General features: G+C 62.3%; 56 protein-coding genes (2 of these 56 cut by a window edge). 28 read left to right on the top strand and 28 right to left on the bottom strand.

Annotated features, from left to right (window positions below; genetic code table 11):
- Both JQS30_RS01910 and JQS30_RS01915 read right to left on the bottom strand, forming a co-directional pair.
- Positions 1-184: the 5' portion of a DUF397 domain-containing protein gene (locus JQS30_RS01910; protein ID WP_213171718.1), read on the bottom strand. 329 nt of this gene lie to the left of the window's left edge; only the first 184 of its 513 coding nucleotides appear in the window; it begins with the start codon at positions 182-184; its stop codon lies beyond the left edge, outside the window.
- Positions 184-1,017, bottom strand: coding sequence for a Scr1 family TA system antitoxin-like transcriptional regulator (locus JQS30_RS01915; RefSeq protein WP_213171719.1), 834 nt, complete (start codon positions 1,015-1,017; stop codon positions 184-186). Before JQS30_RS01915 ends, JQS30_RS01910 begins: the two co-directional genes overlap by 1 nt.
- A 389-nt stretch (positions 1,018-1,406) precedes the next feature.
- On the opposite strand from JQS30_RS01915, the gene JQS30_RS01920 reads away from it, so the two are divergent.
- From JQS30_RS01920 to JQS30_RS01935, 4 genes are all read left to right on the top strand, one after another.
- Positions 1,407-1,688 carry a hypothetical protein gene (locus tag JQS30_RS01920; RefSeq protein ID WP_213171720.1) on the top strand — a complete coding sequence of 94 codons (282 nt, stop codon included), beginning with the start codon at positions 1,407-1,409 and terminating at the stop codon, positions 1,686-1,688.
- Positions 1,685-2,035, top strand: coding sequence for a hypothetical protein (locus JQS30_RS01925; RefSeq protein WP_213171721.1), 351 nt, complete (start codon positions 1,685-1,687; stop codon positions 2,033-2,035). Before JQS30_RS01920 ends, JQS30_RS01925 begins: the two co-directional genes overlap by 4 nt.
- Positions 2,036-2,041: 6 nt before the next feature.
- Entirely contained in the window at positions 2,042-2,197 is a 156-nt protein-coding gene (locus tag JQS30_RS01930; RefSeq protein WP_213171722.1) for a hypothetical protein, read from the top strand.
- Between the two features lie 542 nt (positions 2,198-2,739).
- The gene (locus JQS30_RS01935) at positions 2,740-3,789 is read left to right on the top strand and encodes a hypothetical protein (RefSeq protein WP_213171723.1); all 1,050 of its coding nucleotides are present in this window, start codon (positions 2,740-2,742) and stop codon (positions 3,787-3,789) included.
- A 136-nt stretch (positions 3,790-3,925) separates the two neighbouring features.
- Here the strand turns inward: JQS30_RS01935 and acs are convergent, their stop codons facing one another.
- The gene (acs, locus tag JQS30_RS01940; RefSeq protein ID WP_213171724.1) at positions 3,926-5,884 is read right to left on the bottom strand and encodes an acetate--CoA ligase; all 1,959 of its coding nucleotides are present in this window, start codon (positions 5,882-5,884) and stop codon (positions 3,926-3,928) included.
- Positions 5,885-6,255: 371 nt separating this feature from the next.
- Between acs and JQS30_RS01945 the strand changes: the two genes are divergently transcribed.
- The 3 genes from JQS30_RS01945 to JQS30_RS01955 all read left to right on the top strand — a co-directional run bounded on the left by JQS30_RS01945 (position 6,256) and on the right by JQS30_RS01955 (position 8,092).
- Positions 6,256-7,005, top strand: coding sequence for a Fic family protein (locus JQS30_RS01945; RefSeq protein WP_213171725.1), 750 nt, complete (start codon positions 6,256-6,258; stop codon positions 7,003-7,005).
- Between the two features lie 168 nt (positions 7,006-7,173).
- Positions 7,174-7,680 carry a M35 family metalloendopeptidase gene (locus JQS30_RS01950; RefSeq protein ID WP_213171726.1) on the top strand — a complete coding sequence of 169 codons (507 nt, stop codon included), beginning with the start codon at positions 7,174-7,176 and terminating at the stop codon, positions 7,678-7,680.
- Positions 7,681-7,834: 154 nt separating this feature from the next.
- Positions 7,835-8,092, top strand: coding sequence for a hypothetical protein (locus tag JQS30_RS01955; protein WP_213171727.1), 258 nt, complete (start codon positions 7,835-7,837; stop codon positions 8,090-8,092).
- Between the two features lie 257 nt (positions 8,093-8,349).
- Here the strand turns inward: JQS30_RS01955 and JQS30_RS01960 are convergent, their stop codons facing one another.
- From JQS30_RS01960 to mqnE, 3 genes are read right to left on the bottom strand one after another with little or no spacing between them, the layout of a single operon-like run.
- Positions 8,350-8,589 (bottom strand): DUF4229 domain-containing protein, encoded by a 240-nt coding sequence (locus JQS30_RS01960; protein ID WP_213171728.1) that lies wholly within the window; start codon positions 8,587-8,589, stop codon positions 8,350-8,352.
- A complete protein-coding gene (locus tag JQS30_RS01965) occupies positions 8,586-9,041 on the bottom strand; it encodes a hypothetical protein (protein WP_213171729.1) in 456 nt (151 codons plus the stop codon). Before JQS30_RS01965 ends, JQS30_RS01960 begins: the two co-directional genes overlap by 4 nt.
- A gap of 60 nt (positions 9,042-9,101) precedes the next feature.
- A complete protein-coding gene (mqnE, locus tag JQS30_RS01970) occupies positions 9,102-10,277 on the bottom strand; it encodes an aminofutalosine synthase MqnE (protein WP_213171730.1) in 1,176 nt (391 codons plus the stop codon).
- Positions 10,278-10,521: 244 nt separating this feature from the next.
- On the opposite strand from mqnE, the gene JQS30_RS01975 reads away from it, so the two are divergent.
- The 7 genes from JQS30_RS01975 to mqnC all read left to right on the top strand — a co-directional run bounded on the left by JQS30_RS01975 (position 10,522) and on the right by mqnC (position 18,973).
- Complete coding sequence (locus tag JQS30_RS01975) at positions 10,522-11,943, top strand: C40 family peptidase (protein ID WP_213171731.1); 1,422 nt, start codon at positions 10,522-10,524, stop codon at positions 11,941-11,943.
- A 399-nt stretch (positions 11,944-12,342) separates the two neighbouring features.
- Positions 12,343-14,442, top strand: a complete 2,100-nt coding sequence (locus JQS30_RS01980; RefSeq protein WP_213171732.1) for a hypothetical protein — start codon at positions 12,343-12,345, stop codon at positions 14,440-14,442.
- 87 nt (positions 14,443-14,529) lie between these two features.
- A complete protein-coding gene (locus tag JQS30_RS01985) occupies positions 14,530-15,444 on the top strand; it encodes a cyclase family protein (protein ID WP_213171733.1) in 915 nt (304 codons plus the stop codon).
- 127 nt (positions 15,445-15,571) lie between these two features.
- Positions 15,572-15,859: an HPr family phosphocarrier protein gene (locus tag JQS30_RS01990; protein ID WP_213171734.1), complete on the top strand. Its 288-nt coding sequence runs from the start codon at positions 15,572-15,574 to the stop codon at positions 15,857-15,859.
- A 69-nt stretch (positions 15,860-15,928) separates the two neighbouring features.
- A complete protein-coding gene (locus JQS30_RS01995) occupies positions 15,929-16,831 on the top strand; it encodes a menaquinone biosynthetic enzyme MqnA/MqnD family protein (protein ID WP_246498007.1) in 903 nt (300 codons plus the stop codon).
- Between the two features lie 71 nt (positions 16,832-16,902).
- The gene (locus JQS30_RS02000) at positions 16,903-17,676 is read left to right on the top strand and encodes an FAD-binding oxidoreductase (protein WP_213171735.1); all 774 of its coding nucleotides are present in this window, start codon (positions 16,903-16,905) and stop codon (positions 17,674-17,676) included.
- Positions 17,677-17,791: 115 nt separating this feature from the next.
- A complete protein-coding gene (gene mqnC / locus JQS30_RS02005) occupies positions 17,792-18,973 on the top strand; it encodes a cyclic dehypoxanthinyl futalosine synthase (protein WP_425498845.1) in 1,182 nt (393 codons plus the stop codon).
- Positions 18,974-19,047: 74 nt separating this feature from the next.
- On the opposite strand, the gene JQS30_RS02010 is transcribed toward mqnC, so the two are convergent.
- The 7 genes from JQS30_RS02010 to JQS30_RS02040 form a co-directional block, all read right to left on the bottom strand.
- Positions 19,048-19,818: a hypothetical protein gene (locus JQS30_RS02010; protein WP_213171737.1), complete on the bottom strand. Its 771-nt coding sequence runs from the start codon at positions 19,816-19,818 to the stop codon at positions 19,048-19,050.
- Between the two features lie 161 nt (positions 19,819-19,979).
- Positions 19,980-21,011, bottom strand: a complete 1,032-nt coding sequence (locus JQS30_RS02015; protein ID WP_213171738.1) for a hypothetical protein — start codon at positions 21,009-21,011, stop codon at positions 19,980-19,982.
- Complete coding sequence (locus JQS30_RS02020; RefSeq protein ID WP_213171739.1) at positions 21,008-21,688, bottom strand: hypothetical protein; 681 nt, start codon at positions 21,686-21,688, stop codon at positions 21,008-21,010. Before JQS30_RS02020 ends, JQS30_RS02015 begins: the two co-directional genes overlap by 4 nt.
- 1,003 nt (positions 21,689-22,691) lie before the next feature.
- Positions 22,692-23,660, bottom strand: a complete 969-nt coding sequence (locus JQS30_RS02025) for a hypothetical protein (protein WP_213171740.1) — start codon at positions 23,658-23,660, stop codon at positions 22,692-22,694.
- An 835-nt stretch (positions 23,661-24,495) separates the two neighbouring features.
- Complete coding sequence (locus JQS30_RS02030; protein WP_213171741.1) at positions 24,496-25,932, bottom strand: FGGY-family carbohydrate kinase; 1,437 nt, start codon at positions 25,930-25,932, stop codon at positions 24,496-24,498.
- Between the two features lie 325 nt (positions 25,933-26,257).
- The gene (locus JQS30_RS02035; RefSeq protein ID WP_213171742.1) at positions 26,258-26,905 is read right to left on the bottom strand and encodes a response regulator transcription factor; all 648 of its coding nucleotides are present in this window, start codon (positions 26,903-26,905) and stop codon (positions 26,258-26,260) included.
- Positions 26,896-28,203 (bottom strand): sensor histidine kinase, encoded by a 1,308-nt coding sequence (locus JQS30_RS02040; protein WP_213171743.1) that lies wholly within the window; start codon positions 28,201-28,203, stop codon positions 26,896-26,898. The genes JQS30_RS02035 and JQS30_RS02040 overlap by 10 nt, the downstream gene beginning before the upstream one ends.
- A 108-nt stretch (positions 28,204-28,311) precedes the next feature.
- On the opposite strand from JQS30_RS02040, the gene JQS30_RS02045 reads away from it, so the two are divergent.
- Positions 28,312-28,527: a hypothetical protein gene (locus JQS30_RS02045; protein WP_213171744.1), complete on the top strand. Its 216-nt coding sequence runs from the start codon at positions 28,312-28,314 to the stop codon at positions 28,525-28,527.
- A complete protein-coding gene (locus tag JQS30_RS02050; protein ID WP_213171745.1) occupies positions 28,517-29,929 on the top strand; it encodes an FtsX-like permease family protein in 1,413 nt (470 codons plus the stop codon). Before JQS30_RS02045 ends, JQS30_RS02050 begins: the two co-directional genes overlap by 11 nt.
- A gap of 52 nt (positions 29,930-29,981) precedes the next feature.
- Here the strand turns inward: JQS30_RS02050 and JQS30_RS02055 are convergent, their stop codons facing one another.
- Both JQS30_RS02055 and JQS30_RS02060 read right to left on the bottom strand, forming a co-directional pair.
- The gene (locus JQS30_RS02055) at positions 29,982-31,292 is read right to left on the bottom strand and encodes an MHYT domain-containing protein (RefSeq protein ID WP_213171746.1); all 1,311 of its coding nucleotides are present in this window, start codon (positions 31,290-31,292) and stop codon (positions 29,982-29,984) included.
- 485 nt (positions 31,293-31,777) lie between these two features.
- A complete protein-coding gene (locus tag JQS30_RS02060; RefSeq protein WP_213171747.1) occupies positions 31,778-32,656 on the bottom strand; it encodes an MHYT domain-containing protein in 879 nt (292 codons plus the stop codon).
- Positions 32,657-34,864: 2,208 nt separating this feature from the next.
- On the opposite strand from JQS30_RS02060, the gene JQS30_RS02065 reads away from it, so the two are divergent.
- The 4 genes from JQS30_RS02065 to JQS30_RS02080 all read left to right on the top strand — a co-directional run bounded on the left by JQS30_RS02065 (position 34,865) and on the right by JQS30_RS02080 (position 39,810).
- Positions 34,865-38,032, top strand: coding sequence for a sensor histidine kinase (locus JQS30_RS02065; protein ID WP_213171748.1), 3,168 nt, complete (start codon positions 34,865-34,867; stop codon positions 38,030-38,032).
- A 63-nt stretch (positions 38,033-38,095) separates the two neighbouring features.
- On the top strand, positions 38,096-38,494 hold the full coding sequence (locus JQS30_RS02070; protein ID WP_213171749.1) for a roadblock/LC7 domain-containing protein: 399 nt from the start codon (positions 38,096-38,098) through the stop codon (positions 38,492-38,494).
- A gap of 344 nt (positions 38,495-38,838) precedes the next feature.
- Positions 38,839-39,222 (top strand): DUF742 domain-containing protein, encoded by a 384-nt coding sequence (locus tag JQS30_RS02075; protein ID WP_213171750.1) that lies wholly within the window; start codon positions 38,839-38,841, stop codon positions 39,220-39,222.
- A gap of 3 nt (positions 39,223-39,225) precedes the next feature.
- Positions 39,226-39,810: a GTP-binding protein gene (locus JQS30_RS02080; protein ID WP_213171751.1), complete on the top strand. Its 585-nt coding sequence runs from the start codon at positions 39,226-39,228 to the stop codon at positions 39,808-39,810.
- A gap of 183 nt (positions 39,811-39,993) precedes the next feature.
- Here the strand turns inward: JQS30_RS02080 and JQS30_RS02085 are convergent, their stop codons facing one another.
- From JQS30_RS02085 to deoC, 8 genes are all read right to left on the bottom strand, one after another.
- On the bottom strand, positions 39,994-40,425 hold the full coding sequence (locus JQS30_RS02085) for a roadblock/LC7 domain-containing protein (RefSeq protein WP_213171752.1): 432 nt from the start codon (positions 40,423-40,425) through the stop codon (positions 39,994-39,996).
- On the bottom strand, positions 40,422-42,164 hold the full coding sequence (locus JQS30_RS02090; RefSeq protein WP_213171753.1) for a hypothetical protein: 1,743 nt from the start codon (positions 42,162-42,164) through the stop codon (positions 40,422-40,424). The genes JQS30_RS02085 and JQS30_RS02090 overlap by 4 nt, the downstream gene beginning before the upstream one ends.
- Positions 42,165-42,327: 163 nt before the next feature.
- Positions 42,328-43,239 (bottom strand): hypothetical protein, encoded by a 912-nt coding sequence (locus JQS30_RS02095; protein ID WP_213171754.1) that lies wholly within the window; start codon positions 43,237-43,239, stop codon positions 42,328-42,330.
- Positions 43,240-43,527: 288 nt separating this feature from the next.
- Positions 43,528-44,739 carry a hypothetical protein gene (locus JQS30_RS02100; RefSeq protein ID WP_213171755.1) on the bottom strand — a complete coding sequence of 404 codons (1,212 nt, stop codon included), beginning with the start codon at positions 44,737-44,739 and terminating at the stop codon, positions 43,528-43,530.
- Between the two features lie 179 nt (positions 44,740-44,918).
- A complete protein-coding gene (locus JQS30_RS02105; RefSeq protein ID WP_213171756.1) occupies positions 44,919-46,130 on the bottom strand; it encodes a hypothetical protein in 1,212 nt (403 codons plus the stop codon).
- Between the two features lie 189 nt (positions 46,131-46,319).
- A complete protein-coding gene (locus JQS30_RS02110; protein WP_213171757.1) occupies positions 46,320-47,183 on the bottom strand; it encodes an aldehyde dehydrogenase family protein in 864 nt (287 codons plus the stop codon).
- A complete protein-coding gene (locus JQS30_RS02115) occupies positions 47,176-48,615 on the bottom strand; it encodes an aldehyde dehydrogenase family protein (protein ID WP_213171758.1) in 1,440 nt (479 codons plus the stop codon). The genes JQS30_RS02110 and JQS30_RS02115 overlap by 8 nt, the downstream gene beginning before the upstream one ends.
- The gene (gene deoC, locus JQS30_RS02120; protein ID WP_213171759.1) at positions 48,615-49,538 is read right to left on the bottom strand and encodes a deoxyribose-phosphate aldolase; all 924 of its coding nucleotides are present in this window, start codon (positions 49,536-49,538) and stop codon (positions 48,615-48,617) included. Before deoC ends, JQS30_RS02115 begins: the two co-directional genes overlap by 1 nt.
- Positions 49,539-49,832: 294 nt before the next feature.
- On the opposite strand from deoC, the gene upp reads away from it, so the two are divergent.
- Both upp and JQS30_RS02130 read left to right on the top strand, forming a co-directional pair.
- Positions 49,833-50,465: a uracil phosphoribosyltransferase gene (upp, locus tag JQS30_RS02125; RefSeq protein WP_213171760.1), complete on the top strand. Its 633-nt coding sequence runs from the start codon at positions 49,833-49,835 to the stop codon at positions 50,463-50,465.
- A 174-nt stretch (positions 50,466-50,639) separates the two neighbouring features.
- Positions 50,640-51,707 (top strand): hypothetical protein, encoded by a 1,068-nt coding sequence (locus JQS30_RS02130; RefSeq protein WP_213171761.1) that lies wholly within the window; start codon positions 50,640-50,642, stop codon positions 51,705-51,707.
- An 85-nt stretch (positions 51,708-51,792) separates the two neighbouring features.
- Here the strand turns inward: JQS30_RS02130 and JQS30_RS02135 are convergent, their stop codons facing one another.
- Both JQS30_RS02135 and JQS30_RS02140 read right to left on the bottom strand, forming a co-directional pair.
- On the bottom strand, positions 51,793-52,386 hold the full coding sequence (locus tag JQS30_RS02135) for a GNAT family N-acetyltransferase (protein ID WP_213171762.1): 594 nt from the start codon (positions 52,384-52,386) through the stop codon (positions 51,793-51,795).
- A gap of 97 nt (positions 52,387-52,483) precedes the next feature.
- Positions 52,484-52,666 (bottom strand): hypothetical protein, encoded by a 183-nt coding sequence (locus JQS30_RS02140; RefSeq protein ID WP_213171763.1) that lies wholly within the window; start codon positions 52,664-52,666, stop codon positions 52,484-52,486.
- 259 nt (positions 52,667-52,925) lie between these two features.
- On the opposite strand from JQS30_RS02140, the gene ykgO reads away from it, so the two are divergent.
- From ykgO to JQS30_RS02160, 5 genes are all read left to right on the top strand, one after another.
- The gene (ykgO, locus tag JQS30_RS02145; protein WP_213171764.1) at positions 52,926-53,048 is read left to right on the top strand and encodes a type B 50S ribosomal protein L36; all 123 of its coding nucleotides are present in this window, start codon (positions 52,926-52,928) and stop codon (positions 53,046-53,048) included.
- A gap of 440 nt (positions 53,049-53,488) precedes the next feature.
- On the top strand, positions 53,489-53,758 hold the full coding sequence (locus JQS30_RS02150) for a hypothetical protein (protein ID WP_213171765.1): 270 nt from the start codon (positions 53,489-53,491) through the stop codon (positions 53,756-53,758).
- A gap of 195 nt (positions 53,759-53,953) precedes the next feature.
- Complete coding sequence (locus tag JQS30_RS02155) at positions 53,954-54,184, top strand: hypothetical protein (RefSeq protein WP_213171766.1); 231 nt, start codon at positions 53,954-53,956, stop codon at positions 54,182-54,184.
- A gap of 27 nt (positions 54,185-54,211) precedes the next feature.
- On the top strand, positions 54,212-54,610 hold the full coding sequence (locus JQS30_RS17755; protein ID WP_425498846.1) for a DUF6883 domain-containing protein: 399 nt from the start codon (positions 54,212-54,214) through the stop codon (positions 54,608-54,610).
- Positions 54,607-54,804 carry a DUF4926 domain-containing protein gene (locus JQS30_RS02160; RefSeq protein WP_213171767.1) on the top strand — a complete coding sequence of 66 codons (198 nt, stop codon included), beginning with the start codon at positions 54,607-54,609 and terminating at the stop codon, positions 54,802-54,804. Before JQS30_RS17755 ends, JQS30_RS02160 begins: the two co-directional genes overlap by 4 nt.
- Before the next feature lie 407 nt (positions 54,805-55,211).
- Here JQS30_RS02160 and JQS30_RS02165 read toward each other — a convergent pair whose 3' ends face one another.
- The 3 genes from JQS30_RS02165 to JQS30_RS02175 are packed head-to-tail and all read right to left on the bottom strand — an operon-like array spanning position 55,212 to position 55,980.
- The gene (locus JQS30_RS02165) at positions 55,212-55,478 is read right to left on the bottom strand and encodes a hypothetical protein (RefSeq protein WP_213171768.1); all 267 of its coding nucleotides are present in this window, start codon (positions 55,476-55,478) and stop codon (positions 55,212-55,214) included.
- On the bottom strand, positions 55,475-55,759 hold the full coding sequence (locus JQS30_RS02170) for a hypothetical protein (RefSeq protein ID WP_213171769.1): 285 nt from the start codon (positions 55,757-55,759) through the stop codon (positions 55,475-55,477). Before JQS30_RS02170 ends, JQS30_RS02165 begins: the two co-directional genes overlap by 4 nt.
- Complete coding sequence (locus JQS30_RS02175) at positions 55,756-55,980, bottom strand: hypothetical protein (protein WP_213171770.1); 225 nt, start codon at positions 55,978-55,980, stop codon at positions 55,756-55,758. The genes JQS30_RS02170 and JQS30_RS02175 overlap by 4 nt, the downstream gene beginning before the upstream one ends.
- Positions 55,981-56,274: 294 nt before the next feature.
- Between JQS30_RS02175 and JQS30_RS02180 the strand changes: the two genes are divergently transcribed.
- On the top strand, positions 56,275-56,525 hold the beginning of the coding sequence (locus JQS30_RS02180; RefSeq protein ID WP_213171771.1) for a helix-turn-helix domain-containing protein. The gene runs 589 nt beyond the window's last position; the window shows 251 of its 840 coding nt (coding positions 1-251); its start codon is at positions 56,275-56,277; its stop codon lies off the right edge, out of view.

The following is a 56,525-nucleotide window of genomic DNA, read 5'->3' on the forward strand; positions in this document are numbered from 1 at the left end:
TGGGAACGTCGAAGACCGGCGAAGCGTCGCCCAACTTGGAATCCCGCACCTGGAACGCCCCAGCAGCCAAGCGCGACTCCACACAGTTCGAGTTTGTACCCCCGCTGCGGCTTGATTTGCGCCACCGCGTTTCCAAGCAGTTGCCTCCTCCGGTACTACGGCTGGATTTGCGCCACTGTGTCATCACGTCAGATACTCCTCTAGCGTCACTGCCTGGGCGAACGTTCTCTCGAAGATGTCCGCGTACCTTGAGACTACTCGCCGTTCCTCAATCATCCGCTCGCCTCCCACCTGCTCGGAGTGGAGGACGGTTCCGGTCTCATCACCCAGGAAATCCAGTGTCAAAAGGGTGAATGAAACATTTGCGCCGCTGAGTTGATCGAGCATACGTATGTCCACTTCTGGCAGGCTCGCACGCTCTTTGATGCGCTCCAACTGTGGTTCTCGGATCTGGCTAGGCAAATTGTTTAGGTAAACGAAAACGGCGGGGCCGAGCAAGTAACGAATTGAAGGTATGTCTTCTTGGTAGAAGATGTGTTTTTGTCGTTGGAGGCGCAGTTCACGGTTTATTTGGTATTTGGTTTCTGAGTGGAAGTAGCCTTCCGCTACTTGAACCTCTCTCGTATAGTCCTCCGTTTGCAGGAGCCCTGGCACCAATTGCAGTTCCACCGAGTCAATACGGTTAGCCGCTTGTTCGGTCTCGACGAACAATGGGGTTACGGGCAATACGTGTTCACTAAAGGGCTCCCACCAGCCGCGCTCTTTACTACGTAGTTGCAGCGAGTACACCTCGCTGGTTTCGGCTTTACTGAGACTCAAGTGTTTGACCAGCGCATCGAGCTGTGGTCTGCTGACACCCTGCTTACACGCTTCGATGCGGGAGATCGTGCTGGTGTGGTACCCGGCCAGCTTCGCTAGCTCTCCCATAGAGAGCTTGGCTCTCTTGCGTGCATGTTCGATGCGGTTGGCGAGAATCCGCCCGGCGAGGGTTGGGCGGTGGTGGGCGCTGTGCGTCATCTCCAGATCATGACACAAGTTGCATGGGTGCCGGGTAGTCCAAGTGGGGCACCGACGTGCGTGTTTACCCCTTGCGAATCACACCCTTGCAAATCGAGGCAGTGCAATTCGCAAGTGGTGTTTTGTCTTCACTATCCTCTTGCGCCCGTCGTATGGTCTTCCCAAGTCCGGCCGGGTGATCGGTCCCCAATTCTTGGCTTTCGACCGAACCGGGCCGGGCCTATCGGGTCACCGACGCCCCATGCCACCTCTGGCATGGCAACCGGCCCCGGCCCTCGCCATACACCGGTGCTGCTCGCGGCGAGGGAAACCATAAGACGGCCCGCCGCCAGCGTCAGTTGGTCCTGCGTTCCCCGGCGGCGGGCCTTCAGCAAGGAGGTTTCACTCTCATGCCATCTGCCACGATACGCCCGGTCCTTGGCCGAGCCCAGCTAAAGCGCACGTACGCAACGCTATTGTTCGACGAACGTGAGGGCGAACTGACAACACACCTGTGGCAACACCGGCCGCGTCCATCCTGGACCTTCCCTTTCACCGGGCGGCTGGTGTGCCGCCTGTGCAACGAGACGTGGAAGCGCGGCGTGGGTTGCCTGACCAAACGCGACGCCGACATCTTCCTAGCGACCCGGCAACACCTGCGCGCCACCACCGTCCCTTGCGAGGAGTGGTGAGCGTGCCCGTGGCCGAAGACGACCAGGCACAGCGGCCAGCGCTGCGCCAACTACCCACGAACACCGTGGTCGCGGACTTCTGGCTCTTCAGTCACCGGCACACCGCCCTCACCGACAGCGAAGATCCGAGGCGCATCAGCTTGCGTAATCATCTGTCCTCCGGCGAACCCATGGACATCGCCCACATGGCAGTCCTGGCGGGCACCATCGTGCACACCGTGTGGGACCCGCTGTACTTGCGGGAACCTCTGCACGTGCGAGCCCGTCTGGTTGGGCGGACCGGGGAGTCCATCCGCTACCTCTTGGCCACTGGCGTTCTGCCAGCCGCACCGGATCAGCGGCGGTGACCGCCGATGTCACTGGCACTGCTGGGGATCGGCTTCGGGATGACCATCCTGGCTCTCTACGCCTGGCCGTGGCTGCGCCGCCACCGCGCCCACCGCGAGGTGGTGGCCATAGCTCTCGGTGCGACTATTTTGGCGATTGCGCTGGCGGCCGTGGAGCCTTGAGAGACCACACCAGGCGCCACTGACCATCCACGGGGGTGGACATGTTTGGCGCTGGCGGTTTAGCTCCCGAGTGCGTTTCTGCGGCGCGCCCACCGTGTGCGGTGGGAGAACGGACGCATCGCTCGTGGCGGCCCCGGTTCGACTAACCCCCGGCCGGGGCCGTCTCCCTGGCCTGTTTGGGGTCGCCGTCTCACCTGGATCGCCATCGCCGGGTCGCATCGACGCACAACGCGGGCGGGCTCCTAGCTCGCCCGAATATAGGGCCGCACCCTTGAATCAGCTCTATTGTTGTCTTGAACTACGAGAGCGCTGGCGCACTTTCGTTGGTCGTCAGTTGGCAAGCCGGTATTACCCTGACAAAACAGCTTCATGTACTGCCAGGCTTGCGAAACGGCACCGGCGACCTTGTCGCCAGTTCCTTTACCCAAGTTTCCCGCCGCCTTACATCTGCTTTTCGCCTCAGCCTGTGCATTCAAGAAACCGAAGTCAGAAACAACCGATCCCTCGGACTTTGACCCCCAGCTGTTCAGCAGGAGTTGAGCGTGTTTTTTCTGATCCTGATGTGTATTGTCGCCTTGTTGGTGACCGCGTTGCTGCTTTCGATAGCCGTCGCGACGTTTCACTACCGCACCGGGCCGCCAGTGGATGTCATGGCCTTTATCGGATTTAGAGTGGTGGCATTCTGTGTGGCCGTCACCCTCATGTATTTTGTGCCCACTTCCGGGTCGGCCATTGATCTAGCCTGGACCTCTTTGAATTATTGGGTGGCCGACCGGTGGCTGCCCATCCTCTACCATGCGCTGGTCCTGCTTCCGCTTGTCACGGTCGTGCTTACCTGGTTGGCCGATCGGGATTGGTGGGGCCGAATCTGGTCTGGCACTGTCTACAGCGAGGCAGGGTTTGGCTTTATTTCGGTGTTCCTCGTCGGTGGGGCGCTTGCGACTGCCGCGTACCTGCTTTTTCAGTTCGACGTTTTCGCTCGGGTGGATGTGTTCTCCGGGTTTTGGTATGGAGCCGGGTCGATCATTCTGGCGTTCTTTTACGGGGCAACGATTGTGGCCTTGTTGATCGGAACTCTGGGATGGGTGGTCACGGCGGTGACGACAACGTTCAACGCCAGCACTGTCCACCCATTGCTAGCGCCGGTGGGAACGGCGGCGCTTGCGGTCGGGATGTTCATGACCAGTTTTGATACCGCCGATGGCGGTGGCTTGATCACCTGGCAATTGGTTGTGGTCGCGCTGGTGGTGGCGATTTCGATTGGTGAATGCGTTCGCATACAAGAGCACTTGGACATCACACTGCGAGATCCGATTCCCAGCCTCGAAAAGGCAAATGCGGACCTCGTCGACACTGATGATCCCTTGGAAGGCGGAACGGAAATTCTCACTATGGCCATGGATGAACGGATCCAAAAGGAAGAGCGGATAACCGAATTTTTGAATGCCATATTTCGGCCCCGGTGGCGATGGGCTCCAGATGGAATGCCCAATCGGATCTCCGGTGATGATGTGTCCGATGCGCTGGAGCCGCCCGGCCGCACAATGTTCAAACGTTACGGTTCTGGCCCAGGCGACGATGTCGACTGCTGAAGTGTGCGCAACGGAGGCCTCTAGCCGCTAACTTCTAGCTGTTGCCACTGTTGAGGGCCTACCGGCACCGGCGAAGAGCCGCCTAATACGCGGCTAGGGGGCGGGCATACGCCCGCCCCCTAGCCTTACGGCGTGTCTAGTCGTCGGCCGACTTGTTGTCGAGCCCGTCCTTGATCAGGTTCATCACCGCGGAGTCTTGCAGTGTCGTCACGTCACCGAGTTCGCGCTTTTCGGCCACGTCTCGCAGCAGACGCCGCATGATCTTCCCCGAGCGGGTCTTGGGTAGCTCCGGCACGACCATGATTTGGCGCGGCTTGGCAATAGCCCCCAGCGTGGTGGCCACGTGCGTGCGCAGCTGGGCCAAATGTTCCTCTGAGGATTCCACGCCGCCGCGCACGATCACGAACGCGACGATGCCTTGCCCGGTGATAGGGTCCGACGCGCCCACTACGGCGGCCTCGGCCACACTCGGGTGGCTGACCAGTGCCGATTCCACCTCGGTGGTGGAAATGTTGTGCCCGGAGACAAGCATGACGTCGTCAACGCGACCCAGGAGCCAAATGTCGCCTTGCTCGTCGCGTTTGGCCCCGTCTCCGGGGAAGTACATGTGACCAAAGCGCGACCAGTACGTCTCGATATAACGCTCGTCGTCGCCCCAGATGGTGCGCAGCATCGACGGCCACGGCTCCCGCACTACCAGCAGGCCACCCTCGCCGTTGCCCACTGACTTGCCGGACTCGTCCACCACGTCGACGGCGATGCCGGGGAACGGGGTCTGGGCCGAGCCTGGTTTGGTGGCGGTGACGCCCGGCAGCGGCGAGATCATGATGCCGCCGGTCTCGGTTTGCCACCACGTGTCGACAATGGGGGCCCTATTGCCGCCGATGTGTTCGCGGTACCACATCCAGGCCTCGGGGTTGATCGGTTCACCGACCGATCCGAGGATGCGCAGGCTGGACAGGTCGTATTCGGCGGGGATGTCGTCTCCCCACTTCATGAACGTACGGATGGCTGTGGGCGCGGTGTACAGCAGCGACACCTTGTGTTTTTGCACGATCTCCCAGAAACGTCCCTTGTGGGGGGTATCGGGGGTGCCCTCGTACATCACCTGGGTGGCGCCATTGGACATGGGGCCGTAGACGATGTAGGAGTGCCCGGTGACCCAGCCGATGTCGGCGGTGCACCAGTAGACGTCGTCGGCCTTGTGGTCGAACACCGAGTGGAAGGTGTAGGAAGTCTGGGTGAGGTAACCGCCACCGGTGTGCAGGATTCCCTTGGGGCGGCCGGTGGTGCCGGAGGTGTACAGGATGAACAGGGGGTGTTCGGCGTCGAAGGCTTCCGCCTCGTGGTGCGCCGAGGCTTGCGCGACCGTCTCGTGCCACCACAGGTCTTTGTCGCCCCAGGCCACCTCTTGCTCGGTGCGCCTAACGACGAGCACTTTCTCGATCGAGGAGCAGCGTTCGACAGCCGCGTCTACGGTGTCCTTTAGCCCGGAGGGCTTGCCGCGTCGGTAGCCCCCGTCGGCGGTGATGACGAGTTTGGCTCCCGCGTCGTCGATACGCCCTGCTAGCGCGTCGACGGAGAATCCGCCGAAGACTACCGAGTGGATCGCTCCGATGCGCGCGCAGGCGAGCATCGCCACCGCGGCCTCGGGGATCATGGGCATATAGATGACGACCCGGTCGCCCGCTTCGATTCCCAGGTCGGTCAGGGTATTGGCGGCTTGTTTGACTTCGGTTAGTAGCTGCGAGTAGGTGACGTCGCGGGAATCGCCGGGTTCACCTTCCCAGTGGAGGGCGACTCGGTCGCCGTTGCCTGCCTCCACGTGCCGGTCCAGGCAGTTGTAGGCGACGTTGAGCTTGCCGCCCACGAACCACTTGGCAAATGGTGGGTTGGACCAGTCGAGGGCCTGCTCCCATTCGGTCTCCCAATGCAAGCGTTTGGCCTGGGTCTCCCAGAACCCCACCCGGTCCTCACTCGCCTCTTGATAGGCGGCCTTGGTGACGTTCGCTTGCGTGGCGATGTCGGCGTTTGGAGGGAAGGCACGGGTTTCGGTCAGGAGATTGGCCAGAGTTTCTTGCCCGGATTCGGCCATGTGTCTGTCTCCTTGCTCATTGTTGGGTCCCATTTGAGTCTTCTCCGGGGCGCAACGGGCGCACGAGCTGTCATCCTCGCCACCATCAGTCTGACGTTGTGCCTCGTTCGCTTGAGTTCTTTGTTGTTAGCTTAGTTAACTATTTCGCGAAACGGGAAGCGACTGTGACTCAAATCTATGGTCCCTAACACTATCGCTCGCAATATGAGCGTGCCAATGCGCCTAAGCGCCCATTCGAGGCGTCTTTCGCGCCCTACTGATCACCAAGAGTCAAGCCCGATGGTGAAAACTGTTACCAGATTAGGATGAAGGCAGCTGTGAGCATTATCCGTTTTGGGCGGTAGGGTAACTTGCTGTAGACGCTCAACGATATGGTGCCGAACGTGGATCCTCTCTCGCCTCTGCTTGAACTTTCCGAGGTTGCCGATGCAATGGAAAACGCCCGCGCGGCCGTTGACCGGATGCTTTGGCACAAGACAATGCGCAATCACGCCGCAGAGGTGGCCAGCGAAGTAGCTGTGCGTAACACCATCGCTACTCTTAACCTGGAGGGCATCGAATGCGACCCCGAGGCTCTCGAAGCCGGAGCCGTTGACGATCCCACCGTGCAAGGCGTCTTGCGTATTTCCACCACCTTGCCGTCCTTGGTGGATCTGTGGGGAGCATCCCCGCGTTATGTCCTCGCCAAGCTTCACCTCATGGCCGCCCGCGACGTTGGCGACAACGGCGAGGTCGGTCGCCCCGTCCTCGATGAGGTCGGCCAAGCGCGCATGGACGCGTTGTGCGCGCTCATCACCAGCCCCACCAAGGAGATCCCGGCCGGGCTGCAAGCGGCCGTCGTCCACGGTGAACTGTTGGCCCTGCGACCTTTTGCGACGATGAACGACATTGTCGCCCGGGCGGCCGCGCGCCTAGTGCTAGCCAACCGTGGACTTGACCCTCGGCTCCTCATCGCCACCGACTGGGGTCACTGGGAGCGTCAGCCCGAATACGTCGGTGCGCAAAAGGCCTTCGCCACCGGTTCCCCCGATGGGGTGCGCTCCTGGCTGAAACACTATGGGCAGGCCGTTGAGACCGGTGCCGGTGAAACCTTGCGCATTTGCAACGAGATCGGCGGCTAGTCGACGACTTCTGTCACCTATGTGACTGTTGGTTGTCCGTTAGTACTAGTGTGGCGCAACGGATTCCAGCCCGCGTTTTTCTAACGTGGCTTCATGCCTACGTTCAAACACGAGACCCCGCTGCGGGTGTTTCAGAAAAGGCCTGCGGTCACGGGCGCGCTGTTGTGAATGGCATTCGGTGACAAGCTGCCGTCATTTGCCTCGGTCGAGCCGTCCTCCGAAGCGCTAACCGACGTGCGCCCGGTCGAACTCAACGGTGATGCGGTGCAGATCTGCCGGGACGAAGACGGCACTACTGTCTTTGCCGTCATCATCGAGATGCAAAACCGGCCCGCGACCGACAAGCCCTACGGCTGGGTGGCCTACATGGCCAACCTGGAGCGGCGCCTCAAGTGCGATGTCGCGCTCCTTGTCGTGTGCCCCGACCGCCGCACCTCCCGGTGGGCGGCGACCGCAGGATGTGACCGACTGTGGGGCTTGACCTTCCAGCCCTACGTGCTGGGGCCAGACGACATTCCCGAGGCCGTCAGCCGTAGGGAAGGGCCATTCGCCATTGAGGAGACCGTTCTGTCGGTCCTCATCCACCACGATTCGCTCCACCGATCCGACATCGTCAAGACAATGGACGCGCAACTGCGAGAACTGACCGAGAAGGAGGCAATGGATTATGCGTAGAGGCTTGCGCAAAAGGCACCTTCGGCGTTCTCGTCGGCTCGTTTACCTGCGTAAACTTCACCTCCTGCGGCCTTGAACGCGCACTTTTCGTAAGCCTCTTAGAGAGTTCATCCCGTTCCTGGATGAATCAGACGTGGAGACGATAAGGATGGTCATGATGCCGGATGTATATCCTTTCCACCGTGCCCTGCTGGGCGATTCCGCCGACGCGATCGAGGCTGAAGGCGAGGCAAAAGGCGAGGCAAAAGGCGAGGCCCGTATGCTGCTGCGCCTTCTCGCCAATCGGTCTGTGACCATCTCGCAATCCCAGCGTGAGCGCGTCACCTCCTGCACCGATCTCGAACAGCTGGGGACGTGGTTCGATCGCGCTGTGACCGCCGTGGACGCCTCAGAGGTGTTTTTGGATGATTAACGCTCGCGCGCTACCACGATCTGTTCCACTGTGCCCGCCGGAACTTGGTTGCTCGGTAGGAAGCATCGAGCGGAACGGCTACCATCAAGGGCGCTCATAGCGAGCGATGCCTGTGAAGTATTTGGTAATACTGGCAGGTGTTGTCAATCCCAGAGCTAGTTATCACGTGACAAGCCAAAAAAGGGGCTTTCAGCTGCTTATTGGCCGAAAGCCCCTATGGCAATTCCAAGAGATCTAGTCGTGGTCCAGCGCTGTCTTCAGTCGCCGTTGAGTTCGGCGCGCAGCTTTTCCTTCTCCTCTTGCCGACGCTTCATGCCCTCGTCGATGTGGTTGACCATCGCCTCGCGCGAATCCTTCAGCACGAAGTAGGAGACCGCCATCGACACCAGGAGCGCCGTGGCCATCGCTAGCAGCAGGTTCATAAGGAACGCCAGCGGGATAGCCAACACGGCGAAGATCCCGACGCGGGCCAGGAGGTATTTCAGTACCGGGTTCATGATGTCTTTTTCTCCTCGATGTCGTACCCCAGTGCCCTCACTCCGGCGAACCACGCCCATGCGTAGGTGAGAGCCCCTACCAGCGCGGCTGCCCCACCTGCGAATAGTGGTGGCCACGGAGGCAGGATCAGGCTGGCGGCGATCATGGCGGCGATGCCCAGCAGCAGCGCCAGTGCCATAGCGCTCCAGCGCGAGGACCGGAAGCGGTTGTGTTTAAAGTCGTCGGCGAAGAGGAATGCCGCGAGGATCGCGGATACCCAGCCGTTGGTGTTGCCAAAGGTGCCCCAGTTGAACAGGCTGACGACCACGTCGACGATTGCTAGGAGGCCGAAGCCGATGACGACCGAGGCCGCCACGTACCCCAACCATTGTTGCAGGTCGGCTACGCGACCTTGCTCGTCACGGTGGGGAAACGTCGGTGTCGTCTCAGCGGGGGATTCCGGTTTACTCATGCGGTGGCCTTGTCGTTGCGGCTCATTTGGGTGAATACCCCAATGAGCTTTGGTCTCTGGTTAGAAGTACACCGACTGTGGGCTGGCGCGACGCTCGGCCAGCGACTCCGGTGCGTCGTACTCGCGCATGATCTCGTAATGAGTGTTGCGCTCCACCGGCTGGTATCCCGCGTCGCGAATGAGTTCGAGCAGCTCCTCCCGGCCCATTTTGTCGGGGGTGCCGTAGTCGTCCGCGTCGTGGGTGATCTTGTATTCGACCACAGAGCCGTCTAGGTCGTCCACGCCGAAGCTGAGGCTCATCTGGGCCACGTCGAGGCCGTGCATGACCCAGAAGCATTTGACGTGGTCGAAGTTGTCCAGCATGAGGCGGGATACGGCGAAAGTCTTGAGCGAGTCGGCCGGGGAAGCCATGGTCGTGCCCGCCTGTAGCTTGTTGCGGATTTTGCCATCGGCGGAGTCGTGGAAGTCGTGCTGGTAGCGCAGCGGGATGAAGACCGAGAACCCCCCAGTGCGGTCTTGCATCTGGCGCAGGCGCATCACGTGGTCGACCCGGTGGCGAGGCTCCTCGATGTGCCCGTACAACATCGTCGCGGGTGTGCGTAGCCCTTTGGCGTGGGCCAGGCCGTGGATGCGCGACCAGTCTTCCCAGTGGCAGTCGTGGTCCACAATGTGTTGGCGGATCTCCCAGTCGAAGATTTCGGCTCCGCCGCCGGTGAGCGATTCGAGCCCGGCCTCGATCAGTTCGTCTAGGATCTCGTCGGTGGACAGGCCGGAAATTTTCTCGAACCACTGGATTTCGGTGGCGGTGAAGGCTTTGAGGGCGACCTTGGGCAGGGTGGCTTTGAGCTCTTTGAGCACGCGCGGATAGTAGCGCCATGGCAGCGTGGGGTGGAGCCCGTTGACGATGTGCAGCTCGGTGGGCTGGTCGTTCTCCATTTGCTTGGCTAGTTCGACGGCCTGCTCGATGCGCATCGTGTAGGCGTCCTTCTCGCCGGGTTTGCGTTGGAAGGAACAGTAGGCGCACGAGGCGGAGCACACGTTGGTGAGGTTGAGGTGTCGGTTGACGTTGAACATCACCCGGTCGCCGTTCTTTTCGCGGCGCACTTCGTGGGCGAGTCGACCCAGCCAGGCCAGGTCATCGCATTCGTACAGCGACACGCCGTCTTCGTAGCTGAGCCGTTCTCCGGCTGCCAGCTTCTCTTCTATCTCGCGCTTGAACGCCTCAGACGTCGCCACGGCAATGCACCTCAATCTGCGCTGAACGAAAATGTGTGGGCTTTTAGCTGGTCAAATGCCTGGTGGCGGCGTCGGCTGGCTTGGTGGGCGAACGATAAGCCACAGACGGCTCACGATGTCGCATATCACCGCCATAGCAGGGTTTCGACCAACGGGGAACCCTCATCGAGCCTACCGCCGGGTGCGCGGGTTCGGTAAAGTGATAGTCGTCCCCGTTATCAGCGCAATATTAAGGACCCCCTCTATGCGCCTGCTACGCCTCGGCAAACGCGCCCTTGTGGCGCTTGGCACAGCGCTAGTTTTGCTGGCTGCGAGCCAGAGCGCGGTGGCGGAACCGGGGGAGACGGTCCCCGACGACGGTTCCCGGCCCTTTAGCGGTATCGAAGACGACTATGGTCTGGGCGATGCCCCGATTACCAACCCTGAGACCGAACACGGTCCGCTGGCTGCGAAGATCGAGCGCGCCCAGATCGTGTTGGCGCAGCTCAACGAAGACGTCACCCGCGCCACTGATGAGCTCGACGAGCGACGGCAGCGCGAAACGGTCACGTATGAGGCCTGGCAGGACAAGCTACGAGCCTTTGAGGCCGCGCAAGAACGCCTAGACTTTGCCGCCGCTGAGGCCTACCGCGACACCGGCGCCAGTGATCCGCTCGCGGTAAACGCCCCCGACCGCGCTGGTTCCGACTGGGACCTTCCGGCGTTGACCTCACAGTTCAACCAGACGCAAAGCGGTGAGGCCGTAGCTCGGGCCACCTACGATGCCGCCGAGGCCTCCGCCCAACGCTCCCAGGAGCGTTGGCTGCTGGCGGTTGAGGCGCGCGATGACCAAGAAGAAGAGCTGCATGAACTCATCGAGGAAAATCTCGAACTGATCGAGAGTCTGGAGCGTCAGCGCGAAGAGGCCGCTGGAGAACACTCCGGGGACTTCTCGACTGAAATCGACGGCAAGCAGGCCGCTCCCGAGGCGATCATGGCTTTGGAGTACGCGCTTGCTCAGCTGGGCAAGCCCTATGAGTGGGGGGCGACGGGTCCGGCGACGTTCGACTGTTCGGGTCTGACCCAGATGGCCTATCGGCACGCGGGGGTGCAGATACCACGGGTGGCCGCCGATCAGTATTACGCGACCAGGCATAAGCCGGTGGCGGTGGAAAATTTGTTGCCTGGGGACCTGCTGTTTTGGGGTGATGTGCCCGGCGATTGGCGCTCGATCTATCACATGGGCATCTACCTGGGTGATGGACGGATGGTGCAGGCTCCCCGCACTGGTGATGTGGTGAAGATCAGCAACGTGTGGTTTGGCAACTACTTTGGTGCCACGCGGGTGGTTGACGCTGTCGATGGCGACGGTTCGGGACCGAGCGATCCTTCGCCGTCCCCGACGAGCTCGCCGACTAGTTCTCCGACGTCGAGCCCGACCCAGAGCCCGACTAGGTCGCCGTCTCCCAGCCCGACTCAGAGCCCGAGTCCGAGTCCGACGCAGTCTCCGTCGCCGAGTCCAACCAGCTCGCCGTCTCCGACCTCGTCACCGTCTCCCAGTCCGACGCAGTCTCCGTCTCCGACCGACTCGCCGACGTCCTCACCGTCTCCCAGTCCGACGACTAGTCCGTCTCCGACCAACTCGCCGACGTCTTCACCCTCTCCCAGACCGACCCCGAGCGGTTGATCCGTCGGTTGGTCACCTCGGAATCGGGTCGTCGCCCAAGTCCTCTCAGAACGGACGAATCCGGCTACTGCGGTGTTGGCTGTGCCCGGTGTGAGGCGTAGGGTTCGAAGTGGTTACATGCTTTGTTGTGCTTCGGCCGATGAGGCTTTAGCGTGGGTACAGGACAGCATTGCCAGGGATTCCCTGTGTCCCCAGCGATGCCCCGGTTGGGTTGGGTCGGTGCCTGCCCAGTGGCCAAGGTCCTGAGCTGTATTGACGGCATCGAAGGAGCTATTTCCGGGGCCGAGTGGCCCAGTTTACGGACATGGTGGCCTCGTGCCGTGATGGTAAGTTGCCCCTTTAGGTGAAAGCCCAAATTATTGCGGCGCAGTGAGAACCGCCGCGTTGCGAGGAGGCCATGTGGACAACAACTCGTGTGGCGCGTGCGGTCAGCGTTTGCGGCCTACCCAGAAACGTTGTCCGCAGTGCGGTGTCCCTTTGCAGCCTCCGTTGGGTGGTTTTCCCGCCGAGCCGCCACCGGCCTATGGCCATAACTCCGGCTACGGTTCGGTCTCGGCCCCACCAGGAGGACAGTACGCGCCACCGGGGGCGAACACGCACCACCAATTTCAGCCGCCCCACTCTGGTCACGCCTCCGTTCTTCCCCCGCAGGGCCCCTCGCAGGCCCTTCCCCCGCAAGGTCCCTCTCGCGCATTGTCTCCCCAAGGCCGCTCGGCGGTCTCGCCTCAGGGCTACGGCCACCACAATGCCCCGGCAAACGGACACCGCCCAGGTCAAGCATCCGTCTCTGTGCCTGGGCAGGCGCCGGTGGCGCGCCCTGATGCGCAGTGGCGGTCCGGTTACGCTTCCGATCCGCGTGCCGAACAAGGGCCCGATTCACGCCACGAGCAGCATGAACAGTGGGCCCACGGGGGTCGAGCCTCCGCTCCTGTCCCTCCTTTGCACGGTGAACCTGGGCCCGCGTCCGGATCGGCCTCGTTGCCCCCGGTTGCGGCATCAGCCCCGGTAACGCCTCCGAAACCGCCCGCCTCGCCTCCGCCTGGAGCGCCATCGACGGTCTTGCCGCCCATGGGCGCGGGCGCGGCCGTGGCACCGGCGAAGCCCACCGAACCCACCCCGGCCCTGGAAGCTACCCCGCCTGCACGCCCGCAACCTGCGCCGGAGCCGTCCAAGCCGCCGGCATCGGAGGTTCTTGCCCCGGCCTCTGCGGACGAGCCATCGGCCGCAGGTCAGCCCGAGCCTCCCCTTCAGGTGGCAGCGCCACCCGCAGGGGACCGACAGCCGGACCCGGGCCCGCAGCCTTCCCCCGGCGCGGTGTCCGAACCGGAGCTGGAAGAGACCGTGGTCCAGCCCAACCCGTCCCGGGCGGTGTGGGAGGACCCCAACGCGGCCACACCAGAGACGGCCTCGACGGAGTCGACCACGTCCGAGGCTGTGGAGACCTCACCCGCGCCGCAGCCGCAATCCGCGCCACCGCCTCCGCAGCTGACCTTCCCATCGCAGGCCTCCGCGTCTGCCGCTGAGGCGACTCCAGAGGATTCGACTCGGCCGGACTCCTCATCTTCGAACCTCCCGCAGACGGAGCCGCCACCCACCGAGCCAGCAGAGGAGGCGCCGTCCTCGGCCCCGGAACCTCAGCCAGCCCCAACCGAATCGGAGCCAGCCCCGGCCACAGTCGACCCCGAGGTCACACCGGTGGCCCAGAACGTTGAAGGCGACGAGGCCGACTCCGCCCAAGCCGCCGAGGATGCCCAGGCCGCCGCAACGGAGGCTCGGGACAAAGAATCTCCCGATCATCCCAGCGCGGGCGATTCGGCCTCTGATGCGGGCTTCGTCATCCCCGATGGTCCCGAACTGACCCCATGGGACGCCCCCATCGAAGAGGTCATTGGGAAAACCGCGGCCGTCGAACAAGCAAGCGAACCGGCTGACAACGGCCCCGATTCGGACACCGCCGAACCTGCCAAAGCTGAGCCTGTCAAAGCCGAACCGGTCATGGCCGAGCCCGTCTTGCCCCCGGAGCCCGAAGACGCACCCTCCACGCAGCGAATGAAACCGTCCGCGCGCGCCAGAGCCGCCGAGGAATCCAAGGCTCAGGCGGCGCAAAACCACGCTGAGAATCGGGCCGCCGCCCAGCACACCCCGGCAGACAACTCGGTTGAAAACGGGGCGACCCAGAAAGTGACGGACCCCCAGCAGCCCGCCGCTGGCGCAAAGCCCGCACCTTCCAAGCAGCCTGACGTTAAGCCGGTCGTCTCCGCGCCCGACATCAGCACCTTTGGTGCGGATGGCCAGTCAGCGGACATGAACGAGGACCGGGCCCAGTTCTTTCCCAAGAGCGCCGAAAAGGAAGCCGAACGGACCGCGTGGGCTGGACGGGCGCGGGTGAAGAACATCGTCAGCCCGCCCGATGAGCAGCCCGACACCGGTACCCCCTACGGCGGCACCGTCTACGGAGGCCCGGCGAAACCCTCCTCACCGCCTGAGTCCAGCAGCTGACCGGTGCGGACGGTTCCGCGCGCCGCGAGGCATCGCCTGGGTCACAAAGCGATGCCCCTGGCCTAGCCTCCCCGTACAGTTTCAGCGATGAGTCACTATCGTGCCGCTTTCGACGCGGAAATCACCTTCAGTAACGGTGGAGGCATCAGCGTCCACGGATTCCGCTTGGACATTCCCGGCCCCACTATCAGTCACGACGCCCTAGCGACCTTGCTGGTGCGTCATCTGGGCCTACTCATGGTCGACCAGGTGACGTTCTCGAAACTAGAGATCATCGAGGAGCCCCATAAGGGCTCACGGGGCGGTCCCAGCGATCCTGCCGCCGCCGTCGCCGCGCAGCGGCGAGAAAAGGTCGAGCTCAGCCATGTCATCGAAGAGGGCATGACGACCTACCCGGGCCTACCGGGACCCACCTTCACTGATCATCTGAGTCGGGCCGACTCCCGCGACAGTTACGCACCTGGCACTGAATTCGCCATTGGCCGCATCGACATGGTCGGCAACACCGGGACCTACCTGGACAGTCCCTTTCACCGCTACGCGGAGGGCTCGGACTTGGCCGACCTGCCTCTTGACTCGGTGGCCGACGTGCCCATTGTGGTCGTGGATCTCACCGGCAGCGCCGAGCGTGGCATTACGGCGCGGGCGTTGGCTCCTTACGATCTCGCGGGTGCCGCCGTGCTGCTGCACACCGGTTGGGACGCCCATTGGCGTACCCAAAAGTACGGTGATGCCCACTCTGCCCCGTACGTGACCGAGGACGGTGCCAATTACCTCGTCGAGGCCGGGGCGGTCTTGGTTGGTATCGACGCGGTCAATATCGACGACACCACCGGCGACACCCGGCCCGCCCATTCGATTTTGTTGGCGGCTCGCGTCCCGGTGCTCGAACATATGACTAACCTGGGCCAGTTGCCCCTGAGCGGAGCCCGTTTGCATGCGGCCCCGCCACGGGTGCGCGGCTTCGGTACCTTTCCGGTTCGCGCCTACGCCCTCGTCTGACCCCAGGCCCCCGCCCCACCTCGTACCCGTGTGAGAGGTGGGGCGCTAGCCGCATTTGCCGCAAATATCACGATTACCCAGCGTGGTGCCACGTTGTCGCGGAAAATGTAGCTCGGAGGTGTCAGCGATGAGCGTTCGCCGCGTCCGCGTCAGCGCCGAGGCGGGCATCAAAGCCCGCGCGGCCACTATTTTCGTCGAAACCGCAGGTTCAAGTGATGACGACGTCCTCATCCGCCGGGTAGAGGGCCCCACGCTTGATGCGAAGTCGATCTTGCATGTGCTCAGCCTCGATATCGGCCAAGGCGATCACATTGAACTTGAGTCCGATGACGAGGCCGTGCTCGCGGCCCTGGTCGAGCTGGCTGACCCGGCAGCGGAGGCCGGAGCGGAACCATCACCGCCGCCATCACCGTGATGCATTCGACGTCACCTCTGCCACCTGGGGCATTCACAGGGTGACCTTTGGCGGCGTAACGTCGTTATCGTGGTCAATGAGCAAGGTAACCGAATTGAGGCCCACGTCGACGACAGCCGCCTCGTGCGCCGACCTCGCGTCGGACACATCGAATTCCTTAACTGCCTGCCCATTTATTGGGGACTGGCTCGCTCCGGGGCCTTGCTAGATGTCGAGCTGCACCGCGCCCCGCCGGACCAACTCAACCACGCGCTAGTACAGGGCCATCTCGATATCGGGCCGATCAGCCTGGTCGAATATTTGCGCCACTCCGAGGAACTGCTGTTGCTGCCCGACCTAGGAGTCACCGCCGATGGGCCGGTCTTGTCTGTCAATCTCTCCAGCAAGGTTCCCCTAGCCGAATCGGGCCCCAACCCAACCGTCGCGCTCGGTTCCACCTCCCGCACCTCGGTGCTGCTGGCCAAGCTGCTCCTTGAACAGCGCTACGGGCTCGCCCCCGTCTACCACGAGGCCGCACCGGACATTGACACGATGATTGCCTCCGCCGACATGGCGGTGCTCATCGGGGACGAAGCGCTGAAGGTGCACTTCGGACGCGGAGAAGATCTCAACCTGAGCGTGCTTGACCTGGGCGCGGCATGGCGCGAATGGACCGCCCTGCCGATGGTCTTCGCTGTGTGGGCGGTACGCCGCGACTACGCGGCGGCCAACCCCGGCCTGGTCAAAGGGGTACTGGAGGCCTTCCTCAGCTCGGTGGAACTGTCTCGCCGCGAACTGGAGCAAGTCGCGGCGCACGCTAGCCGCTGGGAACCCTTCGAAGCGGTCAACCTGGTCGACTATTTCCACAAGCTGTGGATAGGGCTGGGGGAACGTCACCTGTCGGGCCTGCGGGAATTTGCCGCGCAGGCCAACCGTTACTTCGATGTGCCACCAGTGGCCGAAGGCGGGCCAGAGTTCTTCGCCCCCACCTAGGTCACGCGCACACGACCAGCGATAACAGCCGTTGAGGGCCTAAGCGCACGAACGATGAGGATGCCGAATCTATGTCTGTGACCCTGTCCACGAGCAAAAGGAAGCGCCCCGAAAGCCACAAGCTTTCGGTCATCTCCGTAGAGAATCTGACCGACACCTCTGTGGCTGTCACGCTCGCCGTCCCGCCCTCACTGCGGGAGATCTTCGACTTCCAGCCCGGGCAGTACATCACCTTCCGGTCCGTGGAGGATTCCGGGCGTGAGGCCCACCGCTCCTACTCACTCTGCTCCACCCCCGCCGACCTGCACGAACGTGGCGTTTTGCGCGTCGGCGTCAAGTCGATCCCCTCGGGTACCTTCTCCGCTTACGCCTCCGAAGAACTGCAACCGGGCGACACGCTGGAAGTCCTGCCACCACTGGGCACCTTCACCACCCAGTTGCGCCCCGACAGCCACATTGGCGCGGTTATCGCCGGGTCGGGAGTCACACCGGTCTTGTCTATCACCGCCGCCACCCTGCAACTGGGCGGGCGCGTGACCCTCCTGTACTCCAACCGCACCGCCGACACCGTCATGTTTTCGGCTGACCTAGCCAAACTCCAGGAACAACACGGCGAGCGGCTCCGGGTCCTTCACGTGCGCACCCGCGAGGACGCCTCGCATCCCTTGCTGACTGGGCGGCTCGATGCCGAAAAGATGGCCGGAATCCTACGGGAGTTCATCGACGTGCGCGACGTTGACGACTGGTTCCTGTGCGGGCCCTTCGAACTCGTCGTCGGGGCCCGTGAATCCCTCACCGCCCACGGGGCGGGCCGGATTCACACCGAGCTGTTCTACGTGGAATAACGCCCGTTATAAGCCCTCACACCGCCCTCGCCCCGCGACACTTTCCTCTCCGAACAGATAGGCTAAGCCCATGACTGACGCGACGAAGAGCCCCAGCGCCGCAGACAGCCGCGACATGGCCGACCTCCTGGCCCGCGCCGCCGATGGAGAGCGCATCACGCCCGAAGAAGCGTTGCTGCTGTACACCGACGCGCCGTTTCACGCTCTGGGTGAGGCCGCCGACGCCCACCGCCGCCGTCGCTACCCGGACAACATCGTCACGTACCTGATCGACCGCAACATCAACTACACCAACGTGTGCGTCACCGCCTGCAAGTTCTGCGCCTTCTACCGTGCGCCCAAGCACGCCGAGGGCTGGAGCCATGACCTGGACGAGGTCCTGCGCCGCTGCTCAGAGGCCGTCGACCTCGGTGCCACCCAGGTGATGCTGCAAGGCGGACACCACCCCGAATACGGCGTCGAATACTACGAAGAGCTCTTCAGCGCCGTCAAGAAGGCGTATCCCGAGCTGGTCATCCACTCCATCGGGCCCTCCGAGATCGACCACATGGCGCGCGTGTCGAACGTCGACATCGACGAGGCGATTCGCCGCATCAAGGTCGCCGGGCTGGACTCGATCGCCGGAGCCGGAGCCGAGATGCTGCCCGAGCGCCCCCGCAAGGCGCTCGCTCCGCTCAAGGAAAGCGGCGAGCGCTGGCTGGAGATCATGGAGCAGGCCCACAACCAGGGCCTACGCTCCACGGCCACGATGATGATGGGCACCGGTGAGACCGCCGCCGAGCGTATCGAACACCTGCGCATGATCCGCGACGTGCACGACAAGACCGGTGGCTTCCGCTCGTTCATCCCCTGGACGTACCAGCCGGAGAACAACAAGCTCAAGGGCCGCACCCAAGCCACCGTCATTGAATACTTGCGGCTGATCGCGGTGGCGCGGGTGTTCTTTAACGACATCGCGCACTTGCAGTCCTCCTGGCTCACCACCGGCAAGGCCGCTGGCCAGTTGAGCATGCACATGGGTGTGGACGACCTGGGTTCGATCATGCTGGAGGAGAATGTCATTTCCTCGGCCGGGGCCAAGCATCGTTCGCGTCTGAGCGAGCTGATCGACCTGATTCGCTCGGCCGACCGGATTCCGGCCCAGCGCAACACCACCTATGAGCGCCTGGCGGTGCACTGGACGCCCGAGGATGACCCGCAGGACGACCGGGTTCGCTCCCACGTCTCCTCGATTGTGGACTTGCCGATCGTGGAGAAGCAGGCCGCTCAGGCTGAAAAGAAGCCAGTCGAGAAGTAAGCCCCTAAACGAAACGGTGGGGTCCACTCCGGATATCCGGAGCGGGACCCCATCTGCGTTCTCGTCCCGATTTCTCAGGCGCGATGCTGGCTTGCAGCCAACACGTCTTGGATGAGTTGCACATAGGCGGCCGGGTTTTGCCACCAGCCCGAGGGTCCGGTGGGGCCGGGCAGGTCGTGCATCTTCGCCGAAGGGAGTGCGGCATGGACGTCCTCGCGTACTCCGAACTTCGTCAGCATCGAGTTCGGTGTATGCGCAATATGTAGTGCGTCCCCCAACTCGGCGGCGACCTGCGGGAGGTCCAGCGAAAAGTCAGTGGCCACGTCGACGCCCTCGACCAACCTCGGTACGAGCCGGGCCGACGCTGCCTCTTGCACTAGCGCCCTTAGCTCGGGTGGCTCGATCCCTTGCGCATTTATGAGCCCGGAAACGAACGCTGCTGCGGCATCCGCTGGCAGCTTCCCCGTCTGGTGCAGCTGGTCGAGCTCGGACTCGTCGATCGAGGTCGACATGGCGGTGAACATGTCCTCGCCCTTGTCATCCATGGACATGGTGCGCGCCCGATTCATCAAGAGCTCCATGGAGTTCTCGACCAGCATGTGCAGGGGCGGGTTCACGAGCAGCACTGGGCCTGCGACAAGATCGCGCTGCGCGGCCCAGAGCCCTATAGCGGAAGTCCCATCGACGCCAACGACGGCGGAAACCTTTCCGATTGAGCGTTCAGCGGACAGCCACGAGACCACATGATCGGCCCACGCCTCGTCGTTCAGCATTGCCGCACACGTCGGGGGAGTGACAGTGACCGGCTCGAACCCCTCTGCGGTGTCGACCAGGGGACCCCACATTCGCGCATCGTAGACAGCTTCTTGCGTAAACCAAACCCGGGGTAGGTCTGTGGATGTTGGGGCATTCAAAGTCTTTTCTCCTGCCTGGGTGAGCATTCAGCCTACTAGCGATCGCGCTCAAAAGTGGGCCACACGTATTCGCCTACCGCGCCCGCGCGGGCCTACCAGGTTCCTTCGGCCAGGAGTTCTTGTGCGCGATCCAAAATGGCCTGTGCGTTCTCCGCATAGGCGAATACCTCGGCCTCGTTCTCCGACAATCGCTTTGCCAACAACTCCCAGAACACTTCTTGATGCATCTTGTCGACCCCGGTCTCTTGGGCGCACTCGGCGTCGACCACGGCTAGATCAAGATGAAACTGCTCATACTCGGCGTAGTCCTCATCGCTGATGCCGCGCTGGCCCTGCTCAATGGCTTGCATTTGCAAGGTGTTGCGGTGGCTGGAAACGGCGGCGAGTACATCGTAGGGTTTACTCATTCCAGGGTGACCGGCTTCAGCCATACACGCGCCCCAAGCCTCGTCGGCGTCGTGAACCCGGTCGTCAATGTTGAATTCGGCCATTGGGCTGCTGGTGGCGAACGCCTGTTGCAGTTTGAACTCAGTCGGGTCTCCCTCGTAGAGGCGGTCTATAACCTCGCCTTCGCAACCCTGCACGTGCCAGGAGATGAGCGAGCCGTCTTCGAGTTCAATGATGACTTTGCCTGGCCATTCCAGGGCTTCCCCGTCATCGTTGCGAGGAACATCTATAGAGCCGGGGCCGTAGATGGCGTTAGCGGCCTCGACACCCCACAGCGTCTCTGAGTAGAGTTCCATCTCCGCTGGCGTAAGTTCTTCCGATGGCAGTTCGGCGACAGCGACAAACTCGTTTTCAAATGAGAGCGGAAACCGGTCCCTTAGCCCAACGATGGCGGCTTCTTCGGGGCTAGGGCGAGGCTGAACGTATCCCAGCAGATCCGATTCGTCGGTGAATTCCTCAGGCAACTCAGGGTGTTTGTCGAAGCCCGCGTGCTCCATGCAGAGATGAGCGAGCCGCTGTTGCGCGATATGGATTTCACGTTCTAGGAACGAATTGGCCACCCACGCGCTCCGATAGTGTTCGACGTCAGCATCGCTGAAATCGTCAGATGAACAAGCTGCTAGCAACAACATTGACCCGACTGCCGCTGATGTGAAGACTCGCTGAGGATGCGTCATCCCATCACCATCTCAGTTCCGGGGTAGAGCTCGTTTAGTCCTTCGGCAACGCAACCTTCGACAACACCGCGTGAGTTGTCCACGGATGAACGTAGTTCGTCCATATTCTGCTCGGTTCCGGTAGGGCTATGGCCTTCTTCCTGCAAACAGGCGGTGGCATACTCCATAAGGTCATCGGCCATGACTGGCTCAATGCTCCCCTGTAGCAAGGTCAGGTGCGCGTAAACACAGTCATCATAAGGTCGTATATAGGTTAGGCTCTCCGGTCCCTCCAGCTCCTCAGGAATGTCCTCGTTCCTAACATATGTGTCGCGCACATTCACCCGAATCGGATGTGGCTCATCGATAGTCGCAACCACGCCAAAGTCCGCACTACACTCAACGACCCGGTCGAGAGCATCCTCATAAGTTTCGGTGGTGATGGGGCCTGCCTCGATCAAGTCCCGCTGAAGTTGTCTAGCGGCGTCAAAGACGTCGGGCTCAAGCGATGACCCTGGTTCGTGGGGCGGGAGGATTTCGATGTCATCATGTTCGTCTGGGTCGATGGTTTCCCCAGTCCGCGGATCAATCAAGACGTCTTCGTGTTGATTTCTTGCGGTGTCCTCGGAACTGCTGGAGCATCCGATTATCAGCGCGGCCATTGCCGCAAGGACAGAAACAATTGACAATGGCCGCACGCAAGTCTCCTTGTACTAGTGGTAGATCCACACTTCGCTGCAAGTTCCGCACCGTTTGTGGACGGATTGGGAGAATGTAGTACCGCTAGGGGGGTGGTGCCAGGCACTCGTGGGATGGCTGTCCCAGCTAGTCCAACCTTGGCCGTGACCACCCCGAACATGAGCGTGGCCAGTGCAACCTCCCCACTCCTTTGTTGTTTGGACCAGGGAATGGGCGCTAAACGCTAGGTAGCCGCACTGCCCGTCGTTTGCTGTTATGTATTGCTCAACAACATGGGCTTGAACGGCGGAGGGGGGAATTGTTGCCATCCCGAGGCCGATGAGCGCTGTAGAAACGAAGGCTACGGCGGCTCGCCGTATTGACGTACTCTTGGCCGTGAGTGCTTCACGCAACTTAGATCATCCTTCCGTGTGAGGACACTCGTTGGGTGGGTCGCGTGCTGCAACACGCGACCCATTTTCGCGTTCAGACGCTATCAGCTGTCATCGAGCTATGTGGAACAGTGAAGGGCTGAGCCGTGTATCCCTAATCGACTTGCTTCACTCCAGTAGCTACCTTCACTTTGATGGGCGAGGGGCTGATTTGGAACGATGCCAAGTGACTCAGAGTTTTCCGAGGCCTACAGCATGGATGGTGTGAGCGACGACAGAGAATATCTGTAAGCACTGTTTGATATGAGATTGTTATCTGTATATGGGTAGGCAACGAAGTGCGGGGTCCAAGCTTTGCTTGGACCCCGGTGCGAGGATCCCTCGTGCGGAAAGTGTTTTGAGGGTGCTAGTTCTGGCTTGGTGAGAACGGATGTGATGCTGGCTTCCATGCCTTGGCCCAGTGTCATCCACCTGCTTAGGCGAGGCGCTTTGTAGCTGTTTGCGCTCACTGCAGTAGCGGTCACGCCTAAGCGTGGGCCACACGTTTGCGCCTACCGCGCCCGCGCGGGCCTACCGACGACCAACGCATCGCATTGTCAAGCTGGGTCGCGCCTACCGCGCCCGCGCGGGCCTACCAGGTTCCTTCGGCCAGGAGTTCTTGTGCTTTTTGCAAGACCTCCGTTGCCAGTTCGTTGTAGGCATAGAAGGCTTGTTCGTGCTCGGCGTAGAACTCAAGTAGGAACGACTCGTACAATTCCTTGTTTAGGTCATTGACGCCTTCGGCTTCGGCGCACTTTGCGTCGGCGACGGCAAGTTCGATCTGTCGATCTTCGAAGGCATCGAAATCGGCACCGGACTCGGCCCTCCAAGTCATTAGTTTGGCGAATGGGTCATGGTAGTTTTCGATTTCGCTATAGCCCTCATTGCGCATGCAGTGCGCCCAGTCGGCTTCGCCTTCGGCGAACTCGGCACTTTCTAGCAGCGGTGAGTTCATGCTGGTGGTGGCGGCTAGCTGGTGATACATGAAGTCCCGAACATCATTATGAATCAACTCGTCTACATATCCGGCGCACCCGTCTGTGTAGCGTTCGATTGAGACGTTCCACTCTTCGAAATGGAGGCTTTCGACTCCGGGTGGGTCGGCGACGGGTTCATCGGTTCCCCACACCGCCTCCGTATAGTCGTTGCCAAAGAGCACTATGGCTTGCTCATAGGTCAACGACCCCGATGTTTCCGTGACATTCTCATCGGAAAAGAGGTCTGCATAGTAGACGCGAAAGCCAACCTCCGCAGCAGTGTCCGGATCGACCCTAGGTCGAGCCAAGCCCATCGAGTCTTCGAGCGAGCGAGCAGCTATGTCCATTGTTTCCAGGGGTGGAAGTTCCTCTGGAGCAATTCCCTCTGATTCAGCGCATGAGTACCACAGGCGTTCAGTGACCTCTTGAATCTGGGCGGAGAGGTACAAATTTTCCTGCCACGTGCTGACAACTTCCTCTGGGCTCCGATGGGGGCCATCGTCCTGAGAGCAAGCACCTAGATAGGCAATGAGGGCAACCCCTGTTAGAAAAATCAGGGACTTCGAGAACTTAGCTTTGCGCATACCAATCCGAAACTCTTTAGATGGAAAACGTTAATAGTGGTCAGTCGAAACTAGATTTCGACTGACCACCACATGCTGAACAGTCAATGAGGCTTATGCAAAGGGCGCATTTAGGGCTACAGGAGGCGAAGTACGCGCAGGTGAACGAGCTGACGAGAATGCCGAAAACTCCTTTTTGCGCAGCTTCAATTTGCGACAGCCGCACGCGCAGCTTCCTTCCCACCTTAGATTAAGGGCGTGATCTTTGGACTATGGTCCTTTCGTCGCCTCGGTTGCTTACCAAGCTGGTTTCATTGAGGTTGAGACAGCTGTGCACTGGATGCTCTTGAATCGCTATTTTTTGGTCAGCGGGAAAGCCAGTAGCTGAAGGGGCTCGGCGACTGGTCTTTCGTTTCGCGTGATTTTTCCTATATGTGCTCTTGCTACTTTTGCGGAGCCAATGAGGTGCCGACTATGCGCAAGGTTCCAAGCGAAGCTTGGAAACCCTTGTGAACAGCGCATAGACGGACTATGTTCGGGCCGTGCTCGTTCTGGCTCCAGGGGAACGGGTGTGGGTGGCCCGGGTTAAATCTGATTCTGAGGTCTCGGTTTTAGGCGTCCAGGTTGGGCACGGTGTCCGGTTTGGGATCGAGTGTTAGTCCGTAGCTGAATGCCGTGCGTGGCACCGTGGCTCGATGGAGGATGTGCCATTAGTTGATCTGGTGCATGACGGGCGTTCCCCTTGGACGGGCAGTAACGCCCGTCCTGGAAACACTGGGTGGTGTTACTTACACAGCTGTGGCAGGCGCGCACGTCGCGCCTCATTGTCGTCCGCGAATCTTCCAGCTGCCGTTGGCTATCGTGACGATGCGCTCTCCCAGGGCTCTTGTGCCCACCGGTCGGTGAGGATGTCGGTCCATTCTCGACGGGGGTCGATTGTTTCGGTGACCGTACGGTTGCCCAGTTGCTCTACGCGAGCAGCCTCGGCGGCGGCAGCCGGGGCGAAGAGCCCGTCGCGCAGGAAGTGTGCGCCCAGGATGCCTGCCCCGGCCAGGGACGGGTCAGGTACGTCCAGGCGTTGGACTGGAACCCCGAGGCTGTCGGCGAGGAGCTGGATTGCTCCGCGGTTGCCTTGAACGACGCCACCGGAGGCGCGAATCGTGGGCTCTGTGTGAAGCAGGGGGCGCAGGGAATCGAGCAGGGCCCGGAATGGCCGCCACAGATCCAGGGCGAAAGCATCACGGATGTCATCCAGGCTGCTATCTGGCCTGAGGCCGGTGATAGATCCGGTGGCGTCCCACGGATAGTCGGGCCCTCTTCGCCCGTACACCGAAGCATCAGCGCGGACCGACGGGTTGAGGGGAGTCCCCATATACCGGTTCCAGTCGATGCGCTCACCGGTAAAACGGCCCACCCATTCCACAGTGTTTCCCGCCGAGGAGACGGCCCCGCCAACGGCGTGTAGGTCTTCGGCACACCGATAGTGCCACAGCCCAGGTGCGTCCACATCGGACGTCAGGTCGGTCAGCACTGCCCTGATTCCGCCGGAAGTACCGACGTTGACGGCAATGCTCTCAGGCCCGATCGCACCGTGGCCCAGGTTGTGGCACAGCCCGTCTCCCGCCACCGGCAGCCACATCGCTCCGGCCAATTCGGGCACGAGGTTTCCCTTGCCCGCCACCGGCTCGGACCACATTTCGGGCACCAAACGATCGGGCAGCCCCAGCGCCTCGAACAGGGGTCGATTCCATGCCCGCTGCTCTTGCAGCCACAGCCCGGAAGCGGCGGCCATTACCTCCGACCAGCCCAGCCGGTGCCCTGACAACTGCTCGGCAATCCACGAACCGATGTCGGAAAACCTGACCACGTTGGGGTCGAACAGGAACGGCAAGGCTGCGACTCCGTAACTGGAGTGCAGGTAGGCACCGGAAGCCGAGTGCGACCAGGCTGGTGAGGCCACCTCGACCCGGTGGCGCACCCAGTCGGGCAGGCGCGCCTCCCAGGTCACCGCGTCGCCCAGCGGCTGCCCTTCGTCGTCAAGCGCCACTGCCGAATGCCACAGCACGCTCATGGACACAGCGCCGACGCGGGACAAGTCCTGCTCACCAATTGCCCTGACCACTGACTCCAAGAGCCCCGCCAGGTCGACCCGCCCGGCTGTGGCTTCCTTGGATCGATACCGCTGCTCGGAGATCGGACCACACCGCAGGCCATCTGGGCCGTACCGGGCCGCTCGGACCCCGGTGCTGCCGATGTCCAGTGCCAGAGTTTCACTACGCGATGATCGGCCCATCAGTCGAGCACCGACCCGTAGGCCTGGGCTCTCATCTCATGGTTCCCTTCTGCCAATCGGCTCTTACCTGCGTAAATGTCGCCTGCTGCGGCTTTGAATGTGCATGTTCGTATCAGCCTCACTGTCTTATGCGAATGCATGGCCAGCTGGCTTCTGGCTAGTGACCTTTACGAAAAAGGCCCCGTTAGCGCTGGATTCTATCGGCACTAGAGCGCATGGTGAACGCTTAAAAGGCAAACTTCCACAGCCAGACCCTTTTACGGGCGATATTCGCCAACCTCGTTACATCGGCACCTTGGGCCCAAAACCAACTTTGCGCTAGGCCTTAAGCCTCGCTACCTTCTAGGTAGGTCAGTACCGCCGCTACGCGGCGGTCTCGTCCGTCGTCGGCTCGCAACTCCAGCTTGGCGAAGATGGAGCGGATGTGCTTTTGCACCGCGTGCCCGGTCACGAAAAGCCGCTGCGCGATCGTGGAGTTGGAATGGCCTTGGGCCATCAGGCCCAACACTTCCCTTTCGCGTTCGGTCAGCGCCTGGAGTGGATGAGCGCGACGTGAAAACAGCTGCGCCACCACCTCGGGGTCAATGGCGGTGCCACCATCGTGTACCCGGTGGAGGCTTTCCAGGAACGATTCAACCCGGCCCACTCGTTCCTTCAACAAGTAGCCGATTCCGCGCGCGCCCTCGCGCAGCAACTCAGAGGCGAAACTATGTTCCACATAGGCCGACAGAACGACAACCGGCAGGCCGGGTATGACCTCGCGGGCCGCCACGGCTGCCGTGATGCCCTCATTCGTGTGCGTCGGAGGCATCCGCACGTCCACAATGGCCAGGTCGGGGCGATGCTCGCGTATAGCCTCAATGAATGACGCGGGGCCGTCGGTCACCGCCGCGACCTCGAACCCTTCGGCGGTCAACAACAGCCGCAAACCCTCACGCAACAGCGTGTCATCATCGGCGAGCACTATCCGCATGGCAACTCCACGTCCACCACTGTAGGACCGCCGACGGGGCTGGATATGCGCAGGTGGCCGTCCAGCGCCGCTACCCGATCCCTCATCCCGGCCAAGCCCTTGCCCGCGCCTATGTCGGCGGCGCCTTGGCCGTCGTCGGCCACTCGAACGCAAAGCCGGTCGTCCTTGACCGACACCGTCACGCGAACCTGGGTCGCTCCGCTGTGTTTGGCCACGTTGGTCAACATCTCCGCCAGCGCGAAGTAGGCGCACGCCTCGACTGCCATAGCCAGGCGCGGCAGCGGTGAAACGTCGACGTGGCACGGCAGTGGGCAGCTCGCGGTCAGCCCATAGATCGCCCCTTCCAGTCCTTGGTTTTCCAATACTGGCGGCATGATGGAGCGCACCACGGAACGCAACTCTTTTAGCGCCTCTTCGGAGGCCTGTTGGGCTCGTTCGATGGCGTCGCGGGCTTGGGTGGGGTCGCGGTCGAGGGCGCGCCCAGCCGCGCCAGTCAACACGGCTACGGCGACCAGGCGGTTTTGTGAGCCGTCGTGCAGGGCCCGCTCGATGCGGCGCAGTTCGGTCACGTGTGCGTCTAGGGCTGCGGCGCGGGTGGCGGTCAGTTGTGCGACCCGCTGCGACAGGTCGACATGGGGGTCCGGGGGAAGGAATCTCCGCCCGGCCCATGCTTGGGCTCGCGACAATGGTGGGGCGACGAGGGTGAACAGCACCGCCCATATCGGGCTGGTGAGGGCAAAGAAGAGCACGGCCGCCCAGCTGTTGGCCGGGATGCCGAGGCTATTGCTCGCTTCCCCTGCGGGAGCCAGATACCACCAGGCGGGCAGGCTGAGGTCTCGGACGGCCATCAGCGGCAGGGCGATGCCGAGGATGCCCACGCAAAATCCGAAGCTCGCGTGGGTGAAAAGCCATGCCAGGTCTCGCCGGGTAGAGCTTTGGCGTAGCAGCGCGCGTGCCACGCCCCAGGGGTTCTCGTCCTCTCCGGTCACCGTTGGCGCGTATGGGCGCGGTATCCGCACTCCCCATCGCTCCAAGCGGTTGCGTTCGAGGTCGGCTACGTGGCGCACGAGCGAGGCCACGGGTCGCGCCAGCAGCAACCCGACTCCGATGAGGCTCAGCACAGAGGTAAGGAGCACCGCGTAGACGGTTATGAGAGCCAACAAAGAGGTGCCCAGCCCCGCTGCCAGGACACGCAGCTGTTCGAGGCCGTGGCGAGCGCGCCTGTGCAAAGCCACATCCCGCCGTTGCGGCGCGTGGCCCGCGTCGGTGTCGAGCCGCTGGCGTTGCTGAGAACTCATGTGTTCAACCTAGCCGCCGCGCGGGCCTACCTCGGTAGCGCCAGCGCTACCACAAGAGGGCGTTCAGCTGTATTGTCGCAGTTCATCGGGCGTCATAGCGTTGTCCACATGAGCCAATCAAGCCCTTATGCGCCCACTGTTCCCGGCCCGCGCCACCGGGGCCTTAAATCTCTCTTGTGGACGCTGTTGCCGATTTTCGTGGTCGCCAACGTCGTCCTCAGCTTCGGACCATTCGCCGACTGGATAGCTGTCATCCCTGGCGCCCTAACCGTGGCGACCATCGTCGGGCTCGTGGCCACTCACCTGAAGTCCCGTGAGCGTTAACGCCGTCCTCATTGACCGGCCGGGCAAGGCAACGGTGCGACACGCTGTCACCGGCGGCCTCTCCGGGGGCGCGGCAAGTCTGGCTGCCGCCGCTGGTGGAGCATCCGTGCTCACGGTCAGCGCCCTCCTAGGCGAAGCCGCCGCCTACCATGCGCTGACAGTCTCCACCGCCGACCTGCTCGACCTGGGAATCGTCGCGCTGGGACTGGCCAACATCTTCATTCCGCTCCTGGTCTATGTCATGGCCGACGTGATTTCGGTGTCCGCCGCCGGGGCCCGGCGGCAGATCGTCACGCTGCGGGCCCTCGGGATGGAACGGGGCCGACTGCGCGGCGAGGTCGGCCGTAACGCCGCCGTCCATTGCCTATCGGGGATCGCTCTGGGCAGCGCGGCCGGATATCCGCTGGCCTGGGCGTCTACCTGGCTGTTGGACGCGGTGAATCTGGTCCCCAGCGGCTTTACGTTGCCGAGCACACCGGTGGCCGGGGTGGCAGCCGCCGCCGTAGTCGCCGCGATTGCCTACCTGGCGGGCTATCTGGCGGTCGTCGCGCCCACCAACGCCCCAGTAGCCGAAGCCGTCGCCGCCTCCGAGACCTCGGTGAGGCCGCCCTCACCACTGCGGGCCCGGATCGGCGCAGTGGTCATGGCTTTGGGTTTCGCCTCCGGGCTCGCACCGCTGTTTGGAGACGTGGAGGCCGGGGCCGCCGGAAGCGGTTCGGCAGCCCTGATATGTGCCATCGGCCTGGGGCTAGCCGGGCCCACAATCTTCACGCGGGCCGCACAAGCCCTGCTGCGTCGCCTGCCGAAGACGGCCCCGATGCCGGTCCGGTTGGCAGTGCAGAATTTCGACGGCTATGCCCACCGAACCGCCCTGGGCGCGACGGTTCTGACCATGTCAATGGCCATCGTGGTGACGTTCAGCTTCGCCAATGCCACCATCGCCGAGGCCGCAGCGCGCCACCCTCATCTCTTGGTGGGCACCGACTTGACCGCAGAAGAGGCCGAGGCCGGCGCGCTGTTGAACACGGTGGTGCTCGTGGCAGCGTTCGCCTATGTGCTGCTGGCGGCTTTCAGCCGCTACGCCGCACTGATGCGACAACGCCGCATCGAGCTGCGCCGCCTACACCAGATTGGGGCCACGCGAGGTCAGCTGCGCGGCATGATCGCCACCGAGACGGCACTGACGACGTCGATGGCCAGTATCGGTGCCCTGGCGATCGCGGGACCCATCCTCATCGTGCTCAGCATCGGCACCCTGGGCACCGTCATGCCCGTGGGCCCGTGGTGGGTCTTTCCCTTCGGGATGGCAGGAGTGTTGTTGGTGCAAGTCGCGGCGGCCTGGAACGCGTTCGGGCACCTGGCTCCTCCGCGACGCCCCTCAGCCAGCAAAGCGGCGGGGTGAGGGCCCAGTACCCTCACCCCGCTCGCGCCGCCGTCGCGGCTACCGTGGCGCGTTACTGCCCGGAGGAAGTCGGGGAGTAACGCGACGGGTTGGGAATCTCGTCTTGGCGTGCGTGCGACACGGTCGGGTGTTGCTGTGAAATCGACTTCAGGAAGTGAAACGTGTCGTCATCCTCCGGGTCGTTGCGCTTTTTACGCGAGCTTGAGCGCCGTGACGAAGGGTCGTCATAGCTTGGTGCCCACACACCATCCTCGGGTTGCGGCTGCTGGTGAGGCGCGGACTCGGGAGTATTGGGCGCGGGCGTGCCTTGGCGCTGCTGGGCTTGCTCGATGCGCCGTTGCTGGGCATAGATCTGCATGGGCCGTTGTGGTTGAGTCGCACCATCGGCTGCCGTCGGGTTCCCCGGAATCTCAACCGGGTCCATCGCCTGGGTGTCCCACTGCGTGTGCGAAGCCTGATGCGACGGCCGCGCTGGCTGCGCGGCTTCAGCCTCGTTGTGCACCTGGCGGGACGCAGTCGGACCAGGCGAGGGACGGCGGTGGGGTGGGGTGGTGCCGTCAGCGGTTTCGTCCTCCAGATCCGACTGCCGCCGGGTGGGCTCTTCGCTCCACGACAACGGCTTGTGGGAATCCTGGCCCCGTTGCATGAGCCCGAAGAGCAAAGCGATGATGACCAGAGTCGCCACCACCATGATCGGCAGGATCAACATAATCGGATGGATTCCACTGACCGGATTGCGTCCGTCGTTGTGCAACGTGACTTGGATGCCCGCCATACCCGTGTAATGCATGCTCGAAATAGCCACCGCCATCAGAGCTGCCGCGCCAATCTGGGCGTAACGGTTGTCCAACCACGTTCCGAAACCCAACGCTACGGTCGCGGCGACCACGGCAATGGCCACCGAGGCCCAAAAGTAAGTGCTGTCGTGAGTGATCGTGCCGGAGATGTTCACCGCGGCCATGCCCGAATAGTGCATGAAGACCACCCCGAGGCCCGCCAACGGACCCCCAATGAGGACCTTCAGCAGCGACTGTTTCCCGTAACCGACCACGAAAAGCCCAAACGCCACCGAACCGATGGACACGACCAGACTCACCGCCGTGATCAAAGGGTCGTAGGCGACGTCGGAGACAGTGACGTTGAAACCGATCATCGCCGCGAAGTGCATCATCCAAATACCGGTACCGCCCAGCGCCATGGACGCGAAGGCGATCCATTTGGTGCGGAGGCGATTACGGCGCTGGCGGCGGGCCATGCTCATGCAAATGAGAGCGATGACTGAACCCGCAAAGGCGAATCCGAGCCCCATGACTGGGTTGACCCAGCCATAGGTGAAGTGAGATACGTGTGCCAAATGTTCCATGTGTAAAGTCTTCTCCCCAGGTCGAGCGGCGCTTGCCGGGTGGCTTCCGCATAGCGCGAAGTGATCACGTGACGTTCGTCGAGGCCTAGCGCTGGTGTCAGGTTTCTTGCCTACTGCGGAGTGGAATGTTGTGCTTGAAGGTCGTCCTCGGCCCTTTTGCATAAGCCTCACTGAAATTCCACCATTCTCGTTGCGGCCAAGCGCGAAACGAGCCCTTGCGTAATAGGCATTTACGGCATTCCGTTAGCTGGTTTACCTGTGTAAACTCCGCTTCTTGCGGCTTGGAAGCCGCACGTTCGCATGAGTCTCGTTGTCGGGGCCGGTTTCGCGGCGCTGGTAGCGGGAAACCGACGTGAGGCAAAGTGCTGCCTGGGCCGCCTGGAAAGGGGAGCCTGCGTACATCGATACGGCGCTGTGACTCGGAGAGGAGACGCCCCGCAGGGGCATACCGAGTCGTTATCTGTTGCCGCCCAAGGCCATTCGCATCATTGTGTCGACGCGAAAAGGCTGCTCTTGGTTGCCTGCTCATTGTAATTAATCTCAGAGGGTGATTCGTCCGCTATGGGACCGTGATCGTCGTTTGACGGTTCGGTACCCGTAGCGACGGTGAGAACACCGAAAATCATGCTAACGATGGAGATCGTCGCCAGGACCAAAATTGGGATCATCAAGACGAGCGGATCCATGCCTTCGACCGCGTGTTGGGGCGGGCCGGTGACCGTAATGGCGGCCATGCCGGTGAAGTGCATGCCACACACGGCCACGGCCATCACCAGCGCCGCGATCGCCATCGCGCCCTTGGCATCTACCCAGGTGGCGAATGCGAGCGCGGCGGTCGCCGCCACGAGGGCGATCGCGACCGACGCACCCACCAGCACGCTGTTGTAGGTCAAATTGCCCGTCGAGGAGATCGCGGCCATGCCCATGTAGTGCATTCCGAGCACGCCCGCACCGGTCACTGGACCCGCCAGCATCAGCTTGAATATCGAAGGGCGGCCCGTCCCGGTCAAGAACAGCCCCAAGGCGACCGCGCCCACGCCGAGCAAGAAACTCAGCGCGGTCAATGGCACGTCGTAGGCGAGGGCTTCGCCGGGGACGGTGAAACCGATCATGGCGATGAAGTGCATCATCCAGATGCCCACTCCGCCAATCGCGAGCGCGGCCAGCGCGATCCATCGCAGCCGCGCTGCCAGGGAAATGGCTCCGCGAGCGTTAGCCATGCTCTTCAAGCCCAGGTATGAGCCGGCCAGCGCGAAGGAAAAGCCCATGGCGGGGGTGATCCACCCGAAGGTGAAGTGGTTGTGTTCGAGGGTTCCCGAGCTGAGCAATTCCAGCCCGGGGTTGAGGGTCAGCAGTTGAGTCATGAGTCTCTAAGTCCTTCGTAGGGGCCGCCGCCGGGGCGCTGGGTGTGCCGTATCGGCGGGGCGAGCGAGCCGAGAGATGAAGTGATGCCACCTTCACAGGTGGCGGGTCTTCCTCCGTCCGCGATGTGGACCTGCGCCGGTGATGCGTTGTCGGATGCGGTGGGCTTGTGGTGGGGCCCGCGCCTTGCGCAGTGTCGTTGTGCGTGTCCCAGCCGGACGAGCCCGTCGCTTTTACGGCGTCGATGCTTGTCCTTGGTGGCCGTATGGCCACTGTCTTATTCCCGGCCTGTTTGTTGTCGGGCCGCTCCTCGCTGTTGTGTGCGCGGAGGTTCCTTATTGCGAGTTTGCTGCAACGTAGGCGCCTCGTGTCGCACAGTGAGTGCGAGTTGCAAAATTTGCTGGGCCCTCCAGGTTGCGGCCGCGCAGCGTGGCTCTGCACGTGCGGGTGGACGCGACGTGGTCCGGTGAGCGCGCAAGGTGGTTCCCTCGTGAGTGCTATGGGGAACTGGTCTTGGCTGACACGCACATCAATGTGGTGTGCGGGGCCGCAATAAAGAGGGGTTCGACTGCTGCGAAGTCGAACTGACACGTTCAATCCGCTTGCGTCGGGGCGCGGAGGAAATCAATGACGTGTGTGAATGCGACTGTCTCAGCCCGAGGGTGGGGCTGTGGCAGTGATGAAAGTGGTGGGGTCCTCGCTTTCATGGCATGAGGAGCGGGCTCGGCGGCGCTGGCTGTGCGCCGGTGGCGAAGGCGTTCGGCGATGGAGGTGTGTAACGCCGGGTTTCACCACAAGCGCCAGTGGTGATGGTGCCCAGTGCTGCCCATTCTCTTTGTTCGTTTGGATATTCCTTTTGGGGAAACCTTGAACGCGGTTGATGAGTGTGCCCAGGGGCCATGCGCGAGCGAGAGGTTTAAGCAAAAGGCAGCTGCTTCGTACCGTTCGGTTCGTCTACCGACGTAGACTTCGCCGTTTGGCTTTGCATCCGCGCCTTCGCGTACGCCTTCGCGTTGTTGTGAACTCTGCCTACACGTTTCGCCGATATGCCCGACCTCGTCGGATTTGTTTGTGATCACCTGTCCGTTCGGTTACCCGCGGATATCCGAACGTACCTAATCAGACCTTAGTAGTTTCGTTCGCCAAAGGGAAGGGGAGGCCGACTTAACCCAGTTGATGGGTCATGGCCCTATAACACTTGGTAGTAATAGCTGTTCGTGACGGATAATGAATAGATAGCGATCATTCTGGCGCGGTCCTGCGAACAGATTGTGGATACGGTTCTTCTGGTTTAAACACGCTGACCGTTCGGATGGGTACTGAGTATCTACTTGGGTGAAACATCCGTTATGTACCAATAAGCATTCCGGAAATATGGCTTTTATGGTTATTAATTGGTGACATAGCTGGGCCTGGTTTTTTGGGCCCACCGGCGTCATGATGGAATCTGCTGGGTTCGGTTCCCAGCCTGTTCGATGCGCGCCAGCCCACAGAACAGGTGAGCATGTGCGATGGCACCCAGGTGTCTGCGGGAGACCGCGTCGCGTGTGTCCAGTGCAATGTCCTTGCCGCGCGGTGTCATGACCGCCACCGTGACCGGTGGCTCCACCCACGGCGCATCGCATCGGTGTCCGCGCTTCGCGCACGGCCATCGGTCCTGGAGCACCGAACCTCAGTTGCCAGGCCGAGTGGAAGGAACACGGCACTCAGGGTTCCGACCTCAGCCAGGAGGGCGTGACGTCTTTCGTGCTGACACCGCTGTTGTGGAGTCGTGCGAGGACGGCACCGAAAGAACAGAACTGGCGGCCCGGCATCTCCAACTGAACATGGTAGGCAGGCAGCGGCTCAACACTGTTGAACCACAACAGCGCCCTAGCGACTGCCCCGCGGTAACTGAACATGCAATGACAGGCAAAGTTGACAATCGACATAAGTCAGTGGGATGAAAAAGCGCACTCGCGTCGGAGGAGAACCTCACCCGGCGCACATTGTTTCCAGGCTTTGAGTACACAACGAGCGTTAGCCAGTTCGCGATATGGGCAAAACGGTCACTCATTCCTAGACTGTCAGCCAAGCATTCTGGTCACTTTCAGCACTTGCGCCCCACTCGTGGGTTGCAATGTGGCCTGTCGCGGTGGATAGTTGCATCGGAAAACTAGAAAACTTGTCCCTCGCGCCCAATGAGACACCCACCCCAGGAGGCTGAGAAGGTGAGCACGAGCAGCTCAAAGCGAGCCGCCTCAACTGCTTCACGCGGTCCGTTCGGCCTGCCCCGGATCTCCGACATTCGGATCAGGTCCAAGCTGGGCTTGATCTTGATGGTGCCCCTGATCGTCTTGGTCGGTGTGGCAGGGCTTCGTGTTGCCGACCTGTCCAACCGGGCCTTCGAGTCCGACGACATGGCGACACTGGTTGAGTTCAACACCGTGGCTTCGGAAATGCGTTACTACTTGCAGACTGAGCGCGCCGCCATGGTTATGTACCTGCGCGGCGACGGCAATGTCGCCGGAGCCGAAGAGGACATCTACGAGTTCTCCAACGTCTCCGCCGCCGCCACGCATGTCGACGAGCGCCTCGCCGCGCTCGCCCGTGGCGCTGACAACCTGCCCGAACTGGGCGAGGAGCTAGTGAGCCCGGTGCTGCAACTTGGCGGCACCATGGAGCTCATCGACGTCGCCCGGGCAGACGCCGAGGAAGACCCCGAAAGCGTTTCGGTGCACTCCATCGCGCGCACCTACCAAAACGCGGTCGAGCGGCTTGTGGAAATCGCCGAAATCTCCTCCCGTATCGTGACCGACCCCGAAATCGCCCGTAAGTTGCAGGTCATCGCGCTGACGACCAAGACCGTCGAACAGCTCGAAGAGCAGCGAGCGACCGCGATTAACATCGGTGATGGCCAGGCGTTCCGTAACCACGCCCGCTGGTCGTCGTTCATCGGCTACGGTGAAAACCGCAAACAGGCCGTTGACGACCTGAAGCGAATCCTGTCCATGGAGGAAGAAGAGAAGCTCTTCTACTCCCCGGGTGGTTTCGCCTCGGTCGAGGCACAGCCAGCCAGCCGCTTCGAAACTCTCGCCTCCGCGGCCGGGCCTGGCCAGGGCCTTGACGTCGACATCGAGGTCATCGAGTCCTATAACGCCATTCTGGAAATGAGCCGTGTGTTCATTTCCGACCTCGAAGAGCAGGTCCTCGAAGAAGCGCGGGCCAACCGTGACGCCCAGATCTTCCAGCTGTTGCTGGAAACCATCTTGATTCTGGCCGCGTTCGTCATCGCCTCGCTGGTAGCGCTGGCGATCGCTCGTAACATGGCCGGCGGTCTGCGCCGACTACGTGAGGGCGCCTTGGAAGTGGCGCACGTGAAGTTGCCACAGGCGGTGGCCCAGATGAGGGACTCCGAGTCGATCGGCAACAAGACGCCGCAACAGGTGGTCGACGAAGCGGGCGACCCGCTGAAGATCAACCAGCGCGACGAGATCGGCAACGTGGCGCACTCCTTCAACATCGTCCACAAAGAAGCTATCCGTGTCGCCGCCGAACAGGCCGGTCTGCGAGCCAGCGTTTCGCAGATGTTCATCAACCTGGCCCGTCGTTCTCAGGGCCTGGTCGACCGACTCATCGGGCACTTGGACCAGCTGGAACGCGACGAGGACAACCCGGACCGCCTCGCCGAGCTCTTCAAGCTCGACCACTTGGCGACCCGAATGCGCCGCAACGACGAAAACCTCCTGGTGTTGGCCGGAGCCGACTCCACCCGCCAGGAACGCCACCCGGCGCAGATCTCCGATATCCTGCAAGCCGCCCAATCTGAGGTCGAGCAGTACACCCGCATTGACTTCGGTCAGGTGCAGACGCACCGCATGGCCAAGCCCGCGGCCGTCAACGACATGGTTCACCTTGTCGCCGAGCTGATGGACAACTCGACCTCCTTCTCGCCGCCGGAGATTCCCGTGCTGGTCGAAGCGCGCGAGACCACTCGCGGCATCACCATCCAGGTAATTGACCAGGGCATCGGTATCTCCCAGGCCCAGCTCGAAGAGCTCAACCAGCAGATGCGGGAAGCCACCGACGAGGGCATCGACTTGGCGTCCTCTCGCATGATGGGGCTGACAGTGGTCGCCCGTCTGGCCCAGCGCCACGGCGTCACCGTCGAGCTGATGCGCGGAAACCCGCGCGGCACGGTCGCCGAGGTTCACCTGCCCGACTCGATGCTGGTCGAGCCGCCGCTGCCAGGCCGCCACGCCGAAGGCGGAGCCGCCAATACCGGTTTGCAACACACCGGTACACACGAGGCGCTTCCGGCCGCGCCGGACAACCCCTCGGGGCTGTTCGACACGCAGCCGAGCGCGCCGGTGAGCCCGCCCATGAATTCCCCGTCGATCCCGGCCCCGCGCGCCGAACCACAGCCCAGAGGTCTGGAACCACAGCCTCGCGGCTATGAGGATGGCCGCGGATACGGTTCCGACCGCTACGGTTCGAAGGAGCTGCCGGCCAGTGCCGAGCCGCTCATGTTCAAGCCAGGCGGTTACACCGACGAGGACCGCAAGAATGGCAAGGTCATGGAAGTGACCGGGGAGATTGTCTCCTCGCAGCACGTGGCCCTGCCCAAGATCGAACTTGACGCAGCACCGGCGCCTGAGCCGCCTCCGGCCTGGCCGGCTGCCGATGGCGACAAGTCCACGGCGACCCCGACTCCGGCCTCGCCGGACCGGGTCTCGGCAGTGGACGAAACAATGGAGCTGCCGATCTTCCGGGAAGCCGAGTCCGCTTGGTTCAAGGCGGCGACGCCTGCCCCCCGGCCGGTAGCAGAGGAGGATGCTGGACCCGTGACGGACTACCCGAACGAGCCCTATTCCTCGTCGGCATTCCCCGAAGCGGTACGACCGCAGCCGAACCGTTCGGCGGCCTCCGGGCCTCCGAGTTCGGCTTCGCGTCCGGACGCTTCGGAAGAGATGCGATCGAGCGCTGCCGCGTCGACCCCCGAGCCGTCGCGTCGCAGCTCCTCAGCCGATGAGTTGAGTTCGGTTGCCTCTCATGAACCCACGACGGATTCATCCCAGCCCGTGGATGAAGATCTTGGTCGTAGGCGACTGTCCAGCGCGGGTAACAATGGCTCCGCTTCGGAGACCGGTTACGCGTGGCGTACAGCTGCCGACGACGGTTGGCAGCAAGCCGAGAGTGCTCTCTCGGCCGAGCCGGAGGAACAGACCGCAACCGGATTGCCCAAACGGCGCCCGGGCGAGAAGCTTGTTCCCGGCGGTGTTCAGCAGCAGCAGGAGACCCTCCAGTCTCGCAAACGCAACCCAGAAGGGGTGCGGGGGCTGCTGTCGGCATACCACCGGGGAGTGCAACGTGGTCGAGGTGGTTCCGGCAGTGCGTAGGGACAAGTGGAATACCCAGCGACAGTGTCAACCGAAACCAGGATGGCCTAGCAAGGAGCGGAAATGAGCACTGGCGGAACAACTGTTCAAGACCTCGGCTGGCTGTTGGCTGGCTTTGCCGAGCGTGTCCCGGGGGTTGCCCACGCGGTGGCGGTGTCGGCAGATGGTTTGCTGCTGGCCTCCTCTCGCGATCTTCCCCGTGACCGGGCAGACCAGCTATCGGCGGTCACGTCGGGGCTGGTGAGCTTGACACAGGGGGCCTCCCGTTGCTTTGAGGGTGGATCGGTATTGCAAACGGTCGTGGAGATGGACAACGGGTTCTTGTTCCTGATGTCGATCTCTGACGGTTCCTCGTTTGCGGTGCTGGCCTCGAAGAACTGCGACGTGGGACAGGTGGGCTACGAGATGGCGCTACTGGTTGACCGCGTCGGCGAGGCGTTGACCCCGGAGGCGCGCGGCTAGGGGCCCGAACCTTGAACGTGACGATTTTTTGGCGTCACATCACGTGGTGATCGGCAAGATCACTGGCTGTGAATGTGGCGGTTGACTAGCCGAAAGGCTAGCGGAAAAGGAAGACTGGATGACCTATGGCGTATGACTCAAATTCACGGTAAAGTTCCAACCGCGTGTATGAGACTCGCCAGGGCACCCCAGTCTGAGCGCAAGAAAGTACACACCCCCTTGGCGGACTTCGTGTCCGTCAGACGCAATTAGTCAACTGGCAAAATCTTCTTAAGACGCAATACGAACTGCGCTCATGAGTGGACGAACAGGTTCGCTCGTGTGAGAGCGGTTGGAGGTTGAGAATGGTCCTCGGTGGTGGAGAACCTAGCGGATCGCTGGTCCGTCCCTACGCGGTTACGCGTGGGCGCACACGTCCCCAGCTAGAGATCGCCCTTGAGGCTTTGGTGGAAACCACAGCGCGGGGGCGCAGTGGGCACTTTATGGGTGGACGCCAACAGCAGACCATTGCAGATCTGTGCGGGGGCCGGTTGCAGTCCCTCGCCGAAATTGCGGCAAGGATGGAAGTCCCGTTGGGGGTGGCCCGCGTATTGGTGGCCGATATGGCCGCTGATGGTCTGCTCGCCGTTCATGAACCCACTGGGTTCTCCGATGAGAGCGGCGGATCGGACGAAGGCGTGGGCACCGAACTGCTTGAGCGCGTACTAAGTGGACTTCGGAGGCTGTAAAGCGTGGTAAATGTGCCTGGTAACTCACGTGTCACCTCGGCCAAAATTGTTGTGGCCGGCGGCTTCGGGGTCGGAAAGACGACCCTGGTGGGCTCGGTGTCAGAAATTACGCCCTTGACCACCGAGGCGATCATGACCTCGGCGTCAGAGGGCGTGGACAATAACTCGATGGTGCCGACCAAAGCCACCACCACCGTGGCGATGGACTTCGGCCGTATATCGATCGACAAAGATTTGATCCTGTACCTGTTCGGTACGCCGGGCCAGACCCGTTTCTGGTTCATGTGGGACGAGCTAGTGCGCGGTGCCATCGGTGCCGTAGTGCTGGTCGACACCCGCCGCTTGGCTGACTGCTTCTCGGTGGTGGACTTCTTCGAACACCGCAAGCTGCCATACGTGGTCGCGGTGAACTGCTTCGATGGCAAGCAGCTCCATGAGCTGGGCGACATCCGTGACGCCTTGCAGATTTCGAGCGACGTTCCGATCATGTACACCGACGCGCGCGACCGTGAGTCGACCAAGGGCGTACTGATCAACCTGGTGGAATACGTACTCACCATGCGCAAGACGCGCACGGTGGGCGTCTAAGGCAAACCAGACCCGCGGCGAGCTAGGCCCCATCGCTCGCCATCGCATCGGGTGTGATGCCACACAGCGATAAAGAGAGCCGGTCCCGACCTAGGTCGGGACCGGCTCTCTTATTATCTACATTGATTGTGGAGTGTCGGATCGTGCGGATTCTGGGCCGTGCCAAAGGCCGCTATGGGGCCACTAGCCCACCACTCGTGGCAGGGTCCCGGTCGAACCGAGCGCCTCTTGCAACAACGGGCCCACCTGCATAGTGAACTGGCCGACCTCATAGCCCAGCTGTTCGCGGTCGCATTGCGTCACCGCTAGCAAGGTGAGGCAGATTTCTTGGCCCACCGGGGCCGCCATCAGCACGCCTTCGGCCATTTCGACCACGACTTGCTGAGCTGGTCCGTTCTGCATGGCGCGGCCCGCGCCCTCGCCCATGGACAGCAACCCGGAACCGATCCCGGCCAGTTGCTGGGCCCTCTCTTCGGGCAGGCCGGTCGACACGGCCAAGGGCAGACCGTCGACACTGACCAACACCGCGTGCGACAGCCCGGGAGTGCGGGCGACCAACGAGGCCAGGAGCATGGACAGCGAGCGCTCATAGACGCCTAGGTTGTTCGTGGTCATACGGCCATCCTATTGTGGCGGCGCGACCGCTTGTGAGAACCGCGAGCGCGGCCCCAGCCCTTGAAATATCCAGAGGTGTTCTGCGCCAACAGTTCCGCGTCGCGGTTGATCGGTTCATCGAAACGCTTGTCACTGGTGAGCATGGAACCGGGGACCAGATTGGCCTGGGGCTTACGGCGCGGCAAGCCCGAGTTGGTCGTGTCGGCCTGTTCGGGAGCTTCGGTGACCGCCTGCGCTGTCTTCCAGCCTTCGTCGGCGGCGAATGACCAGTCGTCGCGCTCGTTTTCGCTGCCGGGGCGTTTGAACCAGGCGCTCTTGGTCTGACCGAAGATCAAGAGGCCGTCGTCGCCGCCGGTGATCTCCTCGATGGGCGGAAGATTGTCTACACGGGACTGTGACTGTTCGCCTTCGTGGCGCTGCCCGCGCGGGGCCGCGCCCGAGGCGGCATTCTGGTGCGCGGCGAATTCACTGGCCAAGCGGGACTTCGCGGCATGGCCCTTTCCAGCGGGACGCTGCTCGGGCGAACGTGGGCCAGAGGCCGGTAGGGCTTCGGTATCGGAGGCCCGGTCACTCTGGGCGCGTCGAGATCCGGTGTCACCAGCGTTGCGAGCCCGCCGGGAACCAGTCTGACCGGGTTCGGCCGCATGCGATTGGGTGTGTTCGGAGCGCTTCGACACTGTCGGGTGCGAACCCGAGTGCTGTTGCTGCAAAGAGCCGGTCTCGTGCGCGGAGGCGGGCGCGGTCAGACGGCGGATCTGGCTGGGGTCGGGCAAGTCCCGAGAGGGCTTGCGCAGCGCCATCGTACTGGGGCCATCCTCGCCGGAGGCGGATTCGGCCGGGAAGTCCCAGGCGGCCTCGGGGCGGCTACCCGGGTGCTGGATCGTCTCAGCGGATTCGATGTCGATCTGAGAGGCGCGACGGGGGCGCGGGACCCGATTGCCCCTGCCTCCACCTTGGCTACGAGGCCGCCGGGCCGTCAGGAGCGACATCAGGCCGTCCAATGACCGATCCCAGGCCGCGACCGCCTCGGCGGTGGCCGAGACAGCGGGAGCGACTGCGGGGTCGTCGCCTCCGCCAAGTTGTTCGATGGCGGCGGTCAGGGCCGACACCATGGCGGCGACGTGGCCCGGTTCGGCCACGGTCGCCAAATCGGCCGCCAAGTCCTCCGTTGAGATCTCTTGCAGGGCTCCGGGTTGCGGAAGCCGAGTCAGGATCGCCACGGCATTGGGCTCGGCCGGGTCATCCCACGCGGCCAGTACCGCCGGGAACACCGCCCGCAAAAGGCATGTGAGGGCTTCGGCCGAAGACTGGCGAGCCTTGGTGACCACTTGGATCGAATCGAGGATGGGGCGCAGGGCCGCGATCTCGGGCGTGACGGCAATACAGGTCACTGCGGGAAGCGCTCCGCTGGCGAGGCCGCGGGCGATGCTAATCGCCCCGTCGAGGGCGTCACGGGCCTCGGCGGTCTTGCGTTCATCGGCGGCGGCCACCAAATAGCCCGACGCCGTGGCCAGCTGCGTGAGGAACTCTGCGTGGCGGCTGACCGTGCCCATGACTACCGGGTCGGAGTCGGCATGACGGGCCAGAATCTGGCTTAGGTGTACCCAGCCGCGCGGGTCGTCGGTGACGGTGGCGGAGACCAAGAGGGTTCCGGTGGGGCCCACAAGGGCCACCGCACACTCATCGGCGTCTGAAGACGCCGCGTTCGTTGTGCTGACGATGCCGCAGAAAACCTGCACGCGTCTTTCTCCTTTACGTAAGCAACGGGCATCGGTTCGAGGGTGTTGGATTGTCGACGGTGACCGTGAGTGCCTGGCCACCGGGAGTGGTAGATCCTGCTAGGCGCGCTAGTGGCTAGCCTGGCGCGAACACACTCGTAATGCCGTTGTTATCGATCGTCGCTTATTGTGAGTCTTTTCGCCAGTGGACGGCCTCGGAAATTTTGCCGATGATTCCTCGCCAGGCGATGGCCGCCTGTTCGGTGGAGACTCGGCGCAGCTTCCGTTTTGCGAAGAAGGAGCGGAAGCCACCGTCCACAATAGTCCGAAGCGATTCGTCGATGTCGTCGAGTGGGGAGCCCTCAGCCAGCGGTTCTGTCACGGAGCGTAGATCGAGTGCCTGCCCTAGGTCGCGGGCGATCTCCCCGGCGCTGATGAGCAATTCGGGCTCCCAGGCGTCGTGACCGCCGCGCAAATTAGTGACGACCAGGTCGAGCTCGAAGTTGTCTGCTTCATCACATACGACGTATTCGGCCTTTAGGCCCTTCTTGAGCTTGGCAAACGTCTCAATTTGGGTGAGATCATGCTTGGCCTGCGACTTCACGTACTTCACGAGTGCTTCGCGGGTGTCGAAGAGAAGGACCTTGCCGTTCTTGGACAAGAAGACCGGGACCTCGTCCACGTCAAGGCGTTCCGCCTTGGGAGTGGTCTCCTCGGTGTCGTCGTCGGTGTCCTCGTCGACGAAGTCGGAAATATCCGGCTCGACGAAATTGTCCACGTCCTCCGGATTCTCGATGTCGGGGCGATCGTCCTCATCGGACTTTTTGCCCCGCTTGTTCTTCGCTTGTCCCTTGGCTGGCTCGGCGTCGTCGTCGGTGTCCTCGTCGAGTTCCTCGTCTAGGTCCTCAGGCTCGTAGGCCTTGTAAGCGCGCAAGGTCAGCCCGGAGTTCTTGCCCAAGTGGATCACGATCGGGTCGACACCGACTTGCTCCCAGAAGCGGTCGGCCTCCTTGCTTCTGGTGCCACTGAGGGCGAGGTCGAGGCTGTCCGAGGCTGACGTGTCGTCGGTCTTGGACTTGTCCTGATGACGTCCCACGATGTTGCTCTCCGTCTCCAAAGACTGTCACTGAGTGCTCAAGGTCGGCCATGACGGAAGCTGAACTCACTGGAGGCTGTGCCTCGCCTCAACCCACAAACTCCGCGAAGTGGGGATCAAGCTGTGTTAACGCAGCCGTCTAGGCCAGGCTCCAGCCTAAGCCATCCCTGCTTGCCCAAACGTGCCAGTAGGCACTGTTGCCTGCCTCGGAAGTCGCACCGTTTTCCAGTGAGGCAGCAGCGGTTCCGAAGCGGGACATGGTCGACATTTCCGGCTTGTGTTGTTCAACTACGCCTGCTGTAGATCGATGGTGGCCTCGTAGCCGGTCAAGTCATCCTTGCCCCACGTGTAGAAGTTGTCGACCGTGGCCAAGAGGGTGATGGTCTGCCCAGCCGCACACGGGAGATTTGCGTCGGCGACGACGGGAACTCCCGAGTGATGAGACGGGCGGCCTTGGTGATCGGGCACGTCGACCCGCAACGAATAGGAGCCCGGCTCGACCTCAAAGAACCAGCGGCCCCAGCCGCGCGGAAGTTCAGTGCCGTCGAGGGTGACGATGGGAGCCGGGGCGGCGATACGCCAAGGGCGGTAGTTCTCGCGTGGGGCATTGAATCCGCCAAGCTGCGTTTCCCGCTTGCCTAGGTTGAGGTCCAGGACGATGCCTGCACGGCCAGCGCTGGGCTGGGGGAGGTCCAGTTCGGTGCCGAGGGCTACGATTTTGCCGATGGCGGGATGGTCTAGACGGGGCCAGCGGACGTGCCGGAAGAAGCGCGCTTCTTCGGAGACGGCGTCCCTCTTGTCCTCTCGCTTGCGTTTCCACCGCAGCGCCAAGACAATCCCGGCGATGACAAAGAGAATGGCGACAGGAGATGCGGGAATGTAGACGTCTCGTTCGAAATCCACCACTGCGCCACGTTGCAGGTAGAGCGCGAAATACCACAGAGGAAACAGCGAGACGAGGGCGCCGATGTAACCCAAAAGTGCCCCGCCGATGGCCCAAGGGACGTTGCTGGTGGTGCTGGTGGCGTGAACTCCCGGTCGGCCGAGCTTGCCAATGGCGACCTGGACATCCGAATTCAGGCCGACGCCATAACGGAAGTCGTGCGGAGTCGCGTAGCGCAGTTCTCGCTTGCCGTTGGCGCGGATTGTTACCGGAACGGCTACAGACGAACGGTCGAGCCCTTGGGCCTGCACGCTCACCATGTAACGGCCCTCGGGCAGTGCTACGCGCACGGTCCCAAAGCCCGATGAAACAGGTTGCCCGTCGACGAGAACGACGGGGATACGGGAGTGCTTCTGGCCGGTGTCGTAGTGGTCGATGTTGTTGGGCCCGAAGGTCTCGACGGTCAGCGTCCCGTGAGTGGAGGTCGGCTCGACGCTCCACGGCTTTGGGAGCGGATCGTCAAAGGAGAAGCTGCGAGTCTCGATGTCCCAGGAGGAACCTTCGACGGCGGTCGCGGGAACCCTGGACTCGTTAGTGCCAGATTTCTGTACTTTCACAGTTTGATCCTTCGGGCTACTGGTGATATGGGTCCACGCTAGAAGGACAGTCCGAGAGCGCGTTGGCGCTCCATTTGTGCGCGGTGTCGACGGTGGCGGTGACCCGAGCTATCCCGCCAGGGACCGCGCCTCGCATAGGGAGGTGGCGTACGTTGTAGGCGGCCGCTTCCATATTGTGGCTATTCGTACGCCAGGCCCTCGTCGAGTTGATTGCGAGGCGTTCCCTCATGCGTCAATCCGGTGGCGACTGCTCCCACTGAGTTGATCTGCCACTGAATGATGTATTCACCCATCGGGCCCATGATCTTGTTGATCTTTCCGACAATGTCGGCGAAGGCTTTGAAGACTTTGATCGCCTCCATTTTTCTTTGGAGCCCCTGGAGGAATGCCACGACGGCGGTGATCTTACTGAACACCATTGCGGTTGCGGTCGAACCGCCCATCGTGAAGGCGGCCAAAGCCAGGGCAATGATCCATTTGGCGATGTTCTTGGAGACCCAGCCACCGATGATGTCGTAAATGACACCGCGAATGGCATCGGCCATGGCCTGGGCGGCTTGCAGAATGCCTTGGAGATCGTAGGTGATGCTTCCGAGCCCGATGATGGCCTCGGAGAACTTGCACGTCGAGTCGAAAGCGGCCTCGCCGTCGGCACCTTCCCAGTCAGTGAGGTGCTGGTCCCAGGAGTCGATGACGCCGTTGCTGATCGGCTCCAAACCGGTGCGGACACGGTCCCACTTGTCGATTTCGTCCTGCATTTTGCCAGGGTTGCCAGTGACCGCACCCAGAATGTCGTTCAACGGCTGAATGAGGGTGATGAGGAAGTCGAGCCCAGCGCCGACGAGGTACTTGATCGGGTCCATGATAAACGTGGCCGCGCCGCTGGCGAAGGCATGGACTCCGGCGAGTGCCGAGGCGATGTCGCTGGCTGCTTCGGTGGGACTGTTCGCGCTGCGCACTGAGTCGACGGAGCTCACGACGTTCATGGCATTACTGATGATGCCGGCCGAAGGGGTGTTGAAGAAGGAGCCAGCGCCGGAGTCGCCGGTCGTTTGGCCGAACCGATCCCATCGGCCTTGCGTCTCGAAGCCATCGGATAGCAGATCGTCAAATGCTCGACTGATCTCTAGGTCGGCTTCTTCCCAGCCATTCGCCGCACCGTCCAACTTCGATGCCTGGTTGTTGAGGCCGTCCGCACCCTGCGCCAGGTATTGCTTGAATTCGTCGCTGGAGTCGCCATAGCTCTTGGCAAAGAAAATTCCGGGAAGCCCCCAGATGTCCCAAGACATGTCGTGCGCAGCTGCCGTTTCGGCGACCGAACTGGCGTTACCGATGAGTCCACGCAATTCCTTGGCAGCCTCATGCAACTGCTCAGGATCAACTGAAGTCATGAATCTTCCTTCCGCCCAACGGAATTCAACCTATATGGCTAAGAGTGTGGGAGTGGGTTGCCGATTGCATTCGCACCACAAGAGTGTTGGTGAACGCGCATGTGGAAAACAATATGGGGATAGGAGCTATGCTCCTATCCCCATATTAATGCGTGTTGCCTAGGCAGTGATTGTCTAGCGCCGAGATGTCTAAGTCCCGGCCGGGTGCCAGACCGTCTTGTATTCGATGAACGCGCGCAGGCGATGGGTACCTGGGGCGGCGGCAAAATCTTCCTTGCCTGGCCGCACGACGCGCTTGAGAGTGTCGGCGGCGGCCTCTTCGGCTGCCTTGAGCACGTCCTTGTCCTCAACTCCGGTGAGGTCCACCGCGTTGACGTCACCGTGGCTGGCTAGCCACGGGGCCAGCTCGGAGGCCTTTCCGCTGAGCAGGTTCACCACTGCGCCGGGCACGTCCGAGGTAGCCAGGACCTCGCCGAAACTCATCGCTGGCAGTGGTCGCTCATAACTGGACACCACCACGACCGTGTTGCCGGTGGCGATGGCGGGTGCCACCACGCTGACCAGGCCAAGCAGCGGGTCATCCTGGGGCGCGATAATGCCGACCACGCCGGTGGGTCCGGCGGTGGTGTGGTTGAAGAACGAGCCGTTCACCGGGTTGGCTCCGCCGAATACCTGCGTGACCTTGTCGGTCCAGCCCGCGTAGTGCACCAGCCGGTCCACGGCGGCCTCGACCGACGCCGCCGCGTTCTTCTTACTCCAGCCGGTCGCGGCGGCTACCTCATCGGCAAACTGCTCGCGGCGACCCTCCAGCATTTCGGCGATGCGGTAGAGGATCTGCCCGCGCAGGTAGGCGTTGGCATTCGCCCAGCCCGGTTGAGCTTTGCGAGCGGCGGCGACCGCGTCACGCACGTCTTTACGTGAGGCCCATGAGGCGTTGGCCAACGGCATGCCCTTGGGGGAGGTCACTAGGTAGGTCCTTCCCGACTCGGAGCGGGGAAACTTGCCGCCCATGTACAGCTTGTAGGTCTTGCGTACCTGGAGACGATCAGACATCGAGGTATCCTTCCAGGCCGTGACGGCCGCCTTCGCGTCCGTAGCCGGATTCCTTCAAGCCCCCGAAGGGGCTGGTGGCGTCAAGTTTGTTGAACGTGTTGGCCCACACCACGCCCGCGTTGAGCGCTTCGGCGGCCCAGAGGATCTTGGAGCCCTTCTCCGTCCAGACCCCGGCCGAGAGGCCATAGGGCGTGTTGTTGGCCTTGAGGATGGCCTCCTCGGGCGTGCGGAAGGTCAGCACGCTCAAGACCGGGCCAAAGATTTCCTCCCGGGCGATGCGCATCGCCTGCTGCACGCCGGTGAAGACGGTTGGCTTGAACCAGAATCCGTTGTCCGGTACCGGGCAGTCGACCTGCCAGCGCTGCGCGCCTTCGGCCTCCCCGGCCGAGGTCAGTTCCCTGATGCGTTCCAGCTGCTCGGCGGAGTTGATGGCACCCAGGTCGGTGTTCTTGTCCAGCGGGTCGCCCACCCGCAACAGCCGCATGCGGGCTTTGAGGCGTTCGAGGACTTCCTCGGCGACGCTTTCTTGCACCAGGAGTCGTGAACCAGCGCAACACACGTGGCCCTGGTTGAAGAAGATCCCGTTGACGATGCCTTCGACGGCTTGGTCTAGCGCCGCGTCGTCAAAGACGATGTTGGCGGCCTTGCCGCCCAGTTCGAGGGTGACCTTCTTCTTGGTTCCGGCCACGGATTTCGCGATGGCGCGGCCCACGGCGGTAGAGCCGGTGAAGGCGACCTTGTCGACAGCGGCTTCGACCACGGCACGTCCGGCTTGCGGTCCGCCGGTGAGGATGTTGACCACGCCTGGTGGCAGGTCGGCCTCTTGGCAGATCTCGGCGAACAGCAGCGCGGTGATCGGCGTGGTCTCGGCGGGCTTGAGCACCACGGTGTTGCCGGTTGCCAGTGCGGGGGCGATCTTCCAGGCGAGCATGAGCAACGGGAAGTTCCATGGGATGACCTGCCCGGCCACGCCCAACGGCTTCGGCGCGCCCTGCCCGGCGGCGTTCCCGATGGCGTATTCGAGCTTGTCGGCCCATCCGGCGTAGTAGAAGAAGTGTTGCGCCGCCAAGGGAATGTCGACGTCGCGGGTTTCCTTGATCGGTTTGCCGTTGTCCAGCGACTCGGCCACGGCCAGCTCACGGGCCCGTTCCTGAATGATGCGGGCGATGCGGTAGAGGTACTTGCCGCGCTGGAGCGCGGGCATGGGCCCCCATACCTTGTTATATGCCTTGCGGGCGGCCGCGACGGCTGCGGTCACGTCGGCGTCGGTCGCGTCGGCGACTTCGGTCAGGACCTCTTCGGAGGACGGTGAGATCGTCTTGAAGGAGTTGCCCTCGACCGGGTCGACAAATTTCCCGTCGATGAACAGCCCATAGGATTGGCGCAGATTGACAATCGAGCGCGACTCGGGTGCGGGAGAGTATTCGAACATTAGTCCACCGTCACATAGTTGGGGCCACTGTAGTGGCCGTGGGCGAGTTTCAACCGCTGCATCAAGAGGTCGTTGAGCAGGCTGGACGCGCCGAAGCGGAACCAGTTGGGGCTCAGCCAGTCCTCGCCGAGGGTTTCGTTGACCATGACCAGGTAGCGAATGGCGTCCTTGGTGTTGCGGATGCCCCCGGCGGGTTTGACGCCGATCTGGGTGCCGGTCTCGGCGCGAAAGTCGCGCACGGCTTGCAGCATCAGCAGCGTGACGGGCATGGTTGCGGCGGGGGAGATCTTGCCGGTGGAGGTCTTGATGAAGTCGGCTCCGGCCAGCATCGCCAGGTGGCTGGCTTTGCGCACGTTGTCGTAGGTGGCCAGCTCGCCCGTTTCCAGGATGACTTTCAGGTGGGCGTCTCCACAGGCGCCTTTGACGGCCACGATCTCGTCGAAGACTTTCTCCAGGTTGCCCGAGAGGAAAGCGCCCCGGTCGATGACCATGTCGATTTCGGTGGCTCCAGCGGCCACGGCGGCGGCGGTGTCATCGAGTTTGACCTGTAGCGGCGCTTGGCCCGAGGGGAAGGCCGTCGCCACGGAGGCGATGTTGATGCCGGTTCCCTTCAAGTTCGCCACCGCGTGGGGGACCATCGACGGATAGACGCAGACGGCGGCTACCGGTGGCACGTCGGCCTGTGTCGGGTCGGGTCGGCGGGCCTTCGCGCATAGCGATGCGACCTTGCCAGGGGTGTCGGCCCCTTCCAAGGTGGTCAGGTCGACCATGCTGATGGCCAGGTCAATGGCCGCAGCTTTGCTAGTGGTTTTGATTGATCGTTTGGCCAGGTCGGACGCGCGTTCTTCGAGGCCGACGGCGTCAACCCCGGGAAGCGAGCGCACCTGGCGGACAGCGTCGTGGGCGCTCAAAATTGATCCCATGATCCTAAGTCTATTCCCTCACGCAAAGTGGTTCTTATGTGACAGCTTATGACGTTGCCCATGCCTGTGACCCGAAACTGACCGGCAAGCACGCACCTCGCAACCCGGTTGGCTCCGCGAACGGCAGCACCACCGGCGAGACCATCCCCATTGAGACACGCGGCGCCTCCAGTGTCAATGAGCACCGCCCCTCACCTCCACCCACTGCGGCGCGTCCCTATAGCGGCAGCTGGCCACCGATGGATGATCCAATCGGCTGCCACATGACGGCGACCACGTCGTACAGTGGTGGACGTGGATGTACGAATAGTGGAACACCCCTTGGTAGCTACCCGCCTCACCGCGATGCGTGACGAAACCACCGACTCAGCGAACTTTCGGTCCGCCCTGCACGAACTGACGTCGCTGTTGGTCTACGAAGCGACCCGCGACATCGAACTGTCCGCATACGACATTCGCACTCCCGTCACCTCTACCAGCGGATACACGCTGGCCAACCCGCCGCTACTGGTCCCGGTGCTGCGAGCGGGCCTAGGAATGGCCGAATCGGCCCACAACCTGCTGCCGGAAGCCACCATGGGGTTCGTCGGGCTCGCCCGCGACGAAGCCACCCACGAACCGCGCGTCTACATGGAGTCGCTACCGGCCGACCTGGCCGGGCGACATGTCATCGTGCTAGACCCCATGGTCGCCACCGGCGGCTCGCTCGTGCGCTGCTGCGAAATGATCGCCGCGCGCGGTTGTGACAACATCTCGGTGGTGTGCGCGCTGGCCGCACCTCCGGCGATCGAACGCCTACGCAATTCGGGCCTGCCCTTGACGATCACGACCGCCTCCATTGACGACGGCCTCAACGACGATGCCTTTATCGTCCCAGGTCTGGGCGACGCCGGAGATAGGCAATTCGGCGCTTATCGCCGATATTAAGCACAGTGGCGCGTACCGCCGATACTGAACACTGCGGCGCGTACCGCCGGTAAACGAGCCGGTGAGAACGCCGACAGTGCCTTTTGCACAAGCCTGGGCGCGATGGTCGAGCTTGGTTGGCGTTGCTTCCCGCGCTTGTCGGGCCCAAACTTGCTATTGACAGGTGGTGCGTTAGTGCGACGATCTGGGATTGCTCTAAGTCTTGTCGCGATGCTGGCCGTGGCCGCCGGGTGTGGTGGTGAATCTGGTCGTGACTACAGTGCTGAGGATGTTCAGCGGGCCTGGGTGCAGAACGTGGAGGGCTCCAACGAGCTGGCGATGCTGATCCAACGGTTGGAGGCCAATTGCGCCCAAGCCCATGGCGTCGCGGCTGACCACTCTCTTGACATTGGATTCGTCGCGGGGGCCGACACGTCGATTGAGTCGCTCATGGGAGTCGCCGCGCCGCGCATCACCGTGGAGGAAGCCGAAGCACACGGCTATCGGGCGCAGCACCCTGAGATCTGGGAGAACTTTATCGACCGGGATGGGTCCGCCGAGCCGACTGAGCCCGACCGTGAAGCCCTCGCCGTCATGTACGGTTCTGACTTTGTCGAGGCGTTCTACGCTGATCCCGAAGCGACAGCCGAGGCCGACCTGCCAGGTCGCGACATCATCTACCTGGACGAGGACAGGGAGGCGTACGTCGTGGCGTACACCGACGGTTGTAAGGGCACGGTCTCGGCCGAGCTGTTCGGCGACGAACTGGCTTCGTACCATCGCGACCGCAGTGCCGCCGCGCCGTGGCTGGGTTCGAGCCTGAGCGACCATGCCGATTACATTGCCGCAGAGGCCGACTGGGCTTCGTGTATGCGCGAATTCGGTTACGCCTTCGATGGAATGGACGACTGGACCTGGCAGATCGTGGACTACGCGCGCGATTCTTTGGCCCAATTCGAGGACCTGCAAAAAGAACTGGCTGTGGCCGATGGCGATTGCGCTAAACGCGAGAACGTCAACGACCGTTTTCGAGCCGTATTCGAAGAGGTCTCGCTGGCCTACTTTGCCGAGCATGGGGCCGAGGTCGATATCTTCGCCTTTAACGAGCGCGTTGAGGACCTCAAGCTCCGCGCGCAAGAGATGCTTGAATCCGACAAGGTGTTTGGGAACTTAACGGTGTGGGGGCCGCGAGTTGTCCGGGCCGGTTCGACTTCGAGGCTTATGCATATGGCACTTGCGGTGTTAGCTCGTTTAGGAGCGTAAACTTCGCCCCCTGCGGCCTTGAACGCGCACTTTCGCGCAAGCGGCTTCGAGTTTTGCTCCCCGGCCTGGAGGGCCGGGGAGTCGCTTAAGCGTAGGCCAGGTAGGGGCCTGGCTTGTCGGGCTCCTCAAAACGGAAGCGCAATTGCAGGTCGGTTTCTTCGATCAGGTCGACTTGCTGCGTGAACTGTTCGTTGGTGATGACGAGGAAGCCGCGCAGACCCCATTCCTTCGCCAGCCAGCCGCGCAGAGTTTCCAAGAGGGCGCGGTCGGTCTCCGTTGCCAGCTGGGACTTGCGGACCCAGAAGTAGACCGTTGCCTGGTAGTCATCCCACTGTTCATCTGCGACCGGGGTGATTGTGCTGCGGGTGTACATCGGCGATGCGGTGGCAAAGAGGTAGACGCAGCCGAGGCATTCCGTTTCGGCCGGGTTGAGCACGGTGTAAGTGAAGGCTAGACGTTCGCTGTGGCGCTGCTCTAGATTCTCCAGGTCTGCACGGTTGGCTTCGACGGTGAAGTCGTCTTCGGGCCAACTCGACTGTTCCCACAAGCGTAGGTAGTCGCGGCTTTCCATGACGGCCGCGTGGTCCATCTCGGCGTCGGCGGCGGTGATGGGCCGCAGGCGGAAGGTATCTGTGGCGAGGCCAGGGGGGACTTCGCGGTCAGGGTCGGTGAAAAACATGGTTCTACCTCCTGTGCGTCCCTCGACGCACAGGAGGAGTGTAGCTAGCGGCGCCGCGTGGGCGCATTCTTTTTATGCGCGCTGGGCGGTGCCGCAATTAGCGGCTGGTTGCGTCGGCGAGGTGGGCGTGTTCGTCGTAGTGGTCGCCGTGCAAATGGTGCTGGTGGTCCCCGTGCAGATAGTCGACGTGGTCGTTGTGCACGATCTTTTCGTGGCCGCAGTTTTCGCCGTGTTCATGCTCTGAGACGGTGTGCTCCGCGCGAACGTGCTCATTGTCCATAGTAGATCCCCCGAGATCCTTGTTTGCTGCTGGTTCGCTGTTTTACCTGGTCGGGACTTTGGTTGTTCAGGCCCGTGGGCGGCGTATTCTCGCCGCTGCGAACCGGTGCCTCATGGGCTCAGAATACCGAGGCGGCGGCCGCTGGTGGCTGTTTCGAAAGATTGACGGGCCTGGTCGCGCGATGAGGGCTCGTTGCCGCACCTGGGGGGCATTGCTAGACTCTTATTGAAAACGATAACCATGTGCATGAGGAGTGAGTATGAAGGTGCGCGCATCCCTAAAGTCACTAAAGAACAAGCCGGGTTCGCAGGTGGTGCGGCGGCGGGGCCGGGTCTATGTGATCAACAAGCTCAATCCGCGCTTTAAGGGGCGCCAGGGCTAGTCACTGAGGGGTTCTGTGGGCCAGCCACGCGGCGAGAACTCGACTAGGGCGAACCGGAGCGGATCACCCCATCTCCGCTCCGGTTCCTGCGGTGTCTTCTGAGCGTTTTCTTCGCCGATCTTCTCCTGTGCCTAGTGGACTTTTCCGCGTTGTTCCGCTTTGCCACGTGATGACCCCCAGCAAGGTAGCGGCCCTCGGTCACTCGGCATGTCCTATATCGACGATCTCGCCGCGTCGCTCTCATCGGCGGCTTCCTTTTCGGACGAAACCGCTGCGCCGGCCAGATTTGGGGGCCGCTTCGTTACGCCCCTCCATGCGCTGCGGCGTGACTTCCCTTGTACAGTCCATTTTGGGCTTGTGCTGCGCATCCGTTGGTAGGTACCCTCACCCGAACGGGCCGCCACGGATGCCCGATGGGCGAGTGGAAAGGCGTTGTATTCATGGACGAGAAATACACGTACACGCACGAAGCGCCCGAATGGTTCAGGGTCAAGAACGCGCCAATGTTCGGGTGGCAGCGCGGATCACAGTACGTTGAGCTGTTTGTCTCCGGCAAAAACCGGCTTCGGCACCAGTACGTGCCCGAGGGCGGGTTCGATAGTCAAGAAGAGTTCGACGCCTACTGCCGCGAGGCGCTGGAAGAAATGGGGCCCGAGCAGGCCCACCGGCTAGCGTGGAGGATCGAACACGCGTTCTTGGGAAAGCAATGATCGGGGTAGGTCTTCTAGGTATCTCTAAACGGCCTGATACTGCCACCTCCTCCTAGTTTCTTGTAAGAGAGCCCGCGCTCGCTTTCCTCGGGCGGGCTTTTCTATGCCAGGCCGACCCTTTGGCCAGAACGTGTACATGTCGACTATGGGACAGATGGCTACCGCGTGGGGTTGGTCGCCCAAAGCGTGCTTGGCATGTCCTCTATCGATGATCTCGCTACGTCGCTTTCATCGACGCCTTCCTCTGCGGATGAAACCGCTGCGGCTCTTAGCCGAGCGAAAGCCGTTGCCGAGGGTGTGGTTGGCGCTTTCCAGTCGCTTGGTGCGGACGGTCGGGCAGCGCACGCGCATGCCGTGGCCGACCAGATCGAGGGCATCACCGGCCAACAAGCGGCGGTCACGGACACCATCGAGAATGCCCAGTAAGCGACCAAGGCACTACGAGACGCTTTACTGACCACCAACAGCGCGGGCAGCGCTGCCGCAGCGCCACATCCCGCACGCCCGTCTCACTGGCCGGACTTCTCGCGAGCGACCATCCTGGACGGCAAAATCGCTGGATACGCCCTCAAAATGGATCATCCTAAAGGTGGCGGCAAGGCGCGCGTGATCAAGTCGGCCACGGGGCTGGGCCCTGAAGATGCCGATAACGTCAAACAGCAGATATGGGCCAAGGCCAACCAAACTGGGCCGAATACGAAGGGGAGGAACAGGTGGGGCCAGGTGTGGGCAGTCGACATTGACCTGGAAGGGCCCAAGGGTTCTGTCAGAGTGCGCACAGGATGGATGACCGAGGATAACGGCGTGACAAGGTTGACCACTGTCTCGTTCCCACCGAAGGGGAGGCAATGAAGGAAATCGACGTCGTTGAGCTGTTGGTAGACGTGCCTGAGGAGGGCCTCAAAGCTGGCGAGACCGGAACGGTCGTGCTGGAGCTCGACGAAGATACCGTCGAGGTCGAGTTCGTTGATGACGAGGGCTACACCACAGCACAGTTGCCGCTACGCCGTGACCAGCTCCGTGTCACCTGGTCGTACGAAGGTTGACCGCTGGCCCAGGCACAGCGAAACGGCCCCACCCGAAAGGTAGGGCCACTGTTCTTTCACTTGACGACATTTTCTTCGTGCGTCCCTTCGCGCGCGATGTGCCAGTTTTCCGCGCAGAGGGTTCGCCCCACGTCGCGTCAAAAAGGTCGCGGTCCTCAACCTGCCTCAGCGCTTTAGTGCTCACTGCCGATGAACACCGTGGGCAGTGAGCCCGCTTCGCTCGATATCTGCTCGATCTATGCGGACGCGACCTAGTCCGCATCGTGGAACACTGCACCGCCCAGCAAAGTCCCTAGTGGACAAGCGAGGTTGGCACGCACAAACTCGCGAGCTAGTGACCCGCTTCCGGCCCCGACCAGGGTGAGCCGGAGCGGATCACCTCATCTGGGCTCCGGTTCCTGTAGTGCCTATTGCGTCTGGTCCTCTCCGAAATGCGCTTCGAACTTGGCACGGAAGGCGGCCACCCATGCGCCGGAGCCGTCGCCGAAGATGTGCCATTGAAACCACCAGTGGCCGCGCGGCGTCAGATGTGCCCGCCCAATGGGGCCCTTGGTGATGTCGCCGCCTCGGTAGATGTCGACCACGCCGGGTCGATCGAGTTCATAGAGGTGGTAGTCGTGGCCCATCTCGATGATGCCAATATGCGCGCCCACCTCGGGCTGAGAGTGGTTCATGGCTTGCTCACCTGCGCCAACAGTGCTGCTGCGTGAGTGCGCACCTGGGAAAGGATCGCCTCCCGCCACGTGTTCGGGCGGCCGCAAAAAGGTGTCTCCCACTGCGAGGCGAGTATGGTGCCGCGCCGCAGTAGAAGCGTGGCCACCGCGATGGGCATGGTCTGGCCTCGCATTGTCAGCCGAAGCGCGCCGCCGTGATCAGGATCGGGCGAGACCATGTAAGTGTCGCTGGCGTAGTCGAACTCGACGACGCTCTCGGGTGTGGTCTTGGCGTCGGTCATGACAGACCTACCGGAAGCCACGTGGTCGACCGGGCGCGAGCGTCGGCGGCGATGAGCGCGGCTCGTCCATCGCGTTTGGGCTGGCAGCCTCCCCGCCTCCACGGTTGATTGCAGTAGCGGCACCGAAGCCGCAACGTCCACGTCAAGCGGGGGCCATGTAGGTGCAAGTGGGACTGGATTTCGCCCAGGCGGGCATTGGGCAGTATCGTTTCATGAGACATCGCGAGACCTCATCTTGTGGTGTCGGAGACGGCCGCCGGAGGGACCGTGCAAAGAACTTCCGGCGGCCGTCGTGTGCGCTGGTGAGGAATCCGCTAGCGCGGGGGTCGTCCGGACGCCAGCGAACCTGTGCCACCCCAGCAAGCGACACATCAGCCGTGACCGCCAACGACGGCCACAACCCGACCATAAGGCGATTGCGGCGCATTTCGGAAGAGGCACACGCTGACGCGATTTGGTAGGGGCTAAAACGCTCCAGCAAAATCGATTCGAGTCGCTTGTGATACCATCCGCGCATGATGAGCTACGGTAAGTCACCATCTTTGGCTCGGCGGACTCTGGCCAAGAAATTGCAGAAAGCCCGGGAAGCAAAGGGCCTGAGCCCGCAGGATCTCGGAGCCTTGACCGGCTATCACAAGTCGACGATCAACAAGATTGAGCGCGCCGAGCAAGGCGTCAAGCAAACGCAGCTCGAAGGGATTGTCAAGCACCTCGACATTACCGACGAGGAGCGGTCCTATCTATTTTCGCTGCGGTTGCGCAGCAA

It is taken from the genome of Natronoglycomyces albus, from assembly GCF_016925535.1.
Taxonomy (GTDB): domain Bacteria; phylum Actinomycetota; class Actinomycetes; order Mycobacteriales; family Micromonosporaceae; genus Natronoglycomyces; species Natronoglycomyces albus.

Coding starts and splice junctions, on each gene's coding strand:
- JQS30_RS01915 (WP_213171719.1), bottom strand. CDS start 1,017: ATGACGCACAGCGCCCACCACCGCCCAACCCTCGCCGGGCGGATTCTC.
- JQS30_RS01920 (WP_213171720.1), top strand. CDS start 1,407: ATGCCATCTGCCACGATACGCCCGGTCCTTGGCCGAGCCCAGCTAAAG.
- JQS30_RS01930 (WP_213171722.1), top strand. CDS start 2,042: ATGTCACTGGCACTGCTGGGGATCGGCTTCGGGATGACCATCCTGGCT.
- acs (WP_213171724.1), bottom strand. CDS start 5,884: ATGGCCGAATCCGGGCAAGAAACTCTGGCCAATCTCCTGACCGAAACC.
- JQS30_RS01945 (WP_213171725.1), top strand. CDS start 6,256: ATGGTGCCGAACGTGGATCCTCTCTCGCCTCTGCTTGAACTTTCCGAG.
- JQS30_RS01950 (WP_213171726.1), top strand. CDS start 7,174: ATGGCATTCGGTGACAAGCTGCCGTCATTTGCCTCGGTCGAGCCGTCC.
- JQS30_RS01955 (WP_213171727.1), top strand. CDS start 7,835: ATGATGCCGGATGTATATCCTTTCCACCGTGCCCTGCTGGGCGATTCC.
- JQS30_RS01960 (WP_213171728.1), bottom strand. CDS start 8,589: ATGAACCCGGTACTGAAATACCTCCTGGCCCGCGTCGGGATCTTCGCC.
- JQS30_RS01965 (WP_213171729.1), bottom strand. CDS start 9,041: ATGAGTAAACCGGAATCCCCCGCTGAGACGACACCGACGTTTCCCCAC.
- JQS30_RS01975 (WP_213171731.1), top strand. CDS start 10,522: ATGCGCCTGCTACGCCTCGGCAAACGCGCCCTTGTGGCGCTTGGCACA.
- JQS30_RS01985 (WP_213171733.1), top strand. CDS start 14,530: ATGAGTCACTATCGTGCCGCTTTCGACGCGGAAATCACCTTCAGTAAC.
- JQS30_RS01990 (WP_213171734.1), top strand. CDS start 15,572: ATGAGCGTTCGCCGCGTCCGCGTCAGCGCCGAGGCGGGCATCAAAGCC.
- JQS30_RS02000 (WP_213171735.1), top strand. CDS start 16,903: ATGTCTGTGACCCTGTCCACGAGCAAAAGGAAGCGCCCCGAAAGCCAC.
- mqnC (WP_425498845.1), top strand. CDS start 17,792: ATGGCCGACCTCCTGGCCCGCGCCGCCGATGGAGAGCGCATCACGCCC.
- JQS30_RS02010 (WP_213171737.1), bottom strand. CDS start 19,818: ATGTGGGGTCCCCTGGTCGACACCGCAGAGGGGTTCGAGCCGGTCACT.
- JQS30_RS02015 (WP_213171738.1), bottom strand. CDS start 21,011: ATGACGCATCCTCAGCGAGTCTTCACATCAGCGGCAGTCGGGTCAATG.
- JQS30_RS02025 (WP_213171740.1), bottom strand. CDS start 23,660: ATGCGCAAAGCTAAGTTCTCGAAGTCCCTGATTTTTCTAACAGGGGTT.
- JQS30_RS02030 (WP_213171741.1), bottom strand. CDS start 25,932: ATGGGCCGATCATCGCGTAGTGAAACTCTGGCACTGGACATCGGCAGC.
- JQS30_RS02035 (WP_213171742.1), bottom strand. CDS start 26,905: ATGCGGATAGTGCTCGCCGATGATGACACGCTGTTGCGTGAGGGTTTG.
- JQS30_RS02040 (WP_213171743.1), bottom strand. CDS start 28,203: ATGAGTTCTCAGCAACGCCAGCGGCTCGACACCGACGCGGGCCACGCG.
- JQS30_RS02045 (WP_213171744.1), top strand. CDS start 28,312: ATGAGCCAATCAAGCCCTTATGCGCCCACTGTTCCCGGCCCGCGCCAC.
- JQS30_RS02055 (WP_213171746.1), bottom strand. CDS start 31,292: ATGGAACATTTGGCACACGTATCTCACTTCACCTATGGCTGGGTCAAC.
- JQS30_RS02060 (WP_213171747.1), bottom strand. CDS start 32,656: ATGACTCAACTGCTGACCCTCAACCCCGGGCTGGAATTGCTCAGCTCG.
- JQS30_RS02070 (WP_213171749.1), top strand. CDS start 38,096: ATGAGCACTGGCGGAACAACTGTTCAAGACCTCGGCTGGCTGTTGGCT.
- JQS30_RS02075 (WP_213171750.1), top strand. CDS start 38,839: ATGGTCCTCGGTGGTGGAGAACCTAGCGGATCGCTGGTCCGTCCCTAC.
- JQS30_RS02085 (WP_213171752.1), bottom strand. CDS start 40,425: ATGACCACGAACAACCTAGGCGTCTATGAGCGCTCGCTGTCCATGCTC.
- JQS30_RS02105 (WP_213171756.1), bottom strand. CDS start 46,130: ATGACTTCAGTTGATCCTGAGCAGTTGCATGAGGCTGCCAAGGAATTG.
- JQS30_RS02110 (WP_213171757.1), bottom strand. CDS start 47,183: ATGTCTGATCGTCTCCAGGTACGCAAGACCTACAAGCTGTACATGGGC.
- JQS30_RS02115 (WP_213171758.1), bottom strand. CDS start 48,615: ATGTTCGAATACTCTCCCGCACCCGAGTCGCGCTCGATTGTCAATCTG.
- deoC (WP_213171759.1), bottom strand. CDS start 49,538: ATGGGATCAATTTTGAGCGCCCACGACGCTGTCCGCCAGGTGCGCTCG.
- JQS30_RS02135 (WP_213171762.1), bottom strand. CDS start 52,386: ATGTTTTTCACCGACCCTGACCGCGAAGTCCCCCCTGGCCTCGCCACA.
- JQS30_RS02140 (WP_213171763.1), bottom strand. CDS start 52,666: ATGGACAATGAGCACGTTCGCGCGGAGCACACCGTCTCAGAGCATGAA.
- ykgO (WP_213171764.1), top strand. CDS start 52,926: ATGAAGGTGCGCGCATCCCTAAAGTCACTAAAGAACAAGCCGGGTTCG.
- JQS30_RS02150 (WP_213171765.1), top strand. CDS start 53,489: ATGGACGAGAAATACACGTACACGCACGAAGCGCCCGAATGGTTCAGG.
- JQS30_RS02155 (WP_213171766.1), top strand. CDS start 53,954: ATGTCCTCTATCGATGATCTCGCTACGTCGCTTTCATCGACGCCTTCC.
- JQS30_RS02160 (WP_213171767.1), top strand. CDS start 54,607: ATGAAGGAAATCGACGTCGTTGAGCTGTTGGTAGACGTGCCTGAGGAG.
- JQS30_RS02165 (WP_213171768.1), bottom strand. CDS start 55,478: ATGAACCACTCTCAGCCCGAGGTGGGCGCGCATATTGGCATCATCGAG.
- JQS30_RS02170 (WP_213171769.1), bottom strand. CDS start 55,759: ATGACCGACGCCAAGACCACACCCGAGAGCGTCGTCGAGTTCGACTAC.
- JQS30_RS02175 (WP_213171770.1), bottom strand. CDS start 55,980: ATGTCTCATGAAACGATACTGCCCAATGCCCGCCTGGGCGAAATCCAG.